Here is a 43,970-nt window from a genome sequence, read left to right as displayed (position 1 = left end):
CGGCGTCGTGCGAATCACCCTGCCGGCGCGGCTGATTCCGCTCACCGGCGGCTACCGCGCGGTCCTGCCCGGCCCAGTCAAGTCGCTGCTGGAGGCGTTACGGCCCGACGCCCTGGAGGTATCCGACCGGCTCACGCTGCGATCCCTGGGCCGGTGGGGCCGCAACCACGGCGCCACCACCGTCATGATCTCTCACGAGCGACTGGATCGCCTTGTGGGGCAGATACTTCCGCGCCGTGCCGCGGTCAAGTTCGCCGACCTGGCCAACGCGCGCACCGCCGCCGACTACGACACCGTGGTGTGCACCACCGGTTTTGCGCGTGAGGAATTCGACCGCATCGGCGCGACGAACACCGTGACCGTCCCGCTGGGCGTGGACCTGCAGACCTTCCACCCGCGCCGGCACTCGTACCTGGTACGGCGGCGCTGGGCCGCGCCGGGCCAGCTGCTGCTGGTCCATTGCGGCCGGCTGTCGGTGGAAAAGCGCGTCGACCGCAGCATCGACGCGATCGGCGAGCTGTGCCACGCCGGGGTCGACGCCCGGCTCGTTGTCGTGGGCGAGGGTCCGCTGCGGGCCAGGCTGGAGCGGCAGGCCGCCCGGCTGCCGGTGGACTTCACCGGTTTCGTCTCCGATCGCCACACGGTGGCCGGGCTGCTGGCCTCGGCCGACGTGACGCTGGCGCCCGGGCCGCACGAGACGTTCGGGCTGGCCGCGCTGGAGTCGCTGGCCTGCGGCACACCGGCGGTCGTCTCGCGGACCTCGGCGTTGACCGAGATCATCACCCCGGACAGCGGCGCTTCGGCGGACAATCACCCGGCCGCGATCGCGCGGGCGGTCGGTGCGGTCACCAGCCGCCCCGAGCACCACCGCCGCGTGTCGGCGCGCCGCCGCGCAGAGGACTTCACGTGGCACCGTGCGGCGACGGGCATGCTGGCGTCGTTAGGGGCGCCGGCGCTGCCCGATCAGCGTGGCGATTCCGAACACACCGCATAACCCTTACGGGCCCCAGATCAGCAGGTCTTCCATCCCGTTGTTCATCGTCACCGTGGTCGGCGCCGAGCCCGTGACGTCGAAGTGGATTTTGCCGGTCGCTTGCGCACCGTCAGGAATGGTTGCCCCGCTGATGTTCGTCGGGCTCGCGACCCACCACAGCACCCGATAGGCGGCAGAATTCGGGGCGACGGCGTTGAATTGCGAAATCGCCGGCGTAACGGTGCCGCGAACCGACCTGACGGTAGCCGTCGCTTCCCATAGCTTGCCGGTCGGCGTGTAGCCGGGAGTTACGTCGCTGCTGGGCTGGAGGTTGCTGACCGTCCACGCAAGGACGACCTGGCCGACGCTGTCGGTCATCGTCAGTTCGCTACCGAGTTTGCCGACGACGGGATAGGTGGCCGATGCGTTTGGCGCGTTGCTCACACCGATGGCGGTCATTACGACGGCCGCGACCGAAATGATCATCGTGGGGATCTTCACTGGTATTCCTCCTCGTTTGAGCGGCAAAAAGATTTGCCGCCAATCGACTCCGAAACATTAACCGTGTCTCCCGCCATCCCCATTCGCTAGGGCCATTCGACCCATTAGTTCGGGGACCTACGCCAATCAAATGGTCCGGCATTCGCCGCGCACCGCGGAAATGGGAAATGGTCGCGAACTCAGAACCGGTAGACAACCACTACGGTGCCGACGAGCCGGGAGATGCGCGCGCTGGGAGCCGCCAGGCGCGCCGTCGCGCGCAGCATGGGTGGAAGCTGCGTAATCTCGGGGGCCCGGGTGAGGAAAATTTCGTCGACCAGTTTGATCCCGCCGACCCATCGCTCCGGTTGACGAGGGTCATTGAAACCGGGGTTGACCACGCCGTCCGCGATGACAGCCATTCCCGGAGCATGCTTAACCGCCCAAATGGCGTTGCGGGTATAGAGGTTGAATGCCAGCTGTCCGCCCGGGAAGTGCTGAACGAGTCGATCCAGCAGGGAAACGAAGCCGTCCTCGGTGAGAAAGGCGACGAGACCGTCGGCGACGATGACGGCCGGCCGCGAGCCGGGGATGTCGTTGAGCCAGCCCGGGTCGGTCAGGTCTGCGCCCACGCTGTGGGCCTGGGCGTGTTGCGGAACAACGCGCGAGCGCAGGGCGATGACTTCGGGGAAGTCGATGTCGTACCACGAGACGCCAGGCGGGGGGCCAACGCGAAAAATCCGACTGTCCAGGCCGGCGCCGAGATCCAGAACCACGGCGTCCGGATTGTCGAGTGTGAAGCGGCGCACCAGATCGTCAAGCACCTTGGCCCGCACCGCGATGTCGAAGACCCGGGATCGCGGGTCGAGGAACTTGGCTGTCAGCACGGGAAACCGGGCGAGGTCGTAGCCCACTTCCGTCAGGACCTCGTCGGCCATGGTGTCGCCCAGAAAGGGCTGCGGCAAGCGGCTGTCGAGGGCCCTGCCCCCGAGGGTGAGAAACAGGCTCTCTTGCGCGGGCGTGAGTGCCGGAATCTGCATGGTCATGGGGTGGCCTCCGACCAGTTGCGTGGCAGCGCGGGCACCAGCGCTTCGACCTGCGCTCGCGTAAGCGTGGTGACGCTACCGTCCGGTAGTCCGAGGATGCGATCGGTCGCGAGCCCGTGCAGCTTGAAACGTTTTGCCATGCTATCGATCTCGCGTTCACGGGCGACCTCGTCAGGCGCCTGCAACACCTTGAGGATCGCGGAGTTGGTGCGCGCGGCGAGCCCGTAGATCATGTCGGCGACGCCTTCGGGGTCGAAGGTGCCGAAGACACCGTCGGCGACCCCATCGTTGATCAGGCGGGTCAGTAATGGCAGGGCCAGCACCTCTTCGACCGCCACTATTCGTCCGTAGAGGTGGGCGTTGTCCGGGCGCAGCAACGACGCCATTGCGGCCAGATGCTCCGGCGCACCCATCTCCATCTTGACGTCAAACCCGGCCCGTAGTGCCGCGTTCAGCCGGGCCAGCGCGTCACCACCACAGGCGGCGACGGCGGCCTCGACACCGGCAAACGCGTCCCGCGCGCTGCGCTCGGCCAATGCGGCGATCAACGCGTCCTTCGACGGAAACCAATGGTAGAAGGCGCCTTTGGAGATCCCAGTGTCTGCGATCAGATCGTTGAGGCTAACGTTGTCATAACCATCACGCAGAAAGAGCGCTGTCGCCCGGTCAAGCAGCTCCCCGCGCCGGACGTCGGGATGCTTAACTACCCGCGGCACGCTCTGGCTTCCATCCGACGTACGTCAGGTAGAGCCCGGCGGAGGCGAGGCAGATGAACAACACCCATATCGCCACGGTCGCACCCGAGCGGTAAATGGCGTTGCCGGCCGCGTCATAAGCCCTTGGCACGGTCAATAGCAACAGTCCACGTATCGAGAAAAACCAGCCCACGGCGGACACGATGACCGCCGCAAGGCCGCGCCAATACTGATGGAAGGCGATGATGAAGATGCCGCCCATCAACAGAATGGCCCCATAGAGCCAGGGCCACATGGGATTTGCCTTGAACTCCGTGAACAGTTCCTGCATGTACGAGCCCCGGACCGCGACCGTGGTGGGCACGATCGTGAGGTACGGGCCCAACACACGGGCGAACATGCGGGTACGAGTCTGCGGTTGCTCGGATGTGGTCATCGCGCCTCCTCCATAGCTCTCACGGGAGCATAACCGACCGTCGGTCGGTATAACAGACCGCTGGTCTATAAATTGATCAGTTGACGCTTTTGCCGAGCAGGGCGGCATTTCGGGCGGCAGCTAGTCTCGGTGCAGACGATCAGGGAGGCGAATCGGTGACAGCCCGGGACCAGGTGTTGATCAGCGTCACGCAGCTCGCTGCACTCATGGAGGCCGGCGATCCGGTCACCATCCTCGACGTCCGGTGGCGGCTCGACGAGCCGGACGGGCGGCCGGTTTACCTGCAGGGCCACCTACCCGGCGCGGTGTACGCCTCGCTCGAGGAGGAACTCAGCGATCACACGGTTTCTGGACGCGGCCGCCATCCGCTGCCGTCGGGACGCAGTCTGCAGGCCGCCGCGCGCCGATGGGGAGTCCGACAGGATTCGCCGGTGGTGGTGTACGACGACTGGAATCGCGCCGGTTCGGCGCGCGCCTGGTGGGTATTGACGACGGCCGGGCTGGCGGACGTCCGCATCCTGGACGGCGGCCTGGCCGCCTGGCGATCGGCCGGGCTGCGCCTGGAAACCGGCGAGGTGACACCGCAACCCGGGAATGTGACTGTGCCGCACGATGATCTGTATGCCGGTCACCTGCCGACCCTCACCGCCGACGAGGCCGGCGCCGGCACTATGCCGCTCCTCGATGCGCGGGCGCCCGAACGCTTTCGCGGTGACGTCGAACCGCTCGACCCCGCCGCCGGTCACATCCCCGGCGCCCAGAATTTGCCCAGCACGGCCGTCCTGGCCGCCGACGGCACGTTCGTCGGCGACGACGCGCTTACCCGACTGTTGGGCGAGCGCGGGGTCGATGGGGACGGTCCGCTGGGTGCCTATTGCGGCTCGGGCGTCACCGCCAGCGTCGCGGTCGCCGCGCTCGCGGCGGCGGGCCGGAAGGCGGCGCTGTTTCCCGGGTCGTGGTCCGAGTGGTGTTCGGACCCGGGCCGGGCGGTCGCGCGCGGCCCCGAGTAGCGATCAGACCCAGCTCTCGAGGAAGGCCGCGGTTACCCGGGCCGCGTTGGCCGCCGCGATCCGCTTGTAGCAGAAGAACTGGAACGGGAAGCCGGGCAAGTGAAGTGGATCGCCCGGTCCGTCGGTGATGCCCCGGATGCCCAGGAACGGAACCCCGTGCGCGTCGGCCACCGCCTGCGCGGCCGCGGTCTCCATGTCCGTCGCCTCGAAGGCCGGGTCCGCCGTCGAAACGATGCGCAGGTTGCTGATCAGGGCGCTCCTCAGCCAGCGGACCCCCGCCTGCCGAAAGTTGCCGGTGTACCGCAAGGACCGGTCGGGCGCGCTGCGGGGCTGGCAGCCGAATACCTCGCCCCCGTTGGGGATGCACGGAAACGCCACGCCGTTGTTGTTGTCCCAACTGCAACCGTCGCCGCCGACGACGACGTGCGGCCTGCGCCGCAGATCGATCCGGCGGGTCGCGCCGTCGAGTGCCACGGAGAGCTTCTCGGCCGTCGCCAGCATGCCGGGGTCGACCGGACGAAACGTCCCGCCGTGGTCCAGGGTCCAGCGCGCCGGCACGGCGACATCCGCGATCCTGGTGCGGCCCGCCCCGCCGGCGACGCCCGAAAACACCACCGCACCAATCGCATTGGGGGCGCCGGGCGGGAAGCGAGCGAAGGTGACGGCGGTGGTGTCGCCCGCGTTCACCAGGCCGATGCCCGTCATCGCCACGACCACCCTCTTGCCGGCGATCGAACCGAGGTAGAAGTGCCGGCGGTCGGCGACCACCACCGGATCACGATCGAGCGTGGTGTGGGACAACACCGCGTCGGCCTCGGCCGGGAAGGCGGACAGCACCAGCACGCGCGTCCCGCCGGAATCCGCGTCAGCTCCCACCGGCCCAGTAAACGCCCGCCGGGGCGCGCTTCGGTGCACCTTTGCTGATTCCGGCCCTGCACGGGTGGGCCAGCGGCTAGTCTCAGCGGCGTTGCAGCCAACCAGGGGCGCGGCCGACGGAGGAGTCACGCTCATGCTCGAAGTGATCGAACGACAGCCGAGCGGCGAATCCCGCAAGCCACCGGTGTTGTTCGTGCACGGCGCCTGGCATGGCGCCTGGTGCTGGGACGAGCACTTTCTGGACTTCTTCGCCGACAAGGGCCACCGGGCGCTGGCGGTGAGCCTTCGGGGTCACGGCAACAGCCCGGCGGCCAGGTCGATGCGGTTCTGCTCGATCACGGACTTCGTCGCCGACGTCGCCGCGGTTGCCGACTGCTTGCCCGAACGGCCGGTGGTCGTAGGCCACTCCATGGGCGGTTTCGTGGTGCAGAAGTACCTGGAATCACACGAGGCCGCCGCGGCCGTGCTGCTCGCCTCAGTGCCCCCCAGCGGGATCCTGGGATTCCTGGCGCGCAGGCTCAAGCGTCACCCGTGGTACACCGCCAGCGGCCTGGCCATGACCAGGTCGTTGCGTGGCGTCGGCGCCACACCGGAATTGGCCCGCGAAACCTTCTTCTCGCGGGCACACTCCGAAGCCGACGTGGCGCGCTACGCCGCGGCACTCGACGAAGAGTTCGCGCTGAGGCTCGCGATCGACATGCTGTGGCTCAAGCTTCCCAGGCCGCATCTGGTTACCACGCCGCTGCTGGTGCTCGGAGCCGAGGACGACGTCTGTTTCACCGCGGACGAAGTTCTGGCCACCGCGGCCGCCTACGACACTCGGGCCGAGTTCTTCCCTAAGATGAGCCACGACATGATGCTGGACCCCGGATGGCCTGCCGTCGCCGAACGAATCCACGCGTGGCTCGAAACATGCGCGCCCGCAAGTTGACTGCGCCATGACGGGCCGCCTCGACGGCAAGGTCGCGATCATCACCGGGGCGAGTACCGGCCTGGGACCCGTGCTGGGTTCGCGGTTCGTCGGTGAAGGCGCCAGGGTGTTGCTGGCCGCGCGCCGCGAAGAACTTGTTCGCGCAGCCGCCGACGCGGCCGGTCCCGGTGCGATCGCGATGCGCGCGGACGTCACCGACGAGCACGACGTCGCAGCCATGGTGGCGCGCGCCGTCGACGAATTCGGCCACGTCGACATCTTGTGCAACAACGCGGCCGCGCCCGGTGAAGACCGCTGGATCTGGGAACAGACCCTGGACAACTGGAACGCCACGATCGCCATCGACGTCACCGCGGCGATGCTGTGCACCCGGGAAGTGCTCAACCAGTCGATGTTGGCCCGCCGTCGCGGCGTCATCCTCAACTTCTCCTCCACGGCGGGCTATTTCGGCATCGTCCGCAAGAGCCACTACGTCACCGCGAAGGCGTCACTTCGTGCGTTCACCAAGACCGTGGCTCTGGAGGTCGGCCCATACGGCATCCGGTGCAACTGCATCGTGCCCGGCTCGATCGACACCGAGCTGTGGCGCCGATGGGTGCAACGCACCGCCGACGAACGCGGCATCGACTTCGCCACCCAACGCGCCAATGCCATCAAAGGCGTTGCCTTGCAGGATATCTCCACACCAGACGACGTCGCCAACCTGGCGCTGTTCCTGGCGAGCGACGAAAGCCGCACCATCACCGGGCAATCGATCCCCGTCGACGCCGGAGGGTACATGCAGGGATGAGCGCCCCCCGACTCTCGGTGGCCACCCCCGTGGTGACGATGTTCCCCAAAGCCAGTGGGGATTGGGAGAAGACCGCGTCCATCGAGGACCTGACGCGGGTCGCCGTAGCCGCGGATCGACTCGGCTACCACCACCTGACCTGCAGCGAACACATCGCCCTGCCCGCGGCCGAAAGGCACCGCCGCGGCACCCGCTACTGGGATCCGCTGGCCACCTTCGGCTACCTGGCCGCCCACACCGAGCGAATCCGGTTGGCCACCAACGTGCTGGTGCTCGGATACCACCATCCGCTCGAGATCGCCAAGCGCTACGGCACGCTGGACAAGGTCAGCGGCGGCAGGCTCATCCTCGGCGTCGGCGTCGGCAGCCTCAAGGAGGAATTCGACCTCCTCGGAGCGCCGTTCGACGACCGCGGACCGCGAGGAGACGACGCGCTCAGGGCGCTGCGCGCCTCGCTGTCCGTGCCCGAACCCGAATACCGCGGCGAGTTCTATTCGTTCGGCGGCATGGTCGTCGATCCGTGCGCCGTGCAGGAGCGGGTCCCTTTCTGGGTCGGCGGCCGGACCCCGCGATCGCTGCGCCGCGCCGCGACCCTGGCCGACGGCTGGGCACCCTTCAGTGTGAGCCTGCGTGACGCACGAGACTGGTTGAACCGCTTCGATCTTCGGCCCGGGTTCGAGGTGGTCTTGCCACCCCCGGCACCGCTGGACCCGATCGACGAGCCGGAGCAAACCCGCGATGCCATCGGCCGGGCCGCCGCACACGGAGCCACCATCGTGCCCGCCGTCTTCCGCCACACATCGCTGCAGCACTACCTGGAACAGCTGCAGGCGCTCGCCGAGCTGCAGCCCCCCGGGGGCGCCGCGTGATACGCGTCAGGGCGGGCATATTCAGCCTCACCGCCGCCGCGCCGGCCGACGACGACGGCAGTTACCTGCGCTGGCACCTGCTGGATCACATGCCCGAGCAGTACCAGCTGCCGGGCATTGTCCACGGGCTGCGCTGGATCGCCGACGGCGACTATCCCGCGCACCGCCTGGCGGCCCACGGTGACCTGGGTGAGATCGGCAACGCGGTGCACTACCTCGTCGGCGACCCCGTCGAGGAAACCTTCGACGACTTCGTCACACTGGGTCGCGCGCTGCGCGAGAACGGCCGGTTCCCCGTCGTCCGGCCCTCCTTACAGGTGGCCGGCCTGCGCCTGCTGCAGTGGCAATCCTCGCCGCGCGCACTCGTTTCCGCCGAGGTGGTGCCGTTTCGGCCGCACCGCGGCGTCGTGCTCATCGTCGAGGAACCCGTCGCCGGGCGCCGCCCGGACGAGTGGCTGCAATGGCTGCACGCCGAGCACCACCCGGCGCTGCTCGCCGCGCCGGGCACCGCCGGCGCGTGGACCTTCGGGTCCAGCGCGGGCTGGAGCCACCTGCCGCGGGGATGGCGCACCGACCACCAGTACATCACCGTCATCTACCTCGACGAAGACCCGCTGACCACCACCGACGCCTTGGCCCCCGTCATCGAACAGCGGTGGCGGTCATCGGCCGTACGGCCGCTGTTTGCCGGGCCGCTACGCAGCATGGTCAGTTGGGAAGCCTGGCGGTAAACCCTGCGGTTGACTGGTCGCCAGAGAAATGAGACCTTCCCGAAACGAAGGGGATCTATAGTCCTCGCTGGCAAAGGAGGTGAGATGAAGATTCCGTACATCTTCGTGGTGGCCGGGCTCGTGCTGACCGCCGGCCTGGCCGGCTGCTCCGGTAAAGGAAGTCAACCGGCGTCGGCCCCGAGTTCGAGTCCGGATCCCGTGAGCACCACGGTCATGATCGACGGGAACAAGCACACGATGACCGCGGGGGTGGACTGCACCAGTTCGGCGGCCCAACCGGACGCGTCACCCCCGGAGTCCGGGGACCTCACCACCCACATCAGCGTGCACGACGATACGGCCTCGGTCTCGCTGGCCCTTTCGGACGAGAAACCGCCCATGGTGGACGGATTCGCGATCTCGCTCACGCTGGGCACCGGCCAGTATCAACTGCCGTACCAGGCGACCAAGTCGGCAACCCAGGTCCAAGCGACCAAGCAGGGCAAGAGCTACACGGTGACCGGGACGGGGCAGGCGACCACGCCCGGCCAAAACGGCACGCGCCCGGTGACTTTCGGGGTCCACATCACCTGCCCGTGAACGCGGCGTCCATGCGGCCGGCTTGCGGTAACGGCATGGTTGTCTATCGCCCTTAGCTCTGCGATGCTGGCAGCTTGGACATCTTCGCGGAGTGGCAAACCGGCGGTACGGAACTACGGTGGCGGTCGACGACCGCCGCCAACGATGCACAGGAAGTCGCGGTCTTCAGTCGCCGCTGCGGAATGCCGGGCGCCCCCGCCTTGGTGCTCGTGCACGGCTTTCCGACGTCGAGCATCGATTATTTCGCCCTGGCCAATGAATTGGGCTCGGAGTTCGACATCTACGCGCTGGACTTTCCGGGGTACGGCCTGTCGGACAAACCGGCTGAACCCTATGTGTATTCGCTCTACGACGACGCGCGGCTGCTGGTCTACGCGATCACCCAGGTGTGGACTCTGACCGAATTCCGCATGCTCACCCACGATCGCGGGAGCAGCGTCGGCATGATCGCGCTGGAGATGCTGGCGGCGCTGGATCCGCCCGTCGCGCCGGTCGACCTGGTCGTGACCAACGCCAACATCTACCTGCCGCTGTCCAACCTCACCGCGTTCCAGACCGCACTGCTCGACCCCGACACCGGGCGGCCCACCGCCGCGGCGACCACGCCGGAGATGCTTGCCGCCGGCCTGGGCGCCAGCACCTTCATGCCGCGACGCACACTCGACGACCCCGAGATCGCCGCGCTGGCGAAGTGTTTCGCCCACAACGACGGGATCCGCGTGTTGCCGGACACCATCCAGTACCTCCACGAGCGCGCCGCCGACGAAACGGGTTGGCTGGAAGCGCTTTCCACCAGCCCGGTCAACACCACGGTGGTGTGGGGATTGCACGACAGCGTCGCGCCGCTGCGCGTCCCCAACCACGTGTGGCAGACGTATCTGAAGACCAAGCCCGGCCGCAACCGCTACTGGGTGGTGCCCGGCGCCGACCACTACCTGCAGTGTGACGCCCCCGCGCAACTGGCCCAGATCGTTCGGCTGACGGCCCAGGGTGGGGACATAGCGCTGCAGACGCTGGGCAACCAGCCCGACGGCGCGGTGTTGGTGGACCAAACAGCCGGCTAGCGCGGCCTCTCTTGGTCGAGCGTGAAGCTAACTTCACACTCGGCGGAACGACGCCCACTCACCCCGTCACGACGGGCAGGCGCGCCCACGCGCGCACGCTCGCGGTGTGCGCTCGTTGCACGTTGGCATAGTCGCCCCCAATAACATTTGCGCCCAACGTCGAGTTGTTGGGCGAAAATAGCCGACTTCCCCGTAACAACTCCACGTTGGGCGGGTGCGTCAGCAGTCACCCGAGCGCCTGAGGAAGCACGAGTTCGCCCACGCGCTTGAGATACGGCCACGCGACGTCCGGTGGCAGCCCGCCACACAGCGGTGACAGGTTGAGCACCTGGCCGGCGCGGACCCGCGAAACCGCCTCGGGCACAGAGATAATCACGTGTGATTTCCCGGTCGCGCGCAGCTCGTCGACGGTGTTCACGTGCGAGAAGCCGGCCGTGGTCTCGTCGCCGGGGTTCCAGGCGGCATAGGTGCGGACGTCGTGCAGCAGATGGTCGCCGATCTCTTTCCAGGCCTGATCCACGTCGTCGGCGACGAACACGACCGAGGGCGTGTCGCGGTCGGGAAAGAAGGTCGGCCCGGGCTCGTGGCCGTGCTCGCGACAGGCGGCTTCGTAGGCCTCCTGAATACCCGGAGCATTCGCGTTGCCCAGCATGCCCAGGCCGTACCTGCCCGCCCGGCGGGCCGCCGCCAATGTTCCGCCGCCCCACATCAATCCCGGACCGCCGGCGGTCAGCGGGCGTGGTGTCACGGTGATCCGCCGACCGTCTTCGACGACGGTTTCACCGGCAAGCAGCCGCTGCAACAGCGCGAGTCTCTCGTCGCAGAGGCGGCCACGGGTCTTGATCGGAACGCCGAAATGCTCGAACTCCTCGGGCCGATAGCCCAGCGCGAGGATGTACGACGCCCGCCCCTTGCTGATGATGTCGAGCACCGCCATGTCCTCGGCGAGGCGCACGGTTTCGTAGAACGGGAGAATCAGGATCAGGCTGAGGGCCAGACGCTGCGTGCGTGCCGCCACGGCCGACGCCAACAAGAACGGGGAGGGTAGGTAGCCGTCCTCGGAACCGTGGTGTTCGCAGAAGACGGCGGCCAGGCCGCCGTGATCCTCGGCCCATGCCGACATTTCGGGCGCCGCGGCGTACAGATCGGTTGGAGACGCGGCCCACTCGGGGTCGCGCATGTCGAAGCGCAGTGTGTACACGGCAAACTCCTAGGTGGCCAAACTCTGTGGGGCACGTTACACGTTCGGCCGAAGACGTAAAGCGGCAGAGTCGTCGGGACTAGGATCTCCCGTCGACGATTCCAAAGCACGCGTTCGCCACCTGGTCTGCCCTACAATCTGGCCGAGTGACGTTTAACCCGCTCGAGGAACTCACCCTCCCCCAATTGCGGCTGCGCACCAGCATGAAGTGGCGCGCGTACGCGGACGACGTGTTGCCGCTCTGGGTTGCCGAGATGGACGTCAACCTGGCGCCGACGGTGGCCGCGGCCCTGCGCCGGGCCATCGACATCGGTGACACCGGATACCCTTGCGGCACTGCATTTGCCGAAGCGGTGAGTGAGTTCGCCTCGCGGCGTTGGCAATGGCACGACCTGGAGGTCGGCCGCACCGCGATCGTCCCCGACGTCATGCTCGGCGCCGTGGAGCTGTTGCGTCTGGTCACCGACCGCGGTGACGCCGTCGTCGTCAACCCGCCCGTGTACGCGCCGTTCTACGCGTTCATCTCGCACGACGGCCGCCGCGTGATCGAGGCCCCACTGGACGCCGACGGACGAATCGATTTGAGCAACTTGGAGGGCGCGTTCGCGCGTGCCGGCACTTCGGGCGGCAAGGTCGCGTACTTGCTGTGCAACCCGCACAACCCGACCGGCTCGGTGCACACCAGCGAGGAATTGCGCCAGGTCGCCGAGCTCGCCCACCGGTTCGCCGTCCGGGTGGTCTCCGACGAGATCCATGCACCCGTCGTCCTGTCCGGGTCGCGGTTCACCCCGTACCTGACCGTCCCCGGTGCGGAGAACGCCTTCGCCCTGACGTCCGCCTCCAAGGCGTGGAACCTGTCCGGCCTGAAGGCGGCTCTGGCCATCGCGGGCCCGGAGGCGGCCGCGGATCTGCGCCGGATGCCGGAGGAGGTCAGTCACGGGCCGAGCCACCTGGGCGTCATCGCGCACGCCGAAGCCTTCCGGACCGGCGGCGAATGGCTTGACGAGCTGCTGCGCGGCCTCGACCGGAACCGCCGGCTGCTCGGCGATCTGGTCGCCGAACACCTGCCGAGTGTGAAATATCAATGGCCGCAAGGGACTTACCTCGCGTGGCTCGACTGCCGGGAGCTCGGGTTCGTCGAGGACGCCCCCGCCGACGGCCCTGCGGTGGTCGCCGACCTGTCCGGGCCCGCCCGGTGGTTCCGCGACCACGCCCGGGTGGCGCTCAGTTCCGGCCACGTTTTCGGAACCGGCGGGGCGGGGCACGTCCGGCTGAACTTCGCGACCTCGGCGGCCATTCTCACCGAGGCCGTGTCCCGGATGGGCCGGGCGCTCGCCGACAGGGGTTAGGCGGGGATCTCCTCGGCCCCGCGACCCAGGTTGCGGAACCCCTCGGCGGGCTCCTTGAACCCGAGCACGAAGGGCAACGAGCTCAATTCCAGCTTCATCGTCGCCCCGAACCGGCGAAAGAAGCTGGACTGGACCGGAGCGAGGGAAACCTGCGCCGTCGCAAGGTCGATGTAGTGCGTCGACGTCTCCCCGATGTCGTCGAACACGTGCATCAGCGGTTTGCACTGCGAGCGCACGGATTCGTCCAGGCACGCGGCGACGGGATCGGTCATCAACACGTATTCGACCACGGGCACCAGGTTTTTCAGCATGCGATGCACCAGGATCACGTCGAAGCCCGCGAGTTCCACGTGGCGCTTCACCCGTTGCTCGGCCACCTCACCCTGGTGGACGACGAACTTCAACGACAGGTTGTCCAGCTGCGCGCAACACGCGCACTCGCAGGCCAGATCCTTCTTGAAGCGCTCGCGCCGCGCGATGAACGCCTCCCGCATCCGGGACAGCCGGTCACACACCAGCACTTTGGCGTCGCCGTCGGGCGCCCAGAAGAAGGCGGCGTCGCCCTCCAGCTTGGCCAGCTTCATGCCTCTGCCGGCGTCGATCACCGACTCCAGCAGCCCTGCCACCGTCAACTGGGCGTGCGCCAGGTGGGTGCGGTTCCACTGCATGTAGTGGGTGTAGCCGCTGATGTCGGCAATGAGCAGGACCGCACGCCGAATCGCCATGAACAAGCCAGTTTAATGTCCTGTCAACGCCGGGCCCAATGAAATCTCCCAATCTCCCACTAGACGAACTGGCGTCGCCGCGAGAGGCTAACTCAAGGCGCCCACCCACCGGAGGAGCTGAATATGCATGTGCTACGAACCCCGGATTCCCGATTCGAAAACCTGGAAGGGTATCCGTTCGTAGCGAACTACCTCGACGTGGCGGCGAGCGACACGCAGCCGCTGCGCATGCACTTCCTCGACGAGGGCCCGGCGGATGGGCCGCCGATCGTGCTGCTGCACGGCGAGCCCACCTGGAGCTACCTGTACCGGACGATGATCCAGCCCCTCGCCGACGCCGGGAACCGCGTGCTCGCGCCCGACCTGATCGGCTTTGGTCGCTCCGACAAGCCCGGCCGGATCGGCGATTACACCTATCAGCGGCACGTCGAATGGGTGACCTCCTGGTTCGAGCGGCTCAACCTCAAGGACGCGACGTTGTTCGTGCAGGACTGGGGATCGCTGATCGGGCTGCGCATCGCCGCCGAGCAGGGTGACCGCATCGCGCGACTGGTGGTCGCGAATGGTTTCCTGCCCACCGCGCAGCGGCCCACCCCGCCCGCCTTCTACGCCTGGCGGGCGTTCGCACGCTACTCCCCCGTATTGCCCGCCGGCCGCATCGTCTCGGTTGGGACCGTGCGGCGGGTTCCGGCCCGGGTGCGGGCCGGGTACGACGCACCGTTCCCCGACAAGTCGTATCAAGCCGGGGCCCGGGCCTTCCCTCAGTTGGTGCCGACCTCACCGGACGATCCCGCGATCCCCGCCAACAGAGCCGCATGGAAAGTCCTGGGGCAGTGGGAGAAACCCTGCCTTGCCATCTTCGGCGCCCGCGACCCCATCCTCGGGCGGGCCGACCGTCCCCTGATCCAGCACATCCCCGGCGCCGCGGGCCAACCGCACGCCCGCATCAACGCCGGTCACTTCATCCAGGAAGACTCCGGACCCGAACTGGCCGAACGCATTCTGTCCTGGCAGCAGGCCCTGCGCTGACCGCGCATCAGGGCTCCACTCCGGTAGCGCCCTCCCGCCTCGCCAATCCCGGCTTTTAGCAACGGCTCCCGGTAGAACGCCGGCATCGCGTGGTGGTGGGTGTCGATCCGCGACATCGCTGCGCTCCGCTAGGCCGTCGGACACTGGGCCGGCACGATCGTAGGTCCCCGCCGACGGCTCGTCCGCCGGGCTCCGCGTCGGGCGGCCGGTGTCGAATGGAACGATCAGCGCATGGACGGTGCGTTGATGGGTCTCATGGGGATGGTGGTGGGCGCGTCGGCCGCGGGGGCGGCGGGCGTCGCGAGGTCGGTCTCCGACACCGTGCTGCCCAGGATGATGGGCAGTGCCGACCACAAGCACCAGATGATCTTGCAGTTGCACGGGCAACGCTGCGAGACGATTCAGCGATGGCGGGCCGGCTTGGCCGACGCCCGGGATGCCTACCGGCAATGGGCTTGCGGACCCAGGGACGGCGATCCGCCCAATGTCGTGGGCGACGAGTGGTTCGAGGGGTTACGGCCACACCTGCCTGCCACCGGTGAAACGGCGAAGTACCGCACCGGACACGAAATCCACTGCGATAACCCGACCCTCACGCTGCTCTCGCTCGAGATCGGGCGGATCGAGAAGGAGTGGACCGAGGAGGCCAAGGGGCGCAGGCGCCGGCTGTGAACGCGGCTGGACCCACGGTTGCGGCGGCACTCGGGGATCGGGCTGTTACGCGGCAATCGCCCCGTGGCGTATCAGGTCGGCGAACTCGTCTGGGGATTCGAGCGGTGCGAAGTGGCCGGCGCCATCGACGGTGGTCAGCTGAACGTCCGTGAAGAACTCGTGGAGGCGATCCGACCACACGGGGGGAAACAGCGGATCGCGTATTGGCCAAAGCACGGACGCGGGCGTACTGATGCGTTGGTCCCGCCGCGGTGGCCGTTCGCCCGGTGCGGTCGCCACCGTTCCGGAACCCGCCCGATACCAGGCAATCGAGGCGCGGAAAGCGCCGGGCGGCGAATAGGCGGCGACGAGATGCTCCAAGTCGGCATCCGCGAGCCCGAACGTCGGGCCGGACCATGCCCCCCAGAAGTGAGACAGGTACCTGCGGACGGCGCGGGGATTTCCGTCGATCAGCTCGTGCGCCAGTGACAGCTGGTGAAACGCTTGGTACCAGAACTGCTCTTGGGCGTCCGGATCGAGCACGCGGGTTCCGACGCCGGGCAGCGGAGGCGACAGGACCAGGTGCTTGACGAGCCCCGGCCGATCCGTGGCCAGGGTTTGAGCTATGCGGCTTCCGATGTCGTAGCCGGCGACGACAGGTCGCCGCAAGCCGAGTTCATCGATCAGGCCGACGATGCTGGACGCCTGGGCCGCGGCGCCGTATCCGTGGGCTGGGTCGACGGGCTGCTTGTCCGACCGCCCGAACCCGCGCAAGTCAGGAACCACAACGTCGAAATCCTTGTCCAGCAGGGGTACAACGTGGCGGTAATCCGTGTGGTCGCCGGGCCATCCGTGCAGCAGTATCACCGATTGTCCGCCGGTCCCGTGACGTTGGTAGGCCAGCCGAAAGCCATCGCACGGAGAACTCGTCAGCATTCCTCAAACGTAGTCGCGTGCCCTGCCGAGAAAATGAGGCCGCACGTCGGGATTTGGGCGTGCTCGGCGCAACTAGCCGACGTTCGGCCCCGACGTGACCGCGAGCACCGCCTCGGCCAGCTCAGGCCGGCAGACCACCAGATCGGGCAACTTCGGGTCCGACTGGTTGTAAACCAGGGGGGACCCGTCAATGCGCGACGTATGCAGCCCGGCGGCGCGGGCCACGGCCACCGGGGCGGCCGAGTCCCACTCGAACTGGCCGCCGGCGTGCACGTAGACGTCGGACAATCCCTGGACCAGCGACGCGACCTTGGCTCCGGCGGAGCCCATCTCCACCAGCACGCCGTCCAGCGCGTCGCGGACGGTCAGGGCGATGGCGGGCGGCCGGGTGCGTGACACCACGATGCGCGGCTTGCCCGGGGCCGCGGGTGGCGAATCGACCTCGGGGGTGGCCAGGGTGATGCCCTGCGCCGGCAGCGCCACCGCACCGGCAACCAACTCGCCCGCCTCCCACAGCGCGACGTGCACCGCCCAGTCGTCGCGCCCGAGTTCGGAGAATTCCCGCGTGCCGTCCAGGGGATCCACGATCCACACGCGTTCCGAGCGCAGCCGAACCGGGTTGTCGGCCCCCTCCTCGGACAGCACCGCGTCGTCGGGCCGCTCGTCGGCGAGAGCCGCCATCAAGAAATCGTGGGATCGCTTGTCGCCCGCGGCTTTCCGCTCGCTTGCGTCGGCGTCGGCGAACTCTTCGCGCACCGTGAGCAGGAGCCGCCCGGCCTCGGTCGCCAACCGCGCCGCCAGTTCGTGGTCATCCGTCAGTCGCAGGGCCATCACAATCCTTAAGTTGGTAGCGTTGACCAACTTTACCCTGCCTAGGGGAAGGCTGACGGGCACCACCCCGGGCGGAACGGTTCGGTCGTAATCTGTTGAACGTGAGCGGGGGCAACGTTCCTTTGTTGAGCCGACTGGGACGCGTTCCACGGGGGCGCCTGATCCTGATCGGCATCGTCTCGGCGCTCGCGTTGGGCGGCCTACTCGCCTTTGTCGGGTTCAAGGTGCCCCAGGGCAGTCAAGCCGCGGCCCCGGCCACATCGCTGCCGCCACCGCCGCAGAGCTTCGCCATCCCTGGTTGCTACAACCTGTCCGCTCCGCCGGTCGAGCGCCCGAAGCGGCTCAACGTGCTGGGCTGCGCGAGCGTCGCCGTTGCGCTGCAAGGCATGTCGTGGAGCGCGTGGGGGCCGCAGGGCGCCGACGGGACCGGCACGGCCGTCTTCAAGGTCTGCGACCCGAATTGTGCGGCGGGCTATCAGCTGACGGAGCCGGTTGTCGTACACGCGTGGAATCCGCAACCGCCACGGCGCGAAGCCATCTGCCAGGCCGGCCTGAACATCTTCGCCGACATGATCCTGGCCTTCCCCAAAGACGTCCCCCCACCAAACGTGCAGAAGATGAACGCCCAGTACAACGGACAGCCGGCCGTCCACTTCGCCAACTACTCGAGCGGCGATACGCGCGGCACCCAGTTCATCGGCTACACGTTCTGCAACTAGGCAGACCCCATCCTCGCGATCGCCGCGCCCGATGGCGGCGACCCGCCTCGCCCGGCTTCGCCGCGCTCGCGATCGCCGCGCCCAATGGCGGCGACCCGCCTCGCCCGGCTTCGCCGCGCTCGCGATCGCCGCTAGACCTCGATGACGACGGCACCGCCCTGGCCGCCGCCCGCGCACATGGCCGCGACGCCGATGCCGCCGCCCCTGCGGGCCAGCTCATAGGCCAGCGTGGTCACCATGCGCGCGCCCGACGCCGCGATGGGGTGGCCGAGGCTGCACCCGCTACCGGAGAAGTTCACCTTCTCCTCGTCGAGGCCGTACTCGCGGCACGCGGCGATCGGTACCGAGGCGAACGCCTCATTGATCTCCCACAGCGCCACGTCGCCGACCGACAGGCCGGCCCGCTGCAGCACCTTGCCGATGACCTTGACAGCCCCCAGCCCGGTGTCCCTGGGGGCGACACCCGCGGCGGCCCACGCCCGCACCGTGCCCATCACGTTGAGGTTCTCCGCGGTGGCGTACTCGCGATCGACGAGGGCGACCGCCGCGGCGGCGTCGTTGGTGCCACTGCTGTTGCCCGCGGTGATCGAGAACCCCTCGATCTCGGGGTGCAGCACCTTGAGTGCGGCCAGCTTCTCGACGGTGGTGTCCCGGCGGGGATGCTCGTCGACGGAGAAGTCGATCACCGAACCGTCGAGCTGGGTGACCTTCAGCGGGACGATCTCGTCGACGAACTTGCCCGCATCCATGGCAGCGATGGCGCGCTGATGCGAGCGCGCGGCCCAAGCGTCCATTTCCTCGCGGGTGATGCCGACCGCCTGCGCCGTATTCCAGCCGACGGTGATCGACATGTCCCGGGTGGGCGCATCGGGCGTCTCCACATGTGTCGGCGGCATCCACTGCTCCTGGAACTTCAGCTCAGGACCGGGAATTCGCCAGTTGGTCAGCGGCGTCATCGACAATGACTGCACGCCGCCGGCGATGAGGACGCGTTCCATCCCGGAGCCGATCTGGGCCGCGGCGTTTCCGATGGCGGTCAGGCTGCCCGCGCAGTGCCGGTTCACCGATTGGCCGGGAATGTCCTCCATGCCGGTCGCGGTCGCCGCATAACGCGCCAAATCTCCACCCCCGTAATGGGATTCGGCGAAGATGATGTCGTCGATCGCGGATGGGTCGACGCCGGACCTGCGCACCACCTCCGGAAGCACCGTGGTGATCAGCGTCTCGGGGGGTGTGTTGACGAGGGTGCCCTTGAAGGAACGGCCGATCGCCGTCCGAACCGCTCCGACAATGACGGGTGTGGCCATGTGCTCAACCTCGAAGTGTCTGGCTGCGGTCGGCAGCAACGGGTGGATGGAATCGTATTCAATACCGTATGAGCAATAGTAACGGGCTAGGTTGCGGACCCCGCGGTCTGTGACGGCGCTAACAATCAAGCAACCGCCGGCGGCCTAAACTTGCACCATGCCACTTGGGCGCGACTACACGGGCCAGAGCTGTGCGCTCGCCCGTGCGCTGACGATCCTCGGCGAGCGCTGGACGCTGCTGATCGTCCGCGATGCCTTCCACGGGTTGACCCGCTACGACGAATTCCTTCGCAGCCTCGGGCTGGCGACAAATGTGTTAAGCGCTCGGCTGCAGAAGCTGGTCGATCACGGCGTGCTGGAGCGCAGCGGGTCGCGCGGCTCGTACCACCTGACCCCAAAGGGCCGCGACCTGTTCCCGGTGGTGTTGACGCTGATGGCCTGGGCCGACCGACACGAACCGGGTCCGGACGGCCCCGAGGTCCTGATCCTCCACACCGGCTGCGATCACGAGGCCGGTGGCGCGCTGCGATGCGAGCACTGCGACGAACCCATCGGGCTGCGCGACCTGCGCGTCGTGCCCGCGCCCGGTGCCGTCGGAGCGGATGGCGAGCCGACCACCCTGACACCGCCTCAACTGGCTGCGTGGGAAGGCCGTCCGGCGCGACATTGAGTCGCGCCATTGCCGACCCACTTGCACCATGCAAGTATGCTCTCATGTCGATCAGTGCCGATCTTGGCCAGGAGCGTCGCGTCGTCATCCCGCAAGGCGCGATTAACTACCGCGACCGCGGCGATGGCCCGCCGATCGTGTTCGTGCATGGCGTCGGCGTCAACGGCGATCTGTGGCGAAACATCGTGCCGCGCTTGGCCCGCAGCCATCGATGCATCACGCCAGACCTGCCGTGGGGCTCGCATTCGCTGCCGCTGAAAGCCGATGCAGATCTGTCGCTGCCCGGCATGGCCCGGATCACCGCGGACTTCATCGCCGCCTTGGGCCTCGACGACGTCACGATCGTCGCCAACGACACGGGTGGCGCCGTCGCGCAGGCGCTGGTGGGACGCCACCCTGAACGGATCGCCCGCCTGGTGCTCACCTCGTGCGACGCGTTCGAGAAGTTCCCGCCGACGCCACAGAAGTACCTGGAGGTGATGGCACGCTCGCGGCTACTCACCTGGATCGTCGCCTACACGGCGCAGTTCAAGGCGATCCAGCGCCTGCCCACTGCCTACGGGTTTGTGACCTCACGGCCCATGCCCCCAGACATCATGCGCTCCTTCACCGACCCCGTGCGCCTCAACCCGGGAGTCAGGCGCGACTTCCGGCGCATGCTACGAGCGGTCGACACGAAATACACGTTCGAGGCCGCGGACCGGCTCACCGGCTTCGACAAACCCGCGCTCGTGCTCTGGGCCGACAACGACAAGATCTTTCCCCGCGACCACGGACGGCGGCTGGCAAAGCTATTGCCGCAAGGCCAATTTGAACTAATCGCCGGCAGCCGCACCTTCATCCCCGAAGAGCAGCCCGATCGCCTTGTCACCGCGATCGAGGGCTTCCTTGGCGCACACCCGACGAGAGCGGAGTGACCGATGGTCCACACGCCCCCGGTTGGCTCGCTGGAATGGGAAAGACGGGGCGGCCCGCCGCTGTCGGTGCCCCAGCGCCTGGCTCTGCTCGCCGGCACCGGCGCGGTGCTACTCGGTGACGCCGCTCCCCGACTGCGCTGGGCGCTCCGCCGCTTTCCTATTGCCGCACCCGAGGTTCCCCGAAAAATCGGCCTGGCGCAGTGGGCACCGCCGCGCACGGACGCAGTCCGCGCGGCCGAGGAGCGCCTGCGCGCCGTCGCCAGCCCGCAGATCGTCAACCACAGTTACCGCACCTATTACTTCACGGCCATCCGCTACGAGTTGAGCGGCCACCCCGACCCAATCGACCGCGAAGCGCTTTGTGTCGCAGCGCTACTCCACGACGTCGGGCTCTTCGACCCCGGTCGGCGAGGGTGCTTCACCGTCGCCGGCGCCAGACAGGCTCGCGAGATCGCGGCGGCCGCCGGGTGGACGGGCTCACGTCAGGACAGCGTGGCCCTGGCCATCACGACCAACCTCAACCCGTTCGTCCCGGCGCACCGATACGGAGCGATAGCTCACTGGCTCCGTGTGGGCGGATTGGTCGACGTCCTGGCCCAGCAATGGGCGCTGCACCCCGACAACCTCGACGAGATCCTCAACCGCTACTCCCGAGACGGATTCGCCGAAGACACCGCCCGACTCGTCAAGCAGGAAGCACGCCGAAACCCCGGCTGTCGATTCGCGTGCTTTGGACCGATCTTTCCCACGGCGGTCCGCTGGAGCACATTCACCACGGCACAAGACACAATAGGTCGATGACCACCCCCCTCGCTGGATCCGACGCGACCCAGAACACGGCCTACCGCATCGCGGCAATGCTCGTGGGCGTCGGCACCCTGCACTTCCTGGCGCCCAAGCCGTTCGACGACATCGTCCCCGCCGAGCTGCCCGGCGACGCGCGGCTCTACACCTACGCATCGGGAGTCGCCGAGATAGTCATCGGCGCGCTCCTGGTGCCACCGCGCACCCGACGGCAGGCCGCACTGGCGGCCGCCGCACTCTTCGTCGGCGTGTTCCCGGCCAACGTCAACATGTGCCGGTTGTGGTGGGGCAAGCCCTGGCCGCTGCGCATCGCCGCGCTGGCCCGGCTGCCGCTGCAAATCCCGATGATCACCACCGCGCTCAAAATCAGACGCAACAGCTGACGCCCCGGGGTGGTCACCCACGGCGCATCCGTCCCTGCCGGCGGCAAGACTCGTGGTGGATTTGTGACTGATGCGGCGCAGGGGCTGAATGCAAATCAGTTGTGCCGCACGGCCACGGCGTCGACTGAGCGCCCGAGAAAAGCCATGAGTCGAGCCGTCGGTGTCGCATCATCCGGCGCGGCCTGGGCCGGTCCGAAGCCGCCCGGTCGCCGCAACATAGGCTCCGGCAGCGACTCCACCAAACCGCGGCACAGCCCGAGCAGGTCCGCGGGCAGCTCGATCAGCCGCCCTTGCGAGCGGTGGATGTCCCAGGCGTGCATGGCCAGGTCCGAAACCGGAAAAGTCAGCGCCCGGCGCAAAGGGACCTGGCCTTCCGGCGATTTCCGCATCCCGTCGAGGTGGGCACCCGGCAGTGCGTCGTCCAGCCGCGTTGCCAGTCCGCGAAGCCGCGCGGCCGGGTCATCGCAAACCCAGTCCGACGGTTCAGAGGGACGATCCCAGATTTCGCCGTCCTCGACGAGCGTCACCACCTTCGCTGCGCTGCCGGTCACGTGACCCACCAGATCGCGCAGGCTCCAGCCCTCGAGGTTGGACGGGCGGTCCCAGTTCTCCGGCGGAATCCGGTCCACGGCGTCGATGAGCAGGCCGATCGCCTCGGTCGCCAGCACACCGATGTCACTCATCAGCCGCGCTCCCCTGCTGCAACCGCCGGATTGACTTGCGCGCTTTCGCCTTCGGCCGTGCGATGGAGCCAGACGAACTTGTTCTGTCCTGCGGCGCCTGCCAGGAATGGCCGCACGAGCAAGGGATAAGCCTCCATCGCCGCTGCCCGCGGGATTAGCTCGGGGTTTTCCAGCGCATACTGTGCGCCGTTCCAGGTGAGCCTGCAGGTGCGGGCGGCCAGCACGTTGTCCAGCCAGTCAACGTGGGGGTACGCCGCCGCGAGCACGAAACCGTCACCGAGCGGATAGGCGCTGAGCGGCGTCACATAGGTTCGGCCACTTCGCCGCCCGACGTGCTCCAGCGCGCTGAGGTTGAAGTAGAGCATTCCCAGTCGGGTCCCGGCGATCTTGCGCAGGTAAGGATTTCCCCGCTTGGTGAGCTGCCGCGTCCAGTCGCTGATGCGTCGTACCCGCATCAGCGTTCCCCAACCGAGCAAGAGCAGATACAACGCCGCCAGAATGCCGGCGACGGCGGCGGGTGGCCATACCAGCACACGCAACAACCGTCGGTTTGTCATGGTGGCGACCTCCACTGTCTGCTTTCTGCGCGCAACGTGACCCGAGATTCCGCCAGATGCCACCCAACCGTCTAGGGTCGCAAGTCCTTGGATCGGTTGGCAAGGTGAGACGTGCGTTGGGCTGATGGGACAGGAGATCTCGGTGGGCAGAGCAGACATCGCGGCGGCCCTTGCGGTCGCGGCCGCCCTGACGGTGGGCATCGGAGACGTCATCCAGCAGCGATCCGCCCAACAGGTCACCGACGAACCGGTGGGCACCCTCGCCCTGTTTCGCCGGCTGCTGCGCGACCGTCAGTGGTGGACCGGCAGCCTGGTAGCCGGCGCCGGGTTCGGGTTTCAGGCCGCCGCGCTGGGCTTCGGCTCGGTGGTGCTCGTGCAAGCGCTGTTGGTGACGTCGTTGCTGTTCGCGTTGCTCATCAGTGCCCGGGTGAACCACCGCAGAATTACTGCCTGGCAAGCGCTTTGGGCGGTGTTGCTCGCGGCCGCGGTGGCGATCGTGGTGACGGTCGGCGACCCCCAGGAGGGGACCCCCCGCGGGTCGGTGCACATATGGACGATCGTGGCGCTGGTGATGGGTCCGGCGCTCATCCTGTGCGTGATCGGCGCGCGCATGTTCCCGGGCGCGGTCGCGGCGCTGTTGCTTGGGCTGATGTCCGGCTCGCTGTGGGGACTGTTCTCGGTCTTGACCAAAGGCGTGGTCGACCAGCTCGACCACGGCATCCCCGCCCTGCTCCGCACACCCGAGTTGTACGTGTGGGTGGTGGTGGCGATCGCGGCCACCGCCTGGGAGCAGTCGGCGTTTCGGGCGGGTCCGCTCACCGCGTCGCTGCCCGCGGTGACCGTCGCCGAGCCCGTCGTCGGATCGGTGCTCGGTGTCACCGTGCTGGGCGAGACGCTCCGGACCAACGATGTCGGCCTGGTGGCGCTGGGCGTCTCGGTCGCGGTCATGGCCGCCGCGACGGTGGCGCTGGCCCACAGCCAGGCCGCCGCCCCGCCGGTCGGCGAAACGCCCGCGGTATCAACCTGATTGGATGCGCGAGCCGACGCGGTGCGCGGTGCCGTCCGGATCGACGTAGGCGAATTCGCGCAGACCATAGTCCGTGTCCTGCGGTGGGATCAGGCGGCCATCGAGGCCTTCCAGCGCCGCCCACTCCGCGTAGAGAGCGTCGGCGTCGCTGACGTAGAGATACACGCCGGCGGCCGTCCGCAGCGGGTCGTGCTCGTCCCATTCGGTGAGGTGGATCGACACCGGTCCGCGATCGGCGAACCCGTAACGCTCGGGGCCGTCGTATTTGCGTGCGTCGAACCCAAGTCGTCGATAGCGGTCGACCGCGGCATCGAGGTCTCGGACCGGCACGATCGGCGCCACCGAGGTGAAGTTCACTGCGGACACCCGGCGAACATATCGCTTGGTGCGGATTTTCCTCGCGGGAGAAGGCTGCTGTCGTAGGCTTCGTTGGCGAACAACTCGTGAACACCCGACGCGCTGGGGGCGCGCGAAGATGCTCGAGAGGGGACTCGAGCAGGAAGGGCCTCGACATGCGCCAGCTGAAAACCGCAGTCGCCGTTGCCGCCTCCGTCGGAATCCTGCTCTGCGGTTGCGCCCACAAAGAAGGGGGCGGCGCCGCCTCGCCGTCCACCACGACCACCACGGCGGGGCCGAAGGGGCCCCTGACGAAGGACCAGCTGGCCAACCTCATGCTCAGCCCGACCGAGCTGGACACCGCGCTCGGCGTCACGGGTACTTACAGCGACCCGCCGAAAACCGCTCTGGTACTAGACCCGGTCAAGCGCAGTGACTACACGGTTCCCCCCGAATGCGCCTATGCCATCCGCGCGGCCCTGGAAGGTGTTTACGCCGACAGCGGGAACAGCGCGGTCTACGGCTACCACGACGTCGCACCCGCTCCCCCGGGTGCGACCGACATGGAAAGGCCGGACGTCGATCAGTTCGTGGTGTTGTTTCCTTCGCCGGATCAGGCGACCGCATTCTTCACTGCCTCGTCCCAGCGGTGGCCGGCCTGCGCCAACCGCCAGGACACCGTTCCCGCCGAGGGCGGTCAACCGGAACTGCAGTGGAAGGTCGGCGACGTTGCCACCACCAACGGGGTTGTGCGCGCCGCCGTGACGGTGACCGTCACCGCTAGCGCCGGGAACGTCACCATGCCGTGTCAGCGGGCGCTGACCGTCCGCAACAACGTCGTCATCGACGTCGACGCGTGCCGCAAGGACGTCGGAGACCTCGGCGTCAACATCGCCAACCAGATCGCTGCAAAGGTCGACAAGCAATAGGCGGGCAACAGGGTGGCGTACCGGCGCGCGTCCCCCGAACCCCTCTGGCCGCCCGGCGTTCACCTACCTGCAGTAGCTGCTCGCCGGGACCCCGGCGTACGATCTTGCGGCCGAACCCGGTCAAGCCACAACACTTGCGCCACCACCGATACTGGCGGTAAGCCGTAGCTGCACACGTTGTCGCGGAATCGTTTCGGGCGGTCGGTCGTGGGGTGTCGAAAGGGAACTGAATGAGCGCATCGGAGATGGCGGCCGAAACTGGCGGGGGGCGGCCGGTGATTCACCTCTCACAGTTGCTGCGCGCCCCGGTGCTGGCCCGCGCCGGGGAGACCGTGGGGCGGGTCGAGGACGTGATCGTGCGACTGCGCGGCACCGACGAGTATCCACTGGTGACCGGCATCGTCGCCGGGGTCGGCGGGCGGCGGGTCTTCATCGGTGACAAATCCATCGATGAGTACAACGCCGAGCGAGTTCTGTTGACCAAGAACAAGGTTGACCTCCGCGGCTTCGAGCGCCGCGACGGTGAGGTGCTGTTGCGCGCCGACGTGTTGGGCCACCGGCTGATCGACGTCGCCAACGTGGAGCTGATCCGGGCGTACGACGTGGAGCTGGAAGATACCGGCGCCGGGTGGATGCTGACGCGCGTGGACACCCGACGGCCGCCACGGTTGTTCGGGCTGATCAAGCAGTCCGGTGGGCACGCCGCTCGCGATTGGAAGGCATTCGAACCGCTGATCGGCGACGCTCGCTCGGACGCCGTGCGGCGCTTGTCGGATCGCTTCGGCGAGTTCAAAGCCGCCGAGATCGCCGACCTTCTCGAGGAGGCGGACAAGGCCGAGGGCGGCGAGATCCTCGACCGCGTGCGCAGCGACCCCGAACTCGAAGCGGACGTGTTCGAAGAGCTGGAGCCGGAAAAGGCAAGCCGCCTTCTCGATGGCATGCCCGACAACGAGGTCGCCGGGCTGCTCGGCCGGATGCGCGCAGACGACGCCGCCGACGCGATCGCCGATCTGCGCCAGTCGCGGCGGCGACGGGTACTAGAACTGATGCCCGGCCCCCAGCGCACCAAGGTCATCACCTTGATGGGGTTCAACCCCGAGAGTGCCGGCGGGCTGATGAACGTCGACTTCGTCTCCTGCGCCGCGACCAGCACGGCGGCGGAAGCGTTGAGGTTGCTCGCCACCGCCCACACCATCCAGCCGGAGGCGCTCATCAAAGTGCACGTCCTCGGCGAGGACGGGCGGCTCGACGGTGTGGTCTCGGTGATCACGCTGCTGCAGGCTGCCGCCGGTGAAACCCTTGAGGGACTGATGGATTCGGATCCCGTGCGGGTCACCGCCGACGCCGACCTGACCGACGTCGCGCTGTTGATGGCCGACTTCAATCTCTATTCCATCCCGGTCGTCGACGACCAGGACCGCGTGCTCGGGGTGGTCACCGTCGACGACGTGCTGGAGGCCACCATCCCCGAGGACTGGCGGCGGCGCGAACCCGCGCCGCGTCCCGTCCGCGAGCCCACCCAACCCGGCGACCACCACACGCGCGCGCCGGGAGGTAACGGGCTGTGACCACGGGTAGCGAGGAGACGGCCCGTAGCGCGGTGCTCGACACCGCGCACCTGGGTGACATCGAGGGCGCGTTCGGACGGATCAGCGTCGGCGAGACCGAGCACCCCCGCACCTGGAAGACGCGGCTGCTGACCCTGCTCGCGATCGTCGGCCCGGGGATCATCGTCATGGTCGGCGACAACGACGCCGGCGGCGTGGCGACCTACGCTCAGGCGGGTCAGAACTACGGCTACTCCCTGCTGTGGGTGCTGCTGCTGCTGGTGCCGGTGCTCATCGTCAATCAGGAAATGGTGGTCCGGCTCGGCGCGGTCACCGGCGTCGGACACGCCCGGCTGATCAACGAACGGTTCGGCCGTGGCTGGGGCTGGTTCTCGGTCGGGGACCTTTTCCTGCTCAACTTCCTCACGATCGTCACCGAGTTCATCGGCATCTCGCTGGCCGCCGAATACATCGGCGTCTCCAAATACGTCGTGGTGCCGATCTCGGCGGTGGCGCTGGTGGCAATCATGGCAAGCGGCAGCTTCCGTCGTTGGGAGCGCGCGATGTTCATCTTCATCGCGATCACCCTGCTGCAGATCCCGATGCTGCTGATGTCCCATCCGCAGTGGGGTCAGGCCGCCAAGTCCTTTGTGATGCCCAGCATCTCGGGCGGGGTGAGTTCGGACGCGGTGCTGCTCATCATCGCCATCGTCGGCACCACCGTGGCCCCCTGGCAGTTGTTCTTCCAGCAGTCCAACGTCGTCGACAAACGCATCACGCCGCGATTCATCGGCTACGAGCGCGCCGACACCGTGCTGGGCGCCTTCGTCGTCGTCATCGGCGCGGCGGCCCTGGTGATGACTGGCGAATGGGCGGCGCGCTCCACCAACACCGTCGGCGGTTTCACCGACGCCGGCGCGACGGCGCACCTGCTCGGCCAACAGCGCGGCGCGCTCGGCTCGATCTTCGCGATCGTCTTGATGGACGCCTCGATCATCGGCGCCGCGGCGGTGACGCTGGCCACCAGCTACGCCTTCGGCGACGTGTTCGGCCTGAAGCACTCGCTGCACCGCGGATTCGCCGACGCCAAACAGTTCTACCTGTCCTACACCGCGATGGTGGCGTTGGCCGCGGCCATCGTGCTCATCCCCGGCGCGCCGCTCGGGTTGATCACCACCGCGGTTCAGGCCCTGGCCGGCCTGCTGCTACCGAGCGCCAGCGTCTTCTTGCTGCTGCTGTGCAACGACCCACAAGTGTTGGGGCCGTGGGTCAATCGGCCCTGGCTCAACTGGGTCGCCGGGCTGATCGTCGGCACGCTGTTGCTGCTGTCGGGAATCCTGATGGCCACCACGCTGTTTCCCAAACTCGACGTCGTCGCGGTGGCCGGCTACCTGGCTCTGTCCCTGGTCCTTCTCGCCGTTGCCGCCATACCGGTGCTGCGCTTGATGGCCCGACGCCAACCGGCGCTCCCCACCCCCCAGCTGCCGGCGCGCGGCGTGGACCGCAACGCCTGGCGCATGCCACCGTTGACCCTGCTCGAGCCGGTCGTCTGGTCCCCGGGCACCCGGCTCGGGATGATCGCGCTGCGCGGCTACCTGGTGATCGGCGCGCTGCTGTTGGTGGTCAAGGCAATCCAGCTCAGCCACTGACCGCGTCGCGTATCCGGCGGGCCACCTCGCCGTATCGCTCGAAGCGCTCCGGGTCGCCCACGGCGTTGTAAAGGACCAGGCGCGTGGCCTTTCCGGCATATTTGTCCGTCAGCGCGCCCGCCAACCCGTCCCACGTCGACTCGGTGGCGAAGGCGGCGATGTGATCGTCGCTGACCTGGGCCGCCATCCCGGCAAAGTCCCCGGCCTTCTGCTTTTCCCGGATCCGCGCCGTCGTGCCCTCGAACCCCGCCTGGTCCCAGATGAACGCGTAGTTGGGTGTGCTGCCGTAGAAGGCCATGCTGGCACGCACCGCTTCTCGCTGTTTGTCGCGCTCTTCGTCGGTGTCGCCGACGATGGTCATCACCGGCACGATCACTGCGAGGTCCGACGGCGAGCGGCCGGCCTTCGCCGCCCCTTCGGCGATGCTGGGCAGGACGTGGCGCTCGATGTAGCCCGGCTCGCCGATCGGATGCACGTGCACCCCGTCGGCCACTTCGCCGGCCATCCGCAGCATCCACGGGTTGACCGCTGCGATATCGACTTTCGGATCGGGCGTCGCGATCGGGCCCGGGCTCCATTGCGGGGTGATGAAGTCGAGGTCGTAGAAGTCGCCGTGGTGCTCAAGCGTCCCGCTACGAAACGCCGCAAAGCACGCCTTGACGGCGAACAAGTAGTCGCGCAGCCGCGGGCCCGGCCGCTCGAACGCCACTCCGTAGCGCCGGACGACGTGGGTGCGTACCTGGGTGCCCAGGCCCAGCCGGAAGTTCCCGCCGGTCGCTTCCTGAAGCTCCCAGGCCGTGGCGGCAGTGACGAAGGGACTGCGCGGAAAGGCCACGGCCACCCCCGTGGACAGCTCGAGACCGGGCGCGGCCTGCGACGCGACCGCGGCGTTGAGGTAGGCCGTCCGGCCCGTCTCGGTGAACAACAGGCCCGAGAACCCCGCGGATTGCGTTCGCCGGGCCAGGTCGCCGATCTGCTGCAGCGGCTGGGGGACCGTCATCGCGTCGACGTGCATTCCTCGAAGCCTACGTGGGGCCCAGCGGTGCGTTGCTCCGCGGCACGACGGCCGCCCCTTGCTGGGCGGCCACTTCACGGTGTTAGCTCTGTAGTCAGCAGCAACCACCGCCGTTTCGTTAACAGGAGGATCGCGAACATGCTTCGTGGATTGATCACGGCTGGAGCAATCGCCGTGGGGATTGCCCTCGCTCCCCTGGCTCAGGCCGCACCGTCGACCACGACGCCCCAATAACGTTGGCGCCTCGATGTCTGTGCCAGCCGCGCGATTGATCGCCGTCGTCTCGATGGGATGTGCCGGCCTCCTGGCGTGCGGGGCCCAGCACGCCGCGCCGCCCAGCCCCTCGAGCTCGAGCGTGACCAAACCGGTAGCGTCCAGCAGTTCGAGCGCGCCGCGCGGCCCGGCGGAATCCCCCACGGCCACGACCACGCCGACCTGCGTCGGGTTGTCCATCTGTCCGCCACCGCCACCCGACGCCGAGGGGAATCCGGCGTGCTACTACGCCGACGGCTGGCGCGCCGATGACACCGGGTCCGGAATCGAGGTCTGGTATTTCCGCGACCCGAAGAACCCGTCCGGCCCGGAAAAGATCACGGCGCTCGTGCGCAAGAAGGACGGCACCACCGAGTCGCAGGACGCCGACATCGAACCGGGCCAACGGGTGCATCGCTTCGGATTCCCCAACGCCGCGCCGTCCACGGTGCAAGAGGTGCTGTTCAGCAGCGCCACCGGCCGCTGCTTCGTGATCGGGCCCGGCTGAAGCGCGGGCCCCGGTAAACGATTAGCGCTTTGGGGGACGGTGGCTCACCGGTGCGGTGAAGCCCTGAGTGTCGTCAAAGTGAGCCCACTGGCCGTCGTCGTTGACTTCCATGCGCCAACCGAGCTCGGTACTGCCGCCGATCGAATGGATGAACCATGCGTGCGCGGACTCTGCGCTGGCAAAATCCCTCGTCGCGACGACCCGGCCACGTGGGTCGATAACGCGAAACTCAACCATGGGATGTGATTATCCCTGCCAGCGACTTTTCAATCGGCTAATCGCCGATTTGCGGGCAAAGCCGAACGCGAACGCTGCTACGGCAACTCTGGCAAATCCCGGGCTAGACGGTGCGGGCCAACCGGTCGGCGAGCAGCTCGGCGAACCTCGCCGGGTCCTCGAGCGCGCCACCTTCGGCGAGAAGCGCTGTGCCATAGAGCAATTCAGCTGTCTCGGCGACTTGGGCAAGTTCCGCCTCGCCGGTCGCCTGCTGTTGCGCCTCGCGCAGTCCGGTCACCAGCGGATGGTTGGGATTGAGCTCGAGAATCCGCTTGCCCACCGGGATGTCCTGCCCGGAGGCACGGTACATCCGGGCGAGGGCAGGGGTGATGCCGAAGACGTCGGTGATCAGGCAGGCCGGCGAGTCGGTCAGGCGACTGGAAAGTCGTACCTCCTTGACATGTTCGCTTAACGTCTCCTTCATCCAGTTCAGGAGGTCGGCGAACTCCTTCTGCTGCTCCTCGCGCTCCGCTTCGCTCTCGTCGCCCTCGGAACTGAGGTCCACCTCACCTTTGGCGACCGACTGCAGCGGTTTGCCCTCGAACTCGGTCACCGTTCCCACCCAGACCTCGTCGACCGGGTCGGTGAGCAACAAGACCTCGTAGCCCTTGGCTTTGAACGCCTCCAGGTGGGGCGATTTCAGGATCTGTTGGCGCGTCTCCCCCGTCGCGAAGAAGATCTGCTCCTGACCCTCCTTCATGCGCTGCACGTACTCGGCGAGGGTGGTCGGCTCCTCCTCGCTGTGCGTCGAGGCGAACGACGAGATCTGCAGCAAGGTCTCGCGGTTGTCGAAGTCCGACAGCAACCCCTCTTTGACGACTCGGCCGAACTGGGTCCAAAAGGTGCGGTAGTCGTCGGGCCGCTCGGCCTGCAGCTCCTTGATGGTGGAGAGGATCTTCTTGGTGAGCCGCCGGCGGATGGCCTTGATCTGCCGATCCTGCTGCAGGATTTCGCGGGACACGTTGAGCGACATGTCCTGTGCGTCCACGACGCCCTTGACGAAGCGCAGGTATTCGGGCATGAGCTGGTCGCAGTCGCCCATGATGAACACCCGCTTGACGTAGAGCTGGATCCCGGTCTGGGCGTCGCGGTTGAACAGGTCGAACGGGGCGTGGGACGGGATGAACAGCAACGCCTGGTATTCGAAGGTGCCCTCGGCCTTCATCGCGATGATCTCCAGCGGGTCGTCCCAGGCATGCGCGATGTGCTTGTAGAACTCCTTGTACTCCTCCTCGGAGACGTCTTCCTTGGGCCGGGCCCACAGCGCCTTCATCGAGTTGAGGGTCTCGACCTCTTTGGTGACGGTCTCCTCGCCGCTCTCCCCCTCTTCGTCCGAGGTCGCGGGCGTCCGCCGCTCGACCTCCATCCGGATGGGCCACGCGATGAAGTCGGAGTACTTCTTGACCAGGCCCCGGATCTTCCATTCCGAGGTGTAGTCGTGCAGCTCGTCCTCGGTGTCTTCGGGCTTGAGGTGCAAGGTGACCGACGTCCCCTGCGGAGCGTCGTCGACGGCTTCGATGGTGTAGGTGCCCTCGCCGCTCGATTCCCATCGGGTGGCTTCGCTCTCGCCGGCCTTGCGGGTGAGCAGCTCGACCTTGTCGGCGACCATGAAGCTGGAGTAGAAGCCGATGCCGAACTGGCCGATCAGTTCCTCGGAGGCGGCCTCGTTCTTGGCCTCCCTCAGCTGCTGACGCAGCTCGCCGGTGCCCGACTTGGCCAGCGTGCCGATCAGGTTGATCACCTCGTCGCGCGTCATCCCGATGCCGTTGTCACCGATGGTGAGCGTCCTCGCGTCTTTGTCGACCTCGAGGTCGATGTGCAGGTCGGAGGTGTCGACGTCGAGGTCCTTGTTGCGGAATGCTTCCAGCCGCAGCTTGTCCAGTGCGTCGGAAGCGTTCGAGATCAGCTCCCGCAGAAACGAATCCTTGTTGGAGTAGACGGAGTGGACCATCAGGTCCAGCAGTTGCCGTGCTTCCGCCTGAAACTCCAGCTGCTCGACACGCGCGTTCATGGCTTTCCCTACGTCTCTTCCCAGGTCCCCTCGGGGACGTTGACGAGTCAAATTTACCGAGTTGCGAAGCGCAGGCGCTTGGGGGTTCGCCCTCGTCCCGCCGGCCTCTAGGCTGAGGCCATGTCTGTTGCTCAACGCGAACGAGCCGCCCTGGTGGAGACGATGCGCGCCGTGGGACCGGAGGCGCCGACGCTGTGCGAAGGGTGGAAGACGCGCGACCTGGCCGCCCACCTCGTGATCCGGGAGTATCGGCCCGACGCCGCTCCGGGCATCTTGATCCCGTTCTTCGCGTCGCACACCGAGAAGGTGCAGAACCAGGCGGCCGAGCAGGGGTGGGACGAGCTGGTCGACAAGGTGGCGTCCGGTCCGCCGGTCTACTCGCCGTTCAAGCTGCTCGATCCGGTCGCCAATGTTGCCGAGATGTTCATCCACCACGAGGACGTGCGGCGGGCACAGCCGGGCTGGCAGCCGCGCGCCCTCGAACCCGAGCTGAGCGCCAGGCTGCGCCGCACCCTGCCCCTGATGGCGCGGCTCACGCTGGCCAAGCTGCCGGGCCGGGTGGCGTTGCGCACCCCGGAGGGCAAGACCCTACTGACGGCGGGACGCGGCCCCGCGGTCACGGTGACCGGTGCACCCGAGGAGCTGTTGCTGTTCTCGGTGGGGCGAGCCGCGCAAGTGGAATTCGACGGCGACGCGGCGGCGGTCCAGGCCGTCCGCGAAGCGCCCAAGGGGCTATAGCGCCCCTGGCTTCACCCGAAGGCTTGGCGAAGGTCCTTCTTGATGACCTTGCCGAACTGGTTGCGCGGCAGCCCATCGACGATCACCAGGCGCTCGGGATGTTTGTAGCGGCTCAACCCGCTCGAATGACAGTGCCGCACCAGCGATTCCAGTGACACCTCTTCGGTCGCGGGTACCACCACCGCGCATACGCGTTCGCCGGTACGCGGGTCCGGGACGCCGATGACCGCGACGTCGGCGACCGAGGGGTGGGTGGCCAGCACATTCTCGACTTCGAGGGCCGAGACGTTCTCCGCGTTGCGAATGATCGCATCCTTGATGCGCCCCGTCACGCGCACATTTCCCTCCTCGTCGACCAGGCCGAGATCGCCTGTGCGAAGCCAGCCGTCGTGGTCGAACGCGTCGACGTCGAGGGCGGGGTCGGCGTAGCCCAGGAAGCACTGTGGTCCCTTGAGCCGCAACTCACCTTCCTGCCCGGTGGTCAGTTCGGTTTCGTCGGCGCCGACCACCCGGACCTTGACCCCGGCCGTCGGCGTGCCGACGGTGTGGTCGAGCGAGTCGGGTGAGGCGGTGAGCGACGGGGAAGCCGCCACGGGGAACTCGGTGAGGCCCCACGCGTTGGCGATGCCGGGCAGGTCGAAGGCTTCTCGGACCTGGCGGCCCAGTTCGGCGGTGATGGGCGCACCGCCGGCCAGGCAGCCGCGGAGGAAGGGGAACAGCGGCCGGTCGCCGTGGGCTCGCTGGGCCGCGAGGAAGCCGACGAAGAACGGCGTGGCCGTGCCCAGAAACGTCGGGTTGTGCGCCGCGATGGAAAACGGTGTGGTCGCGGGGTCGAATACCCCGAACAGTGCCAACCGCATGCCGGCCTGCAGCGCTGCTGCCAGCATCACCGCCCCGCCGATGTGCGCGACCGGAAACGCGATGGGATCAACGTCGCTGTCGGTGATGCCGACCGCGCCGACCAGAGCCGTCGCACCGGCGATCACCGATGCGTCGGTATGCCGGATCCCTTTGGGCGCCGCGGTGGTTCCCGACGAGTAGTAGATCCATCGCGGGTCGCCGGCCGAAGCGGGCGGGGGCGCGAGCGCATCGGTTCCTGCGCGCGGCAGCCGGAGCTCGGCGCCCACCGGCGGCGTCGCCAAGTCGAGCGTGATCACCTGGAAGCCGCGGGCCGCGGCCAGGTCGCGCGCCAGCGCGCCGTGCCCGAAGCCGCGCCAAACCTCGGGCACCACAAGGTATTCCGACGACAGCTGCTCGGTGATGAAGCCGACCTCGCGTTCCCGCAATATCGGGATGATCGGGTTTTGCACCGCGCCGAGCCGGGCCAGCGCGGCCATCACGACCATGGTTTCGAGCGTGGTGGGCAGCTGCCACGAGACGACCGTTCCCGCGCCGATCCCGCGTTCGGCGAACGCGGCGGCCATCGCACAGGCGGCGTCGTGGAACTGACGTGCGGTCAGGCGGCGCCCCTGGTCGTCGGCGAGCAACGGCCGCGGCGATGCCGTCTTCGCCGCGTCGGCGATCAACGTCCAGTAGGTGACGCCGCTTCCGATGCTCATTCGTTCGTCGGATTGACCTGCGTCGGGCGGAATCCGGAGTGCGCTATCGCGACCGACACACCACTGCCGATGGGACCTGTGCGGTCGACGAGGACGGCCGACCCGGTGGCCACCCCGTCGTGGCTGTAATGGGTCAGGGAGGCCATGCCGATGTGCGGGCCTTCCGGCAGCCGGCTCAGCGTGAGCGTGTAGTCGACGTTGATGAACTGCAAGCCGTTCGTGCCCCAATTGGCAAGGGACGCCGTGATATCGGCCGCCATGGCGGCGCGGGTGAAGGGGGTGAGCGGTTCGCCGTCGATGAGCGAACGTGTCTCGTACAACCAGGTATATTTCGGGCCCGAGGTGTCGGCCCAGTCGGGGTCGCGATTCTGCAGTTCGGTGCCCCAGCCGTAGGTGCGCATGAAGAGCGTGGGTTGGGCGCCGTCCTCGAGGGGCAGCGGCGGCATCTGCGGTTGCGGCGACCACACCTGCCCCTCCGGCTGGGGGCCGCGCCGCAGGAACAGCGCACTCCCCCGCGCGACCGGGGCGTCACGCTGGGTGACGACCGCCTCGACGAGCCGCAGGCGCCGACGGTCGTGGTGCACGGTGGTGTGCACCTTCATGGGTTCCAGCGCGACCGGCGCGGGAAGGTCGACGGTCAGCCGGGCGGGTTGCAGTTCCGGGTCATCGACCGCGCGTTCGAGCGCCCAGCCCAGCAGGCCACCGACCACATGCCCGCTGAGCGATGGACCCCACCCACCGCGGGCGATCTGATTTGGCACGAAACGGCTTTCGTCGCGCGAGAAGTACGGCGCCTGCGCCGCTGCGGCAACGTCATCCGGCACGACATTGGTCTCGGTCAATGCACGACGCTCCGCCCAGAGATGGATCCCTCGTGTGAGGATGGCAACAGTAGATATTACAGTTTGCTCGCCAGTCTCAACGGGCCGACCTGTTGCGGGTCAATTGTGTAGCCGAGCAACGGCGTTGGCGCGCGTCAGGCGATCGCGGCGCCCACCAGGTGGCCGATCGCGTAGGTGATCGACAGCGCGAGGCCGCCCCCGATGACGTTGCGCAGCACGGCCGGGCCCCTGGGCGCCCCACCCAAACGGGCCGACACCGCCCCGGTCATCACCAGCGCGGCGAGTACGGCCGCGACGGTGACCGGGATTCGCCACGCCGCCGGCGGCGCCAGGATGGCGATCAGCGGCAGCAGGGCGCCGACCGCGAACGACAGCGCCGACGACGACGCCGCCTGCCACGGGTTGGTGAGCTCATCGGGATTGATACCGAGTTCGACTTCGGCGTGGGCGAGCAGCGGATTGTGGTCGGTCAGCTCCTCGGCGACGGTGCGGGCGGTGGCCGCACTCAGGCCTTTCGCCTCGTAGAGGGCGGCGAGCTCGTCCAACTCGGCGGCAGGATCGTCGCGCAGTTCTTGGCGCTCCTTGTGCAACAGCGCCTTCTCGGTGTCACGCTGGGTGCTGACCGACACGTATTCGCCCAGCGCCATCGACACCGCCCCGGCGACCAGTCCGGCGCTGCCGGCGGTCAATACCGGGGCGCGTTCTATCGTCGCGGCGGCAACGCCCACCACGATGCCCGCCGTGGAGACGATTCCGTCATTGGCGCCCAGCACTCCGGCGCGCAACCAGTTCAACTTCGATGAGACCGAGCCCTGATGCGGTTCGGCGGGATGCGGATGCGACGGACTCGACACGGCCGCAACGATATACGCCGCCACGCCGGCGGACTAGCATACGTAGCCTTGCCAAAGCAGTGACGACGTCTCGGCCGCGGCGTTTTGCCCGAAGGTGGCCGCGGCGGGCCGGCGTCGATTCGCGACACATCAACGTCTGCGACGACTCGCCGTCACAAGCCGGCGTGGTTTATCTCTCGCGGTTCCCGGCGCCGTCCGCCCTCCTCCGCCACGTCAACACGCAGGTCGGCGCGCCCCAGAGGTTCTGCATGGACCACTCACAGCCGTTGCATAGGGAAGCTATCTAGGGTCGGTCGGGTAAGGGGGGATTCTGAGGAGTTCACCAGCCGATAGACAGGTGAAGGACTATGAAACTTAAGCAAATACTCGGGGGGATCACCGTCGCCGGCGCTCTGGGAGCCGCCGCGCTGGGTATGGGTGCCGGTGCGGCCAACGCCGCTCCGGGTGCGCCGCCGCCCGGCCCGGCCGGCAGTCACGGCGGGCCGGCACCCGGAGGTATCCATCCACCGAACGCACCGGGTGATCCGGGCGGCCCCGGCGGTCCCGGTGGTCCGGGCGGCCCCGGCGGTCCGGGCGGACCGGGTGGCCCCGGTCACCCCGGCGGCCCCCAGGGCGGTCCCGGCGGACCTGGCGGCCCCGGGGGTCCCGATCATCCGGGCGGACCCGGCGGACCCGGTGGACCCGATCACCCGGGCGGACCGGGCGGACCCGGTGGACCCGATCACCCGGGCGGGCCTGGGGGTCCCGGCGGACCCGGTGGGCCGGGCGGCCCGTGGCACGGAGACCCGCAGCGTGGCTACTTCCGCGGCGCACCTTGGGGTGACGGGCCGGCACCCTGGGGGCCCGGCGAGCCGCCGCGACCCGATTGGGACAGGCCACTCCCGCCGCCTGGCGGGCAATGGGGATACGGCCCGATCAACTACTGGGGTTACCAGGAGACGCCCATGTGGGATGACGGATTCCACCAGTGGGGGTTCTGGTTCTTCGGAGTCTGGATTCCGCTGTAAACAGCAGTGACCACAGCGCCCGCTTCGCCACTTGGCGAGGCGGGCGCTGTGCTGCCGTCCGATGAACGAGCCAGGCCGCCGGGGCGACGCGTGCGGTGGTTGCTCAGGTGGGACCTTTGGCCTTCGGGCGGGGGCCCTACGCCATGCCATAGATGCCGTATGACCCTCGTTTGACGTGTCTCGATAGCGAAACATCGAGGTCACGGATTGGGCTCAAAGCTGAGCAATTGACCGGACAGGAGGCGCGATGACCTCGCCAGAACTTCGCGTGAGCCCGCTCTACGCGGGCACGGTTGTCGTCGCCGTGGTATCGGGAATCTGCGCATTGGCCGCGCTTGCCGCCGGATCGCCGCTTCAGTTCGGTGTCGCGTTGGCGATATTCGCCGCGGGGTGGATCGCCGCCGACTTCATCGAACGAGCGGCTGCGCCCGGGCAGCAGCGTTTGGCTCGATGTGAAGTCACCGTCGCCCGCCCGCTGCCCGCTTACCGACCTTCGCGCGTCGTGCACGCCGGTCAGTGCGAGCATTTCTCGCGGCCGGCTCCGCGGGTCGTGAGCAAGTTCGCCGCCTGACGATCGATCAGCTCTTGGTGCCGACCGTAATCAGGTCGGGAATGACCTGCGTCCACATCGGTCGCCGAACGCGATGCTGATCGCCGATTGCAAACCCGGCACCCTCGAACAACGCGCGCATCTCCCCCGGCGACGCATTGTGCTGCGGCTTCCATCTGTTGGCCGAGGGTGCTTGCAGCAGCGGTTGCCGGGCGCTCAAGGCCGCGACGGCCACCAACCCGCCCGGCGCCAGGACGCGGTGGAATTCGCGCAACGCCGCCGGCTGGTCGAAGAAGTGGAACGCCGAGGTGGTCACCACCGCGTCGAGCGCACCGTCGTCGAACGGCAACTGTTCAGCCGGGCCCCGCAGCCACCGCACCCGGTCCGTCCTGGCGCGGGCGCGGGCGAGCATGCCGTCGGACATGTCGACACCGAAGATCTCGTCGGGCTCCAGCTCTCGGGCGATCCGGTCACTGAGAATGCCGGTGCCGCAGGCGATGTCGGCGATCTTGCGGGCCCGATGAGCGCGCAGCTGCGCAATCACCTCATCGTGTGGCGGGCGGTAAACCCACCGCTGGAGGAACGGCAGATCGTACGCCGGGGCCAGAACACTCCACAGCCGCGTGACCGTGTCGTTGAGCCCCCGCCGACTCGGTGCCGTCATTTGGCCAGCACGGAGCTGTAGTAGATGGTGTCGGCGACCGACACCGAGTCGTTGGTTTGCGGAATCGCGGCGAGCCCGCTGTCGGCCAACAGCTCGCTCATCTTGGTGCCGACCGTCCGCCACCCCAGGTTCTCCAGATATTCGGCAACGTCGTTGCGCTCGCCCTCGAAACCCAGCTCCTCCCAATCCAACTCGAAGCCGTGGTCGCGCCACTTGGCGGTGGCCCTGCGCATCATCTCCCGTGCCTTCTCGACGTCCTGTTGTGGCCGGTCCGGGATGGCTTCCACGGCCAGCCTGCTGCCCTCGGCGCTCAGCGCGGAGATGTTGTCGAGCAAGCGATCCTGCGCGTCCGGCGGCAAGTACCCGAAAAGGCCTTCCGCGATCCAGGCCGTCGGGCGGCTCTTGTCGAAACCCGCTTCCACCAACGCTTTCGGCCAATCGCGTCGCAGGTCAATCGCGACCGTGCGCAGGTCGGCCTGCGGGGCGGCGCCCAGCTTCGCCAGTGTGGTGGTCTTGAATTCGATCACCTCCGGCTGGTCGATCTCGAACACCGTCATGTCGGCCGGCCACGACAACCGGTAAGCGCGCGCGTCCAGGCCGGACGCCAGGATGACGGCCTGACGGATGCCCGCCTGCGCCGCCTCGCGAAAGAACGTGTCGAAGAACCGGGTACGAGCGGCCATGGCCGCGGGCATGTGCTCGAGTTTCCACCCGGAGTCGTGGTCGTCGACGTCGGCGGCGTCGAGGTCACCGTCGACCCATCGTGTGAAGAAGTCCACGCCGACGGCGCGAACCAGCGGCTCGGCGAACCGGTCCTCGATCAGCGGAGTGTCGGCCTTGGTGGCGATCGCCCGGGCCGCGGCCACCATGGTGGCCGTCGCGCCGACGCTGGTGGCCAAGTCCCACGAGTCGTTGTCTGTGCGTGGCATGCGCCTGTTTCCCCCTCGGAGTGAAGCGATACTTAGCCACTATAACGACCGCGAGGGGCTGTGGGTTCCCGCGTGTTTCGCGGCAGGTCGCCGCGGGCCCGGGGCGTGGTTGTGGGTCCTACCGGGGGCCGGGGCCGCCACGCCCACCCGGCCCGCCGGGACCACCAGGTCCACCCGGCCCGCCGGGACCACCTGGTCCACCCGGCCCGCCGGGCCCGTTCACGGCGGGGACCGCGGGAACGCATTGATGCAAGTCCACGCTCCACACGAACCCTTCAGCGCAATTCGGGTCGGCGCGGCTGATGGCCGGCGCGGAAATCGCGATTGTCGGCAATGCCGTCAAAGCGAGCGCGAAGGCGCCGAAAGCCCAACCCCGTAACAGGTGCTTCATCGCCGCGATGCTCATGTCGGTCATTTTGCGACAGGCGACCCACTGGCGGTGCTGTTATTCGGTAACCAGTTCGAACACCGGGATGAGCCGGTCGGTGCGCTCCTGGTACTCGCCGAACCCCGGCGCGCGCTCGACGACGATCCGATACACGGAATCGCGCTCGTCGGGCGGCAATTCACGCACGGTCGCCGGCTTGGGGGCCTGCGAGCCGATCTCCACAGTCACCCGTGGGTTGGCGCGGATGTTGTGCACCCATGCGGGGTTGTTGTCCCGGCCCGCGGCGGACCCGACGACGTAGATCCTGCCGTCCACGTCGAAGTAGGCGACGGGATTCACTCGCTGCGCACCGCTGCGCGCACCGGTCGAGGTCAACAGCAGCAACGGAAAGCCCTCGAACTGTCCGCCGACCTTGCCGCCGTTGCGGCGGAACTCCTCGATGTTGCGCTCGTTGAATTCGCGCTCGGAGCGCTTCACATCGTCGGCCATCACCCCATCCTCGCAGGGAATCCGGCGGCGAACTGACCCACGGTTGACCGTCGCCGAATTCGGGTATCACCTGGCAATCCCATCGGGGGGGTATCCGCTTCCGCTGCGACGAAGTGAGCACGAGATGGTCGGCTGGCTGGACAGGCTGCAGCGACGAAACCGCGCCGCGGGCGTGGTGATCGCCGTCGTTTACAAATACCTCGACGACCAGGGCGGATATCTGGCCGCATTGATCACCTACTACGGCTTCGTGTCGCTGTTCCCCCTGCTCTTGCTGTTGACGACGGGCCTCGGGCTGATCCTCGCGGGGCGCCCGGATCTGCAGCAACAGGTGCTGCACAGCACCTTGAGCCAATTCCCCGTCATCGGCAACCAGTTGCATGAGCCCGCAGGCCTCAGCGGCGGCACCGTCGCCGTGGTCGTCGGCATCGCAGGTGCGCTTTACGGTGGTCTGGGCGTCGGTCAGGCCGTGCAGAATGCGATGGACTCGGTATGGGCCGTACCGAGGAACAAGCGTCCCGACCCGTTGCGCTCCCGCGCGCGCAGCCTGCTTCTCTTATTGGTCCTCGGCTCGGCCGCCCTGGCCGCCACCGCCCTGTCCGCGGCCGGCCAGGCCACCGGGGCGCTGGGCGTATTCGGAAAGATCGGCGTCGCACTGGTCGCCGTAGGAATCAACGCACTGATCTGCCTCGTGGCCTTCCGGGTGACCACCGCCCGGGGGCTCACCTATCGCCAGGTATTGCCCGGAGCGCTTGCGGCAGCTGTGATCTGGCAGGTATTGCAGTGGGGCGGAGCCGGTTACATCCGGCACACGGTGAAGACGGCCAGTGCCACCAACAGCGTCTTCGCTTTGGTGCTGGGATTGTTGGCCTTCCTGTTTCTCATCTCGTCAACACTGGTTTTGTGCGCCGAAATCAATGTCGTTCTGGTGGAACGGCTTTACCCGCGCGCCTTGCTCACGCCGTTCACCGATGACGCGGAACTCACACCGGCCGACCGCAAGACGTACACCAAGAAGGCAAAAGCCGAACAGGTCAAGGGGTTTCAACGCGTCAGCGTCAGGTTCGGCGACCTCGCCCGCAAGGCGGGCCGGCCCGGTACGCCGACGCCGCCGACGATCCGGAGCCGGCCCGCCGGCTAGTCAGTTGCCGCGGCCCGTTTCTTGCTGCAGCTCGTCGATGAGCTCCGACGCCTGGGCCTTGGTCATGTCGTCGGGCACCTCGCGCTTGGCTTCCTGGGCCAGGGTGTGCACGTAGCTCCGCTGGGGACCGGTCATCGGCTCGTCGCCCGTCACCCACTGGGACGGGTCCTTCTCGGGATTTTCGCCGGGCGCCTGTTGCGTGTCGTCAGTCATGTCTTCCACCTCCGCGCAGGGGAATAGCCATCGCACGTACGTTCGAAACATGGCTTGGGTGTGGCAGGCGTCGCAGCCAGGACCCGTCCCATTTTGGAAGAATCGATGCCATGTCGCGTTCCTTCGACATCCTGATCGAGTCGCCGGTGAGCGTGGAGCAGATCCACGCGACGTTCGGCCGCGAGGACTATTGGCTGGCCCGCCTTCGGGTCAGCGATGCTCCCACGACCCTGGATTCACTGGTCGTCGACGCCGACGGCACGGTGGCGGTTCGCGCGACCCAGCACGTGTCTCGCCAGCTACTGCCCACGCTGATCGCCAAAGCCGTCCCCGGCGAGCTCAAGATCGTCCACAGCGAGACGTGGCGACCAAGCGGGGACGGCGAGGTCCGAGGGCAGATCAGGGTGGTGACGTCAGGCGGCGTGGGATCCGGCCGTGCGGAAGCACGGATGGCGCCGACCGACGACGGCACGCAACTGCGGTTTGCCGTCCAGGTGGCGGTGAAAATCCCGCTGGTGGGCCGCAAGCTCGAGAAGTCGATGGAAGCCGACCTGGCCGAGAGCATTCCGGCGCTACAGCGCTTCACGACCACCTGGATCGCCGAAAATCCCTGAGACCTGAGAGGCTCGTCAGCCGTCCGCGATGGGCGAGGCGGGCTCGACGGCGACGAGTTCGGTGAGTCCGCTGATGGTGAGGATGGGCATCAGGATCGGGTGGGCGATCAGGTTGATGTGGTTGGCGTGGGCGAACAGGGCGTTGATGGCGGCGCTGTCCAGGTACTCGACGCCGCTGAGGTCGACGGTGAGCGGGCCGCCCCCGGCCGCCTGGCCGCTGGCGGCGGTGAGGGCTTGAACGAAGGCGTCGATGTTGCTCAGGTCGATCTCCCCCGCGGCGACCAACATCAGTTCCCCGTCGTTGCGGCGCGCGGTGTCGAGGGTGAGCGACGTGGGCATCATGTGATCCTCGCGGATAGACGAACCGTGGTTCCGGCGGCGTCGGGGTCGATGGTGACGTCGTGCATGAGCCCCCGCATCAGGGCGATACCCCGGCCCCGATATGGATAGCTGGCCGGCTGCGGGGGCTTCCACGTGCCGGTGTCGGTGATCGTCAACTGCACTTGGTCCACCAGTGCGGTCGCGCCGAGGCTGATCGTGCCCTCGGGTTTGTCACGATGACCGTGCTCGATGGCGTTGGCGACGGCCTCGCCGGCGGCGACGAGCACGTTCATCGCCTGTTCTGGGTCCAGCCGGGTCCGAGTCAACCAGTGGCGCAACGCCGTTCGGGCCGGGGCGAGGTGGCTGACGTCGGCGGGGAAGGTCAGCTCCAGCGGCGCGGGATGGCGGTAGAGCAGCAGGACGACGTCGTCCTGATAGCCGCCGCCGGGAGCCAAACCGGACATGATGTTATTCGCCAAGTCGTCGAGGGTGGAGCTCCGTCCGTCCTGCACCAGCGTCGCGGCGCGGGAGATGCCCTGTCCCAGCGCGGTGCGGCGGCGTTCGACCAACCCGTCGGTGTAGAGCAGCAGGGTCGCCCGCGCCGGCAGGATCACCCGACCCTCGGGGCGGGGCCAATCCGCACGCACCCCCAACGCGATGGTGTGACCGTCGTCGAGCATCTGCGTGGTGCCGTCCGCGTGGACCAGGATGGGCGGCGGGTGCCCGGCGCTGGAATACACCAGCTCCCCCGTCTCCGGGTTGAGCACCGCGCAGACGGCGGTGGTGCACTGGGCGCCGGGCAACCGCGCCGCGAAGCGATCCATCCCGGCCAAAGCGGCGCCCGGGCTTGGATTTTCGAACAGCAGCGC

General features: G+C 67.8%; 51 protein-coding genes. 26 read left to right on the top strand and 25 right to left on the bottom strand.

What is annotated here, in order from left to right; translation table 11 throughout:
• On the top strand, positions 1–994 hold a 994-nt coding region (locus A5713_RS15740; RefSeq protein ID WP_197516383.1), incomplete at its 5' end, for a glycosyltransferase.
• A 3-nt stretch (positions 995–997) separates the two neighbouring features.
• Here the strand turns inward: A5713_RS15740 and A5713_RS15735 are convergent.
• The 4 genes from A5713_RS15735 to A5713_RS15720 all read right to left on the bottom strand — a co-directional run bounded on the left by A5713_RS15735 (position 998) and on the right by A5713_RS15720 (position 3,630).
• Positions 998–1,474: an MPT63 family protein gene (locus A5713_RS15735; protein WP_068096816.1), complete on the bottom strand. Its 477-nt coding sequence runs from the start codon at positions 1,472–1,474 to the stop codon at positions 998–1,000.
• A 179-nt stretch (positions 1,475–1,653) separates the two neighbouring features.
• Positions 1,654–2,499 (bottom strand): class I SAM-dependent methyltransferase, encoded by an 846-nt coding sequence (locus A5713_RS15730; protein WP_068096813.1) that lies wholly within the window; start codon positions 2,497–2,499, stop codon positions 1,654–1,656.
• Positions 2,496–3,215: a TetR/AcrR family transcriptional regulator gene (locus tag A5713_RS15725; RefSeq protein WP_068096809.1), complete on the bottom strand. Its 720-nt coding sequence runs from the start codon at positions 3,213–3,215 to the stop codon at positions 2,496–2,498. Before A5713_RS15725 ends, A5713_RS15730 begins: the two co-directional genes overlap by 4 nt.
• Positions 3,199–3,630 (bottom strand): hypothetical protein, encoded by a 432-nt coding sequence (locus A5713_RS15720; RefSeq protein WP_068096840.1) that lies wholly within the window; start codon positions 3,628–3,630, stop codon positions 3,199–3,201. Before A5713_RS15720 ends, A5713_RS15725 begins: the two co-directional genes overlap by 17 nt.
• Positions 3,631–3,785: 155 nt before the next feature.
• On the opposite strand from A5713_RS15720, the gene A5713_RS15715 reads away from it, so the two are divergent.
• A complete protein-coding gene (locus A5713_RS15715; RefSeq protein WP_068096805.1) occupies positions 3,786–4,640 on the top strand; it encodes a sulfurtransferase in 855 nt (284 codons plus the stop codon).
• A 3-nt stretch (positions 4,641–4,643) separates the two neighbouring features.
• Here the strand turns inward: A5713_RS15715 and A5713_RS27695 are convergent, their stop codons facing one another.
• Complete coding sequence (locus A5713_RS27695) at positions 4,644–5,516, bottom strand: hypothetical protein (protein ID WP_231980443.1); 873 nt, start codon at positions 5,514–5,516, stop codon at positions 4,644–4,646.
• A 133-nt stretch (positions 5,517–5,649) separates the two neighbouring features.
• Between A5713_RS27695 and A5713_RS15705 the strand changes: the two genes are divergently transcribed.
• From A5713_RS15705 to A5713_RS15680, 6 genes are all read left to right on the top strand, one after another.
• Positions 5,650–6,447, top strand: coding sequence for an alpha/beta hydrolase (locus tag A5713_RS15705; RefSeq protein ID WP_068096802.1), 798 nt, complete (start codon positions 5,650–5,652; stop codon positions 6,445–6,447).
• 7 nt (positions 6,448–6,454) lie between these two features.
• Positions 6,455–7,237, top strand: coding sequence for an SDR family NAD(P)-dependent oxidoreductase (locus A5713_RS15700; RefSeq protein WP_068096799.1), 783 nt, complete (start codon positions 6,455–6,457; stop codon positions 7,235–7,237).
• Entirely contained in the window at positions 7,234–8,106 is an 873-nt protein-coding gene (locus tag A5713_RS15695; protein ID WP_068096796.1) for an LLM class F420-dependent oxidoreductase, read from the top strand. Before A5713_RS15700 ends, A5713_RS15695 begins: the two co-directional genes overlap by 4 nt.
• Positions 8,106–8,837: a hypothetical protein gene (locus tag A5713_RS15690; protein WP_068096834.1), complete on the top strand. Its 732-nt coding sequence runs from the start codon at positions 8,106–8,108 to the stop codon at positions 8,835–8,837. The genes A5713_RS15695 and A5713_RS15690 overlap by 1 nt, the downstream gene beginning before the upstream one ends.
• An 84-nt stretch (positions 8,838–8,921) precedes the next feature.
• Entirely contained in the window at positions 8,922–9,416 is a 495-nt protein-coding gene (locus A5713_RS15685) for a lipoprotein LpqH (protein ID WP_068096793.1), read from the top strand.
• A gap of 74 nt (positions 9,417–9,490) precedes the next feature.
• Complete coding sequence (locus A5713_RS15680; RefSeq protein ID WP_068096790.1) at positions 9,491–10,480, top strand: alpha/beta fold hydrolase; 990 nt, start codon at positions 9,491–9,493, stop codon at positions 10,478–10,480.
• Between the two features lie 226 nt (positions 10,481–10,706).
• On the opposite strand, the gene A5713_RS15675 is transcribed toward A5713_RS15680, so the two are convergent.
• Positions 10,707–11,681, bottom strand: a complete 975-nt coding sequence (locus A5713_RS15675; RefSeq protein ID WP_068096788.1) for an LLM class flavin-dependent oxidoreductase — start codon at positions 11,679–11,681, stop codon at positions 10,707–10,709.
• Positions 11,682–11,884: 203 nt separating this feature from the next.
• Here A5713_RS15675 and A5713_RS15670 point away from each other — a divergent pair, with 203 nt between their 5' ends.
• The gene (locus A5713_RS15670; protein WP_369804469.1) at positions 11,885–13,030 is read left to right on the top strand and encodes a MalY/PatB family protein; all 1,146 of its coding nucleotides are present in this window, start codon (positions 11,885–11,887) and stop codon (positions 13,028–13,030) included.
• Here the strand turns inward: A5713_RS15670 and A5713_RS15665 are convergent.
• Entirely contained in the window at positions 13,027–13,755 is a 729-nt protein-coding gene (locus tag A5713_RS15665; protein WP_068096831.1) for a DUF2652 domain-containing protein, read from the bottom strand. The two genes, A5713_RS15670 and A5713_RS15665, sit on opposite strands and share 4 nt — an antisense overlap.
• 123 nt (positions 13,756–13,878) lie before the next feature.
• Here A5713_RS15665 and A5713_RS15660 point away from each other — a divergent pair, with 123 nt between their 5' ends.
• Entirely contained in the window at positions 13,879–14,784 is a 906-nt protein-coding gene (locus tag A5713_RS15660; RefSeq protein ID WP_067917511.1) for a haloalkane dehalogenase, read from the top strand.
• A 231-nt stretch (positions 14,785–15,015) separates the two neighbouring features.
• Positions 15,016–15,456 (top strand): hypothetical protein, encoded by a 441-nt coding sequence (locus A5713_RS15655; protein ID WP_068096782.1) that lies wholly within the window; start codon positions 15,016–15,018, stop codon positions 15,454–15,456.
• A 45-nt stretch (positions 15,457–15,501) separates the two neighbouring features.
• On the opposite strand, the gene A5713_RS15650 is transcribed toward A5713_RS15655, so the two are convergent.
• Positions 15,502–16,371: an alpha/beta fold hydrolase gene (locus tag A5713_RS15650; RefSeq protein ID WP_068096778.1), complete on the bottom strand. Its 870-nt coding sequence runs from the start codon at positions 16,369–16,371 to the stop codon at positions 15,502–15,504.
• Positions 16,372–16,443: 72 nt separating this feature from the next.
• The gene (locus A5713_RS15645; protein ID WP_068096777.1) at positions 16,444–17,202 is read right to left on the bottom strand and encodes a 3'(2'),5'-bisphosphate nucleotidase CysQ; all 759 of its coding nucleotides are present in this window, start codon (positions 17,200–17,202) and stop codon (positions 16,444–16,446) included.
• Between the two features lie 164 nt (positions 17,203–17,366).
• Here A5713_RS15645 and A5713_RS15640 point away from each other — a divergent pair, with 164 nt between their 5' ends.
• A complete protein-coding gene (locus A5713_RS15640; protein ID WP_369804468.1) occupies positions 17,367–17,921 on the top strand; it encodes a hypothetical protein in 555 nt (184 codons plus the stop codon).
• A gap of 131 nt (positions 17,922–18,052) precedes the next feature.
• Here the strand turns inward: A5713_RS15640 and A5713_RS15635 are convergent, their stop codons facing one another.
• Positions 18,053–19,228, bottom strand: coding sequence for a thiolase family protein (locus A5713_RS15635; protein ID WP_068096825.1), 1,176 nt, complete (start codon positions 19,226–19,228; stop codon positions 18,053–18,055).
• Between the two features lie 157 nt (positions 19,229–19,385).
• Here A5713_RS15635 and A5713_RS15630 point away from each other — a divergent pair, with 157 nt between their 5' ends.
• The 4 genes from A5713_RS15630 to A5713_RS15615 are packed head-to-tail and all read left to right on the top strand — an operon-like array spanning position 19,386 to position 22,002.
• Positions 19,386–19,898, top strand: a complete 513-nt coding sequence (locus A5713_RS15630) for a helix-turn-helix domain-containing protein (RefSeq protein WP_067917504.1) — start codon at positions 19,386–19,388, stop codon at positions 19,896–19,898.
• Positions 19,899–19,942: 44 nt separating this feature from the next.
• A complete protein-coding gene (locus A5713_RS15625; protein ID WP_068096776.1) occupies positions 19,943–20,815 on the top strand; it encodes an alpha/beta fold hydrolase in 873 nt (290 codons plus the stop codon).
• Positions 20,816–20,818: 3 nt separating this feature from the next.
• A complete protein-coding gene (locus A5713_RS15620) occupies positions 20,819–21,616 on the top strand; it encodes an HD domain-containing protein (RefSeq protein ID WP_068096773.1) in 798 nt (265 codons plus the stop codon).
• A complete protein-coding gene (locus A5713_RS15615) occupies positions 21,613–22,002 on the top strand; it encodes a MauE/DoxX family redox-associated membrane protein (RefSeq protein ID WP_068096771.1) in 390 nt (129 codons plus the stop codon). Before A5713_RS15620 ends, A5713_RS15615 begins: the two co-directional genes overlap by 4 nt.
• 95 nt (positions 22,003–22,097) lie before the next feature.
• Here the strand turns inward: A5713_RS15615 and A5713_RS15610 are convergent, their stop codons facing one another.
• Together A5713_RS15610 and A5713_RS15605 are read right to left on the bottom strand one after the other, a co-directional pair.
• On the bottom strand, positions 22,098–22,685 hold the full coding sequence (locus A5713_RS15610; protein WP_068096769.1) for a TIGR03086 family metal-binding protein: 588 nt from the start codon (positions 22,683–22,685) through the stop codon (positions 22,098–22,100).
• Positions 22,685–23,257 (bottom strand): hypothetical protein, encoded by a 573-nt coding sequence (locus A5713_RS15605; protein ID WP_068096766.1) that lies wholly within the window; start codon positions 23,255–23,257, stop codon positions 22,685–22,687. The genes A5713_RS15610 and A5713_RS15605 overlap by 1 nt, the downstream gene beginning before the upstream one ends.
• Before the next feature lie 127 nt (positions 23,258–23,384).
• On the opposite strand from A5713_RS15605, the gene A5713_RS15600 reads away from it, so the two are divergent.
• A complete protein-coding gene (locus tag A5713_RS15600; RefSeq protein WP_068096822.1) occupies positions 23,385–24,269 on the top strand; it encodes a DMT family transporter in 885 nt (294 codons plus the stop codon).
• On the opposite strand, the gene A5713_RS15595 is transcribed toward A5713_RS15600, so the two are convergent.
• Positions 24,261–24,626 (bottom strand): VOC family protein, encoded by a 366-nt coding sequence (locus A5713_RS15595; RefSeq protein WP_082972979.1) that lies wholly within the window; start codon positions 24,624–24,626, stop codon positions 24,261–24,263. The two genes, A5713_RS15600 and A5713_RS15595, sit on opposite strands and share 9 nt — an antisense overlap.
• Before the next feature lie 155 nt (positions 24,627–24,781).
• Between A5713_RS15595 and A5713_RS15590 the strand changes: the two genes are divergently transcribed.
• The 3 genes from A5713_RS15590 (at position 24,782) to A5713_RS15580 (ending at position 28,730) form a co-directional block, all read left to right on the top strand.
• Positions 24,782–25,534 (top strand): sensor domain-containing protein, encoded by a 753-nt coding sequence (locus tag A5713_RS15590; protein ID WP_067917490.1) that lies wholly within the window; start codon positions 24,782–24,784, stop codon positions 25,532–25,534.
• A gap of 245 nt (positions 25,535–25,779) precedes the next feature.
• Positions 25,780–27,102: a magnesium transporter MgtE N-terminal domain-containing protein gene (locus tag A5713_RS15585; protein ID WP_156751904.1), complete on the top strand. Its 1,323-nt coding sequence runs from the start codon at positions 25,780–25,782 to the stop codon at positions 27,100–27,102.
• Positions 27,099–28,730, top strand: coding sequence for an Nramp family divalent metal transporter (locus A5713_RS15580; protein WP_067917486.1), 1,632 nt, complete (start codon positions 27,099–27,101; stop codon positions 28,728–28,730). The genes A5713_RS15585 and A5713_RS15580 overlap by 4 nt, the downstream gene beginning before the upstream one ends.
• Here the strand turns inward: A5713_RS15580 and A5713_RS15575 are convergent.
• Positions 28,720–29,745 (bottom strand): TIGR03617 family F420-dependent LLM class oxidoreductase, encoded by a 1,026-nt coding sequence (locus A5713_RS15575; protein WP_068096757.1) that lies wholly within the window; start codon positions 29,743–29,745, stop codon positions 28,720–28,722. The two genes, A5713_RS15580 and A5713_RS15575, sit on opposite strands and share 11 nt — an antisense overlap.
• Before the next feature lie 247 nt (positions 29,746–29,992).
• Here A5713_RS15575 and A5713_RS15570 point away from each other — a divergent pair, with 247 nt between their 5' ends.
• Entirely contained in the window at positions 29,993–30,505 is a 513-nt protein-coding gene (locus A5713_RS15570; protein ID WP_068096754.1) for a hypothetical protein, read from the top strand.
• 21 nt (positions 30,506–30,526) lie between these two features.
• Here A5713_RS15570 and A5713_RS15565 read toward each other — a convergent pair whose 3' ends face one another.
• A complete protein-coding gene (locus tag A5713_RS15565) occupies positions 30,527–30,742 on the bottom strand; it encodes a hypothetical protein (RefSeq protein WP_068096751.1) in 216 nt (71 codons plus the stop codon).
• Between the two features lie 103 nt (positions 30,743–30,845).
• Positions 30,846–32,792, bottom strand: a complete 1,947-nt coding sequence (gene htpG, locus A5713_RS15560) for a molecular chaperone HtpG (protein ID WP_068096749.1) — start codon at positions 32,790–32,792, stop codon at positions 30,846–30,848.
• Between the two features lie 120 nt (positions 32,793–32,912).
• Here htpG and A5713_RS15555 point away from each other — a divergent pair, with 120 nt between their 5' ends.
• On the top strand, positions 32,913–33,530 hold the full coding sequence (locus A5713_RS15555; protein ID WP_068096746.1) for a TIGR03085 family metal-binding protein: 618 nt from the start codon (positions 32,913–32,915) through the stop codon (positions 33,528–33,530).
• A gap of 11 nt (positions 33,531–33,541) precedes the next feature.
• Here the strand turns inward: A5713_RS15555 and A5713_RS15550 are convergent, their stop codons facing one another.
• From A5713_RS15550 to A5713_RS15540, 3 genes are all read right to left on the bottom strand, one after another.
• Positions 33,542–35,089, bottom strand: coding sequence for a class I adenylate-forming enzyme family protein (locus tag A5713_RS15550; RefSeq protein WP_068096744.1), 1,548 nt, complete (start codon positions 35,087–35,089; stop codon positions 33,542–33,544).
• Entirely contained in the window at positions 35,086–35,931 is an 846-nt protein-coding gene (locus A5713_RS15545; protein ID WP_068096740.1) for an acyl-CoA thioesterase domain-containing protein, read from the bottom strand. Before A5713_RS15545 ends, A5713_RS15550 begins: the two co-directional genes overlap by 4 nt.
• A gap of 134 nt (positions 35,932–36,065) precedes the next feature.
• On the bottom strand, positions 36,066–36,785 hold the full coding sequence (locus A5713_RS15540) for a VIT family protein (protein WP_067917579.1): 720 nt from the start codon (positions 36,783–36,785) through the stop codon (positions 36,066–36,068).
• Between the two features lie 347 nt (positions 36,786–37,132).
• Here A5713_RS15540 and A5713_RS28785 point away from each other — a divergent pair, with 347 nt between their 5' ends.
• Positions 37,133–37,792 (top strand): chitin-binding protein, encoded by a 660-nt coding sequence (locus A5713_RS28785; protein ID WP_082972978.1) that lies wholly within the window; start codon positions 37,133–37,135, stop codon positions 37,790–37,792.
• A 247-nt stretch (positions 37,793–38,039) separates the two neighbouring features.
• Positions 38,040–38,363 carry a hypothetical protein gene (locus A5713_RS15535; protein WP_067917470.1) on the top strand — a complete coding sequence of 108 codons (324 nt, stop codon included), beginning with the start codon at positions 38,040–38,042 and terminating at the stop codon, positions 38,361–38,363.
• A gap of 7 nt (positions 38,364–38,370) precedes the next feature.
• Here A5713_RS15535 and A5713_RS15530 read toward each other — a convergent pair whose 3' ends face one another.
• From A5713_RS15530 to A5713_RS15520, 3 genes are all read right to left on the bottom strand, one after another.
• Positions 38,371–39,006 carry a class I SAM-dependent methyltransferase gene (locus tag A5713_RS15530; RefSeq protein WP_068096739.1) on the bottom strand — a complete coding sequence of 212 codons (636 nt, stop codon included), beginning with the start codon at positions 39,004–39,006 and terminating at the stop codon, positions 38,371–38,373.
• On the bottom strand, positions 39,003–39,935 hold the full coding sequence (locus A5713_RS15525; protein ID WP_068096737.1) for an SAM-dependent methyltransferase: 933 nt from the start codon (positions 39,933–39,935) through the stop codon (positions 39,003–39,005). The genes A5713_RS15530 and A5713_RS15525 overlap by 4 nt, the downstream gene beginning before the upstream one ends.
• Positions 39,936–40,380: 445 nt before the next feature.
• On the bottom strand, positions 40,381–40,812 hold the full coding sequence (locus A5713_RS15520) for a nitroreductase family deazaflavin-dependent oxidoreductase (RefSeq protein WP_068096735.1): 432 nt from the start codon (positions 40,810–40,812) through the stop codon (positions 40,381–40,383).
• A 124-nt stretch (positions 40,813–40,936) separates the two neighbouring features.
• Here A5713_RS15520 and A5713_RS15515 point away from each other — a divergent pair, with 124 nt between their 5' ends.
• Positions 40,937–41,953, top strand: coding sequence for a YihY/virulence factor BrkB family protein (locus tag A5713_RS15515; RefSeq protein WP_068096819.1), 1,017 nt, complete (start codon positions 40,937–40,939; stop codon positions 41,951–41,953).
• Here A5713_RS15515 and A5713_RS15510 read toward each other — a convergent pair whose 3' ends face one another.
• Positions 41,954–42,166, bottom strand: coding sequence for a DUF3072 domain-containing protein (locus tag A5713_RS15510; RefSeq protein ID WP_067917577.1), 213 nt, complete (start codon positions 42,164–42,166; stop codon positions 41,954–41,956). It lies immediately after the preceding gene.
• A 110-nt stretch (positions 42,167–42,276) separates the two neighbouring features.
• Here A5713_RS15510 and A5713_RS15505 point away from each other — a divergent pair, with 110 nt between their 5' ends.
• Positions 42,277–42,780, top strand: coding sequence for a DUF2505 domain-containing protein (locus A5713_RS15505; protein WP_068096733.1), 504 nt, complete (start codon positions 42,277–42,279; stop codon positions 42,778–42,780).
• Positions 42,781–42,795: 15 nt separating this feature from the next.
• Here the strand turns inward: A5713_RS15505 and A5713_RS15500 are convergent, their stop codons facing one another.
• A complete protein-coding gene (locus tag A5713_RS15500) occupies positions 42,796–43,119 on the bottom strand; it encodes an STAS domain-containing protein (protein ID WP_067917575.1) in 324 nt (107 codons plus the stop codon).
• The coding region (locus A5713_RS15495; protein WP_156751901.1) for a SpoIIE family protein phosphatase at positions 43,119–43,970 on the bottom strand (852 nt) is incomplete at its 5' end. The genes A5713_RS15495 and A5713_RS15500, both read right to left, overlap by 1 nt.

The organism is Mycobacterium sp. E2497 (genome assembly GCF_001668695.1).
Classification (GTDB): Bacteria; Actinomycetota; Actinomycetes; order Mycobacteriales; family Mycobacteriaceae; genus Mycobacterium.
The sequence above is the reverse complement of the archived record's forward strand: the minus strand, read 5'-3'. Positions and strand labels throughout refer to the sequence as shown.

Coding starts and splice junctions, on each gene's coding strand:
- A5713_RS15730 (WP_068096813.1), bottom strand. CDS start 2,499: ATGACCATGCAGATTCCGGCACTCACGCCCGCGCAAGAGAGCCTGTTT.
- A5713_RS15720 (WP_068096840.1), bottom strand. CDS start 3,630: ATGACCACATCCGAGCAACCGCAGACTCGTACCCGCATGTTCGCCCGT.
- A5713_RS15705 (WP_068096802.1), top strand. CDS start 5,650: ATGCTCGAAGTGATCGAACGACAGCCGAGCGGCGAATCCCGCAAGCCA.
- A5713_RS15700 (WP_068096799.1), top strand. CDS start 6,455: ATGACGGGCCGCCTCGACGGCAAGGTCGCGATCATCACCGGGGCGAGT.
- A5713_RS15695 (WP_068096796.1), top strand. CDS start 7,234: ATGAGCGCCCCCCGACTCTCGGTGGCCACCCCCGTGGTGACGATGTTC.
- A5713_RS15685 (WP_068096793.1), top strand. CDS start 8,922: ATGAAGATTCCGTACATCTTCGTGGTGGCCGGGCTCGTGCTGACCGCC.
- A5713_RS15670 (WP_369804469.1), top strand. CDS start 11,885: ATGAAGTGGCGCGCGTACGCGGACGACGTGTTGCCGCTCTGGGTTGCC.
- A5713_RS15665 (WP_068096831.1), bottom strand. CDS start 13,755: ATGGCGATTCGGCGTGCGGTCCTGCTCATTGCCGACATCAGCGGCTAC.
- A5713_RS15660 (WP_067917511.1), top strand. CDS start 13,879: ATGCATGTGCTACGAACCCCGGATTCCCGATTCGAAAACCTGGAAGGG.
- A5713_RS15655 (WP_068096782.1), top strand. CDS start 15,016: ATGGACGGTGCGTTGATGGGTCTCATGGGGATGGTGGTGGGCGCGTCG.
- A5713_RS15650 (WP_068096778.1), bottom strand. CDS start 16,371: ATGCTGACGAGTTCTCCGTGCGATGGCTTTCGGCTGGCCTACCAACGT.
- A5713_RS15645 (WP_068096777.1), bottom strand. CDS start 17,202: ATGGCCCTGCGACTGACGGATGACCACGAACTGGCGGCGCGGTTGGCG.
- A5713_RS15635 (WP_068096825.1), bottom strand. CDS start 19,228: ATGGCCACACCCGTCATTGTCGGAGCGGTTCGGACGGCGATCGGCCGT.
- A5713_RS15630 (WP_067917504.1), top strand. CDS start 19,386: ATGCCACTTGGGCGCGACTACACGGGCCAGAGCTGTGCGCTCGCCCGT.
- A5713_RS15625 (WP_068096776.1), top strand. CDS start 19,943: ATGTCGATCAGTGCCGATCTTGGCCAGGAGCGTCGCGTCGTCATCCCG.
- A5713_RS15620 (WP_068096773.1), top strand. CDS start 20,819: ATGGTCCACACGCCCCCGGTTGGCTCGCTGGAATGGGAAAGACGGGGC.
- A5713_RS15615 (WP_068096771.1), top strand. CDS start 21,613: ATGACCACCCCCCTCGCTGGATCCGACGCGACCCAGAACACGGCCTAC.
- A5713_RS15610 (WP_068096769.1), bottom strand. CDS start 22,685: ATGAGTGACATCGGTGTGCTGGCGACCGAGGCGATCGGCCTGCTCATC.
- A5713_RS15590 (WP_067917490.1), top strand. CDS start 24,782: ATGCGCCAGCTGAAAACCGCAGTCGCCGTTGCCGCCTCCGTCGGAATC.
- A5713_RS15585 (WP_156751904.1), top strand. CDS start 25,780: ATGGCGGCCGAAACTGGCGGGGGGCGGCCGGTGATTCACCTCTCACAG.
- A5713_RS15575 (WP_068096757.1), bottom strand. CDS start 29,745: ATGCACGTCGACGCGATGACGGTCCCCCAGCCGCTGCAGCAGATCGGC.
- A5713_RS15570 (WP_068096754.1), top strand. CDS start 29,993: ATGTCTGTGCCAGCCGCGCGATTGATCGCCGTCGTCTCGATGGGATGT.
- A5713_RS15565 (WP_068096751.1), bottom strand. CDS start 30,742: ATGGTTGAGTTTCGCGTTATCGACCCACGTGGCCGGGTCGTCGCGACG.
- htpG (WP_068096749.1), bottom strand. CDS start 32,792: ATGAACGCGCGTGTCGAGCAGCTGGAGTTTCAGGCGGAAGCACGGCAA.
- A5713_RS15555 (WP_068096746.1), top strand. CDS start 32,913: ATGTCTGTTGCTCAACGCGAACGAGCCGCCCTGGTGGAGACGATGCGC.
- A5713_RS15550 (WP_068096744.1), bottom strand. CDS start 35,089: ATGAGCATCGGAAGCGGCGTCACCTACTGGACGTTGATCGCCGACGCG.
- A5713_RS28785 (WP_082972978.1), top strand. CDS start 37,133: ATGAAACTTAAGCAAATACTCGGGGGGATCACCGTCGCCGGCGCTCTG.
- A5713_RS15535 (WP_067917470.1), top strand. CDS start 38,040: ATGACCTCGCCAGAACTTCGCGTGAGCCCGCTCTACGCGGGCACGGTT.
- A5713_RS15530 (WP_068096739.1), bottom strand. CDS start 39,006: ATGACGGCACCGAGTCGGCGGGGGCTCAACGACACGGTCACGCGGCTG.
- A5713_RS15525 (WP_068096737.1), bottom strand. CDS start 39,935: ATGCCACGCACAGACAACGACTCGTGGGACTTGGCCACCAGCGTCGGC.
- A5713_RS15520 (WP_068096735.1), bottom strand. CDS start 40,812: ATGGCCGACGATGTGAAGCGCTCCGAGCGCGAATTCAACGAGCGCAAC.
- A5713_RS15515 (WP_068096819.1), top strand. CDS start 40,937: ATGGTCGGCTGGCTGGACAGGCTGCAGCGACGAAACCGCGCCGCGGGC.
- A5713_RS15510 (WP_067917577.1), bottom strand. CDS start 42,166: ATGACTGACGACACGCAACAGGCGCCCGGCGAAAATCCCGAGAAGGAC.
- A5713_RS15505 (WP_068096733.1), top strand. CDS start 42,277: ATGTCGCGTTCCTTCGACATCCTGATCGAGTCGCCGGTGAGCGTGGAG.
- A5713_RS15500 (WP_067917575.1), bottom strand. CDS start 43,119: ATGCCCACGTCGCTCACCCTCGACACCGCGCGCCGCAACGACGGGGAA.